Source organism: Streptomyces vilmorinianum (genome assembly GCF_005517195.1).
Classification (GTDB): domain Bacteria; phylum Actinomycetota; class Actinomycetes; order Streptomycetales; family Streptomycetaceae; genus Streptomyces; species Streptomyces vilmorinianum.
Genome location: NZ_CP040244.1, coordinates 2,595,183 through 2,649,826, shown reverse-complemented (window position 1 = coordinate 2,649,826; position 54,644 = coordinate 2,595,183). Strand labels below are relative to the sequence as shown.

At 71.3% G+C, this 54,644-nt stretch carries 58 protein-coding genes and 3 pseudogenes (2 of these 61 cut by a window edge); 23 read left to right on the top strand and 38 right to left on the bottom strand.

Going from position 1 to position 54,644, the window contains the following annotated elements; all coding sequences use genetic code 11:
• The 6 genes from cobT to FDM97_RS12385 form a co-directional block, all read right to left on the bottom strand.
• A protein-coding gene (gene cobT, locus FDM97_RS12410) for a nicotinate-nucleotide--dimethylbenzimidazole phosphoribosyltransferase (protein ID WP_137990472.1) crosses the window boundary here: on the bottom strand, positions 1–279 show its 5' portion. It extends 3,012 nt beyond the left edge of the window; the window shows 279 of its 3,291 coding nt (coding positions 1–279); it begins with the start codon at positions 277–279; the stop codon falls past the left edge of the window.
• A 305-nt stretch (positions 280–584) separates the two neighbouring features.
• On the bottom strand, positions 585–1,805 hold the full coding sequence (gene cbiE / locus FDM97_RS12405) for a precorrin-6y C5,15-methyltransferase (decarboxylating) subunit CbiE (protein WP_137990471.1): 1,221 nt from the start codon (positions 1,803–1,805) through the stop codon (positions 585–587).
• A gap of 71 nt (positions 1,806–1,876) precedes the next feature.
• Entirely contained in the window at positions 1,877–2,512 is a 636-nt protein-coding gene (locus FDM97_RS12400; RefSeq protein WP_137990470.1) for a GNAT family N-acetyltransferase, read from the bottom strand.
• A gap of 176 nt (positions 2,513–2,688) precedes the next feature.
• Positions 2,689–3,558: a MetQ/NlpA family ABC transporter substrate-binding protein gene (locus FDM97_RS12395; protein WP_137990469.1), complete on the bottom strand. Its 870-nt coding sequence runs from the start codon at positions 3,556–3,558 to the stop codon at positions 2,689–2,691.
• A gap of 81 nt (positions 3,559–3,639) precedes the next feature.
• Complete coding sequence (locus FDM97_RS12390; RefSeq protein ID WP_137990468.1) at positions 3,640–4,308, bottom strand: methionine ABC transporter permease; 669 nt, start codon at positions 4,306–4,308, stop codon at positions 3,640–3,642.
• Positions 4,305–5,366 carry a methionine ABC transporter ATP-binding protein gene (locus tag FDM97_RS12385; protein ID WP_137990467.1) on the bottom strand — a complete coding sequence of 354 codons (1,062 nt, stop codon included), beginning with the start codon at positions 5,364–5,366 and terminating at the stop codon, positions 4,305–4,307. The genes FDM97_RS12390 and FDM97_RS12385 overlap by 4 nt, the downstream gene beginning before the upstream one ends.
• A 577-nt stretch (positions 5,367–5,943) precedes the next feature.
• Between FDM97_RS12385 and FDM97_RS12380 the strand changes: the two genes are divergently transcribed.
• Positions 5,944–6,306, top strand: a complete 363-nt coding sequence (locus tag FDM97_RS12380; RefSeq protein WP_137990466.1) for a hypothetical protein — start codon at positions 5,944–5,946, stop codon at positions 6,304–6,306.
• A 1-nt stretch (position 6,307) separates the two neighbouring features.
• Positions 6,308–6,721 (top strand): hypothetical protein, encoded by a 414-nt coding sequence (locus FDM97_RS12375; RefSeq protein ID WP_137990465.1) that lies wholly within the window; start codon positions 6,308–6,310, stop codon positions 6,719–6,721.
• Between the two features lies 1 nt (position 6,722).
• On the opposite strand, the gene FDM97_RS12370 is transcribed toward FDM97_RS12375, so the two are convergent.
• The 3 genes from FDM97_RS12370 to FDM97_RS12360 all read right to left on the bottom strand — a co-directional run bounded on the left by FDM97_RS12370 (position 6,723) and on the right by FDM97_RS12360 (position 9,117).
• Complete coding sequence (locus tag FDM97_RS12370) at positions 6,723–7,232, bottom strand: GNAT family N-acetyltransferase (RefSeq protein ID WP_137990464.1); 510 nt, start codon at positions 7,230–7,232, stop codon at positions 6,723–6,725.
• A 17-nt stretch (positions 7,233–7,249) separates the two neighbouring features.
• Complete coding sequence (locus tag FDM97_RS12365; RefSeq protein ID WP_137990463.1) at positions 7,250–7,795, bottom strand: sigma-70 family RNA polymerase sigma factor; 546 nt, start codon at positions 7,793–7,795, stop codon at positions 7,250–7,252.
• 176 nt (positions 7,796–7,971) lie between these two features.
• Complete coding sequence (locus tag FDM97_RS12360; RefSeq protein ID WP_137990462.1) at positions 7,972–9,117, bottom strand: glycerophosphodiester phosphodiesterase; 1,146 nt, start codon at positions 9,115–9,117, stop codon at positions 7,972–7,974.
• 229 nt (positions 9,118–9,346) lie between these two features.
• On the opposite strand from FDM97_RS12360, the gene FDM97_RS12355 reads away from it, so the two are divergent.
• Complete coding sequence (locus FDM97_RS12355) at positions 9,347–10,018, top strand: lysophospholipid acyltransferase family protein (RefSeq protein ID WP_137990461.1); 672 nt, start codon at positions 9,347–9,349, stop codon at positions 10,016–10,018.
• A gap of 78 nt (positions 10,019–10,096) precedes the next feature.
• On the opposite strand, the gene FDM97_RS12350 is transcribed toward FDM97_RS12355, so the two are convergent.
• Both FDM97_RS12350 and FDM97_RS12345 read right to left on the bottom strand, forming a co-directional pair.
• Entirely contained in the window at positions 10,097–11,644 is a 1,548-nt protein-coding gene (locus FDM97_RS12350; RefSeq protein WP_137990460.1) for an MFS transporter, read from the bottom strand.
• On the bottom strand, positions 11,641–12,192 hold the full coding sequence (locus FDM97_RS12345) for a TetR/AcrR family transcriptional regulator (RefSeq protein ID WP_137990459.1): 552 nt from the start codon (positions 12,190–12,192) through the stop codon (positions 11,641–11,643). The genes FDM97_RS12350 and FDM97_RS12345 overlap by 4 nt, the downstream gene beginning before the upstream one ends.
• Positions 12,193–12,276: 84 nt before the next feature.
• Here FDM97_RS12345 and FDM97_RS12340 point away from each other — a divergent pair, with 84 nt between their 5' ends.
• Positions 12,277–12,786, top strand: coding sequence for an HAD domain-containing protein (locus FDM97_RS12340; protein WP_137990458.1), 510 nt, complete (start codon positions 12,277–12,279; stop codon positions 12,784–12,786).
• An 11-nt stretch (positions 12,787–12,797) separates the two neighbouring features.
• Here the strand turns inward: FDM97_RS12340 and argH are convergent, their stop codons facing one another.
• Positions 12,798–14,225, bottom strand: coding sequence for an argininosuccinate lyase (gene argH, locus FDM97_RS12335; protein WP_137990457.1), 1,428 nt, complete (start codon positions 14,223–14,225; stop codon positions 12,798–12,800).
• A 103-nt stretch (positions 14,226–14,328) separates the two neighbouring features.
• Entirely contained in the window at positions 14,329–15,525 is a 1,197-nt protein-coding gene (locus tag FDM97_RS12330; RefSeq protein ID WP_137990456.1) for an argininosuccinate synthase, read from the bottom strand.
• A gap of 355 nt (positions 15,526–15,880) precedes the next feature.
• On the opposite strand from FDM97_RS12330, the gene FDM97_RS12325 reads away from it, so the two are divergent.
• The 7 genes from FDM97_RS12325 (at position 15,881) to FDM97_RS12295 (ending at position 21,744) form a co-directional block, all read left to right on the top strand.
• A complete protein-coding gene (locus FDM97_RS12325; RefSeq protein WP_137990455.1) occupies positions 15,881–15,997 on the top strand; it encodes a keywimysin-related RiPP in 117 nt (38 codons plus the stop codon).
• Positions 15,998–16,094: 97 nt separating this feature from the next.
• On the top strand, positions 16,095–17,963 hold the full coding sequence (locus FDM97_RS12320) for an asparagine synthase-related protein (RefSeq protein WP_137990454.1): 1,869 nt from the start codon (positions 16,095–16,097) through the stop codon (positions 17,961–17,963).
• Positions 17,960–18,259: a lasso peptide biosynthesis PqqD family chaperone gene (locus tag FDM97_RS12315; RefSeq protein WP_137990453.1), complete on the top strand. Its 300-nt coding sequence runs from the start codon at positions 17,960–17,962 to the stop codon at positions 18,257–18,259. Before FDM97_RS12320 ends, FDM97_RS12315 begins: the two co-directional genes overlap by 4 nt.
• Entirely contained in the window at positions 18,256–18,642 is a 387-nt protein-coding gene (locus tag FDM97_RS12310; protein WP_137990452.1) for a lasso peptide biosynthesis B2 protein, read from the top strand. The genes FDM97_RS12315 and FDM97_RS12310 overlap by 4 nt, the downstream gene beginning before the upstream one ends.
• 12 nt (positions 18,643–18,654) lie before the next feature.
• Complete coding sequence (locus tag FDM97_RS12305) at positions 18,655–20,451, top strand: ABC transporter ATP-binding protein (RefSeq protein WP_137990451.1); 1,797 nt, start codon at positions 18,655–18,657, stop codon at positions 20,449–20,451.
• A complete protein-coding gene (locus FDM97_RS12300; RefSeq protein ID WP_137990450.1) occupies positions 20,427–21,023 on the top strand; it encodes a pyridoxamine 5'-phosphate oxidase family protein in 597 nt (198 codons plus the stop codon). The genes FDM97_RS12305 and FDM97_RS12300 overlap by 25 nt, the downstream gene beginning before the upstream one ends.
• Before the next feature lie 37 nt (positions 21,024–21,060).
• On the top strand, positions 21,061–21,744 hold the full coding sequence (locus FDM97_RS12295) for a L,D-transpeptidase family protein (RefSeq protein ID WP_137990449.1): 684 nt from the start codon (positions 21,061–21,063) through the stop codon (positions 21,742–21,744).
• Here the strand turns inward: FDM97_RS12295 and FDM97_RS12290 are convergent.
• The 5 genes from FDM97_RS12290 to argC are packed head-to-tail and all read right to left on the bottom strand — an operon-like array spanning position 21,741 to position 26,562.
• On the bottom strand, positions 21,741–22,277 hold the full coding sequence (locus tag FDM97_RS12290) for an arginine repressor (protein WP_137990448.1): 537 nt from the start codon (positions 22,275–22,277) through the stop codon (positions 21,741–21,743). The genes FDM97_RS12295 and FDM97_RS12290 overlap by 4 nt on opposite strands.
• Before the next feature lie 7 nt (positions 22,278–22,284).
• A complete protein-coding gene (locus tag FDM97_RS12285) occupies positions 22,285–23,484 on the bottom strand; it encodes an acetylornithine transaminase (protein WP_137990447.1) in 1,200 nt (399 codons plus the stop codon).
• Complete coding sequence (gene argB / locus FDM97_RS12280) at positions 23,481–24,389, bottom strand: acetylglutamate kinase (RefSeq protein ID WP_137990446.1); 909 nt, start codon at positions 24,387–24,389, stop codon at positions 23,481–23,483. The genes FDM97_RS12285 and argB overlap by 4 nt, the downstream gene beginning before the upstream one ends.
• Entirely contained in the window at positions 24,386–25,537 is a 1,152-nt protein-coding gene (gene argJ / locus FDM97_RS12275) for a bifunctional glutamate N-acetyltransferase/amino-acid acetyltransferase ArgJ (RefSeq protein WP_137990445.1), read from the bottom strand. Before argJ ends, argB begins: the two co-directional genes overlap by 4 nt.
• Positions 25,534–26,562 carry an N-acetyl-gamma-glutamyl-phosphate reductase gene (gene argC, locus FDM97_RS12270; RefSeq protein WP_137990444.1) on the bottom strand — a complete coding sequence of 343 codons (1,029 nt, stop codon included), beginning with the start codon at positions 26,560–26,562 and terminating at the stop codon, positions 25,534–25,536. The genes argJ and argC overlap by 4 nt, the downstream gene beginning before the upstream one ends.
• A gap of 280 nt (positions 26,563–26,842) precedes the next feature.
• On the opposite strand from argC, the gene FDM97_RS12265 reads away from it, so the two are divergent.
• The 3 genes from FDM97_RS12265 (at position 26,843) to FDM97_RS12250 (ending at position 29,669) form a co-directional block, all read left to right on the top strand.
• Complete coding sequence (locus tag FDM97_RS12265) at positions 26,843–27,037, top strand: hypothetical protein (protein ID WP_137990443.1); 195 nt, start codon at positions 26,843–26,845, stop codon at positions 27,035–27,037.
• 677 nt (positions 27,038–27,714) lie between these two features.
• Positions 27,715–28,182, top strand: coding sequence for a DUF2199 domain-containing protein (locus FDM97_RS12260; RefSeq protein WP_254705914.1), 468 nt, complete (start codon positions 27,715–27,717; stop codon positions 28,180–28,182).
• 923 nt (positions 28,183–29,105) lie between these two features.
• Positions 29,106–29,669, top strand: a complete 564-nt coding sequence (locus FDM97_RS12250; RefSeq protein ID WP_137990441.1) for an SMI1/KNR4 family protein — start codon at positions 29,106–29,108, stop codon at positions 29,667–29,669.
• Here the strand turns inward: FDM97_RS12250 and FDM97_RS12245 are convergent.
• Both FDM97_RS12245 and FDM97_RS12240 read right to left on the bottom strand, forming a co-directional pair.
• A pseudogene (locus FDM97_RS12245) lies at positions 29,664–30,366 on the bottom strand (transposase). The gene FDM97_RS12250 and the pseudogene FDM97_RS12245 sit on opposite strands and share 6 nt — an antisense overlap.
• A gap of 420 nt (positions 30,367–30,786) precedes the next feature.
• The gene (locus FDM97_RS12240; RefSeq protein ID WP_137990440.1) at positions 30,787–31,797 is read right to left on the bottom strand and encodes a quinone oxidoreductase family protein; all 1,011 of its coding nucleotides are present in this window, start codon (positions 31,795–31,797) and stop codon (positions 30,787–30,789) included.
• Positions 31,798–31,987: 190 nt separating this feature from the next.
• On the opposite strand from FDM97_RS12240, the pseudogene FDM97_RS12235 reads away from it, so the two are divergent.
• Positions 31,988–32,601: pseudogene (locus FDM97_RS12235) on the top strand (helix-turn-helix domain-containing protein); the annotation flags it as partial.
• Here FDM97_RS12235 and FDM97_RS12230 read toward each other — a convergent pair.
• The 3 genes and pseudogenes from FDM97_RS12230 to FDM97_RS12225 all read right to left on the bottom strand — a co-directional run.
• Positions 32,530–32,852 (bottom strand): annotated as a pseudogene (locus FDM97_RS12230) (transposase family protein); the annotation flags it as partial. The pseudogenes FDM97_RS12235 and FDM97_RS12230 sit on opposite strands and share 72 nt — an antisense overlap.
• A 57-nt stretch (positions 32,853–32,909) precedes the next feature.
• Positions 32,910–33,137, bottom strand: coding sequence for a hypothetical protein (locus FDM97_RS35755; RefSeq protein ID WP_175438978.1), 228 nt, complete (start codon positions 33,135–33,137; stop codon positions 32,910–32,912).
• Entirely contained in the window at positions 33,134–33,403 is a 270-nt protein-coding gene (locus tag FDM97_RS12225) for a hypothetical protein (protein WP_137990439.1), read from the bottom strand. Before FDM97_RS12225 ends, FDM97_RS35755 begins: the two co-directional genes overlap by 4 nt.
• Positions 33,404–33,680: 277 nt before the next feature.
• On the opposite strand from FDM97_RS12225, the gene FDM97_RS12220 reads away from it, so the two are divergent.
• Positions 33,681–33,887 (top strand): hypothetical protein, encoded by a 207-nt coding sequence (locus FDM97_RS12220; RefSeq protein WP_137990438.1) that lies wholly within the window; start codon positions 33,681–33,683, stop codon positions 33,885–33,887.
• On the opposite strand, the gene FDM97_RS12215 is transcribed toward FDM97_RS12220, so the two are convergent.
• From FDM97_RS12215 to FDM97_RS12195, 4 genes are all read right to left on the bottom strand, one after another.
• Positions 33,874–34,422, bottom strand: a complete 549-nt coding sequence (locus FDM97_RS12215; RefSeq protein ID WP_137990437.1) for a TetR/AcrR family transcriptional regulator — start codon at positions 34,420–34,422, stop codon at positions 33,874–33,876. The genes FDM97_RS12220 and FDM97_RS12215 overlap by 14 nt on opposite strands.
• A 25-nt stretch (positions 34,423–34,447) precedes the next feature.
• Positions 34,448–34,921, bottom strand: a complete 474-nt coding sequence (locus FDM97_RS12210; protein ID WP_137990436.1) for a nuclear transport factor 2 family protein — start codon at positions 34,919–34,921, stop codon at positions 34,448–34,450.
• A 284-nt stretch (positions 34,922–35,205) separates the two neighbouring features.
• A complete protein-coding gene (locus FDM97_RS12200) occupies positions 35,206–35,418 on the bottom strand; it encodes a hypothetical protein (RefSeq protein ID WP_137990434.1) in 213 nt (70 codons plus the stop codon).
• Positions 35,419–35,681: 263 nt separating this feature from the next.
• A complete protein-coding gene (locus FDM97_RS12195) occupies positions 35,682–35,996 on the bottom strand; it encodes a hypothetical protein (RefSeq protein ID WP_137990433.1) in 315 nt (104 codons plus the stop codon).
• Between the two features lie 234 nt (positions 35,997–36,230).
• Between FDM97_RS12195 and FDM97_RS12190 the strand changes: the two genes are divergently transcribed.
• The 4 genes from FDM97_RS12190 to FDM97_RS12175 all read left to right on the top strand — a co-directional run bounded on the left by FDM97_RS12190 (position 36,231) and on the right by FDM97_RS12175 (position 39,025).
• Entirely contained in the window at positions 36,231–36,923 is a 693-nt protein-coding gene (locus FDM97_RS12190; protein ID WP_137990432.1) for a DUF6215 domain-containing protein, read from the top strand.
• Between the two features lie 94 nt (positions 36,924–37,017).
• A complete protein-coding gene (locus tag FDM97_RS12185) occupies positions 37,018–37,824 on the top strand; it encodes a sigma-70 family RNA polymerase sigma factor family protein (RefSeq protein WP_137990431.1) in 807 nt (268 codons plus the stop codon).
• Between the two features lie 42 nt (positions 37,825–37,866).
• Positions 37,867–38,274: a VOC family protein gene (locus FDM97_RS12180; RefSeq protein WP_137990430.1), complete on the top strand. Its 408-nt coding sequence runs from the start codon at positions 37,867–37,869 to the stop codon at positions 38,272–38,274.
• A 22-nt stretch (positions 38,275–38,296) separates the two neighbouring features.
• The gene (locus tag FDM97_RS12175) at positions 38,297–39,025 is read left to right on the top strand and encodes a DUF2071 domain-containing protein (protein ID WP_137990429.1); all 729 of its coding nucleotides are present in this window, start codon (positions 38,297–38,299) and stop codon (positions 39,023–39,025) included.
• Between the two features lie 7 nt (positions 39,026–39,032).
• On the opposite strand, the gene FDM97_RS12170 is transcribed toward FDM97_RS12175, so the two are convergent.
• From FDM97_RS12170 to FDM97_RS12155, 4 genes are all read right to left on the bottom strand, one after another.
• Positions 39,033–40,211, bottom strand: a complete 1,179-nt coding sequence (locus tag FDM97_RS12170; protein ID WP_175439101.1) for a methyltransferase — start codon at positions 40,209–40,211, stop codon at positions 39,033–39,035.
• Between the two features lie 84 nt (positions 40,212–40,295).
• Positions 40,296–40,871, bottom strand: coding sequence for a histidine phosphatase family protein (locus FDM97_RS12165; protein WP_137990427.1), 576 nt, complete (start codon positions 40,869–40,871; stop codon positions 40,296–40,298).
• Between the two features lie 93 nt (positions 40,872–40,964).
• A complete protein-coding gene (locus FDM97_RS12160; protein ID WP_137990426.1) occupies positions 40,965–41,414 on the bottom strand; it encodes a GNAT family N-acetyltransferase in 450 nt (149 codons plus the stop codon).
• A gap of 55 nt (positions 41,415–41,469) precedes the next feature.
• Entirely contained in the window at positions 41,470–42,906 is a 1,437-nt protein-coding gene (locus FDM97_RS12155) for an aminotransferase-like domain-containing protein (RefSeq protein WP_137990425.1), read from the bottom strand.
• Between FDM97_RS12155 and FDM97_RS12150 the strand changes: the two genes are divergently transcribed.
• Positions 42,905–43,828 (top strand): DMT family transporter, encoded by a 924-nt coding sequence (locus tag FDM97_RS12150; protein WP_137990424.1) that lies wholly within the window; start codon positions 42,905–42,907, stop codon positions 43,826–43,828. The two genes, FDM97_RS12155 and FDM97_RS12150, sit on opposite strands and share 2 nt — an antisense overlap.
• A gap of 82 nt (positions 43,829–43,910) precedes the next feature.
• The gene (locus tag FDM97_RS12145; RefSeq protein WP_137990423.1) at positions 43,911–44,105 is read left to right on the top strand and encodes a DUF1918 domain-containing protein; all 195 of its coding nucleotides are present in this window, start codon (positions 43,911–43,913) and stop codon (positions 44,103–44,105) included.
• A gap of 40 nt (positions 44,106–44,145) precedes the next feature.
• Here the strand turns inward: FDM97_RS12145 and FDM97_RS12140 are convergent, their stop codons facing one another.
• Complete coding sequence (locus FDM97_RS12140; RefSeq protein WP_137990422.1) at positions 44,146–45,414, bottom strand: glycoside hydrolase family 10-like protein; 1,269 nt, start codon at positions 45,412–45,414, stop codon at positions 44,146–44,148.
• 170 nt (positions 45,415–45,584) lie between these two features.
• Here FDM97_RS12140 and FDM97_RS12135 point away from each other — a divergent pair, with 170 nt between their 5' ends.
• Positions 45,585–46,445, top strand: a complete 861-nt coding sequence (locus tag FDM97_RS12135; RefSeq protein WP_137990421.1) for a 3-hydroxybutyryl-CoA dehydrogenase — start codon at positions 45,585–45,587, stop codon at positions 46,443–46,445.
• Between the two features lie 87 nt (positions 46,446–46,532).
• On the opposite strand, the gene FDM97_RS12130 is transcribed toward FDM97_RS12135, so the two are convergent.
• The 6 genes from FDM97_RS12130 to FDM97_RS12105 form a co-directional block, all read right to left on the bottom strand.
• On the bottom strand, positions 46,533–47,063 hold the full coding sequence (locus tag FDM97_RS12130) for an NUDIX hydrolase (RefSeq protein ID WP_175439100.1): 531 nt from the start codon (positions 47,061–47,063) through the stop codon (positions 46,533–46,535).
• Positions 47,064–47,114: 51 nt separating this feature from the next.
• Positions 47,115–48,455, bottom strand: a complete 1,341-nt coding sequence (locus FDM97_RS12125; protein WP_137990419.1) for a transcriptional regulator — start codon at positions 48,453–48,455, stop codon at positions 47,115–47,117.
• 254 nt (positions 48,456–48,709) lie between these two features.
• Complete coding sequence (locus FDM97_RS12120; protein WP_137990418.1) at positions 48,710–49,783, bottom strand: PP2C family protein-serine/threonine phosphatase; 1,074 nt, start codon at positions 49,781–49,783, stop codon at positions 48,710–48,712.
• Positions 49,784–50,084: 301 nt separating this feature from the next.
• Positions 50,085–52,628 (bottom strand): phenylalanine--tRNA ligase subunit beta, encoded by a 2,544-nt coding sequence (pheT, locus tag FDM97_RS12115; RefSeq protein ID WP_137990417.1) that lies wholly within the window; start codon positions 52,626–52,628, stop codon positions 50,085–50,087.
• Positions 52,628–53,755, bottom strand: a complete 1,128-nt coding sequence (pheS, locus tag FDM97_RS12110) for a phenylalanine--tRNA ligase subunit alpha (RefSeq protein ID WP_137990416.1) — start codon at positions 53,753–53,755, stop codon at positions 52,628–52,630. Before pheS ends, pheT begins: the two co-directional genes overlap by 1 nt.
• 167 nt (positions 53,756–53,922) lie before the next feature.
• On the bottom strand, positions 53,923–54,644 hold the 3' portion of the coding sequence (locus tag FDM97_RS12105; protein WP_137990415.1) for a sensor histidine kinase. Its footprint extends 427 nt past the window's final position; 722 of the gene's 1,149 nt are visible here — the last part of the coding sequence; the start codon falls outside the window, past its right edge; the stop codon is at positions 53,923–53,925.

The following is a 54,644-nucleotide window of genomic DNA, read 5'->3' as shown; positions in this document are numbered from 1 at the left end:
ACCCGCCAGCGGGTCGGTGAGCGGGTCCCCCATCGGCGGGAGCTGGCCCGGCATCATTCCCGGCGCCGGTACGGCGACGGGCGGCGCGGGCACGGCGCCCGGCTGGTGCTCGCTCCACGCGCCCTGCGCGCCCGGCATCAGAAGGAGGTCGTCGTCCTCGGCAGCGCTCTCGGAGGGGTCCAGGAAGGTGTACGCGCCCGGAGCGGGGATGCCCGGCTGCTCGACCATGCCTGCGTTCTCCGGCAGCCCCTCGCCCGGGACCTGGCCGGTGTCCGTCATGCGTACCCCTCGCCCATCGGTTGTGCTCCTTCAGACCTTCGCCCGTCAACAAGAACGAGCGTGCGCGCCGCGCGGCACGAATGACGCGCGGGCACCCAAGCATTGTCGCGGCCTTCGGCCATCGTGGCAGGGAGATCCGCCACGGTGCGCTGTGGACTGCGCCACGTCGCGCGGCCCCCCATCGCTCCGTACCACATCAGCGGCCCAATGGGGCCCCCACTTCCGGACATTGACGAACAAACTGCCGAAGGTCCGGGTGCGGTACAACAATCGGCCAGCCTACCTGGCCCTGTGGGGCGGCTCGGTCACGGGGCGCGGTCGATCCGGCTCCCGGAGAGCAGGAAGACGACGGACCGGTCCCGTTCCGACCAGTCGGCCGGATCGAGGCCGACGCTCTGCAGCAGGGCGCATTCGACGGTGTAGCCGCCGTCGGCGAGCGCCGCCCCGAGGGCCTCGGCCTCGTCGCGGGTGGAGGCGTGGGTGACGATCCGTTCGGGCCTGCGGTCGGTGCAGGCGGTGACGACGGGGACGCCGCCGCCCCCGATCCGTACGACATCGGGTTCGGGGAGCCGTTCCAGTACGTGCGGAGCGCGGCCGGCCACGGCCTGCAGCTGGACGCCGCCCCGGCGGGCGGCGGCCTCGGTGCGGGCGCACGCGTCGGGGGCGGCGTCCACGGCGATGACCGCGGCGCCGAAGCGGGCGGCCTCGACGGAGAACGCGCCGCCGCCGCAGCCGATGTCCCAGACGAGGTCGCCGATGCGGGGGCCGAGCCGGGCGAGCTGGGTCGCGCGCAAGGTGGGGTTCTCGCCGCTGCCACCGCGCTCGCCACTGCCACCGGGCTCTTCGAGGGGCAGGGCCCAGCCTCGTACGGCCGGGGTCTCCTGGCCCATGAGCCAGCCGCCGCCCGGTCCACCGGCGGCGCCACCGCCGCCGATGACGATGACGACGTTCGGGTCGCGCCAGGCGTGGTCGGCGGCCTTGTCGGAGGTGAGGACGGTGACCTGTTCGCGGTCGGTGCCGAGTTCCTCGCAGATGACGAAGGTGCGGTGGACCCCGTCGAGGAGGAGGGCGAGTTCGGCGGGTCCCGCGCCGGGCGAGGTGAGGACGGCGACCTTGGGGTGGGCGCGGCAGACGTTGACGGCGCGGCGCAGGGTGCGCTGGTGGGCGACGACGATCCGGGCGTCGTCCCAGGGCATGCCGGCGCGGGCGAAGGCGGCGGCGACGGAGGAGACGGCGGGGACGACCTCGACCTCGAGTCCATGCTCGGGGGCGCGCAGGGTGCGGACGACTCCGAAGAAGCCGGGGTCGCCGTCTGCGAGGACGACGGCGCTGCCGCGGTGGCCGGCGATCCTGCGGGCGGCGAGGTCGACGCTGCCGAGGCGGATGCGCTCGGCGCCGGGCGGGACCTCGGGGAGCGCGAGGTGGTGCGCGGCTCCGGCCACGAGGGTGGCTGCCGAGAGCGCGGACCGGGCCGCTGCGGTGAGGGGCGAGCCGTCCCAGCCGATCACCGTGACCCGGTCGGCCATCGTCGTCTGTCTCCTGAGGTCTTGTCGCAGGTCGGGGGGCGTGTCGAGGGTACCCGGGATCGGTGGCGGGCTCAGCTCCAGTCGGTGAAGGAGGAGTAGCCGGCCTCTGCCATCTGGTCCGCGACGCCTTCGAGGTCCTCGGGGAGGAGGCTCCAGACGATGAGGTCGGTGCGGATGTCGGTCCAGTCGCCGGACTCCGTCTGCGTACGCGCTATCCAGGCGTTGCGCAGGACTCCCTCGCTGATGCAGCCGATCTTCTGGGCGACCTGCTGGGAGGCGGTGTTGTCGGCGGCGGTGCGCAGCTCCAGGCGCTCGAACCCGCGGTCGCGGAAGAGCCATTGGGCGACGGCGAGCACGGATTCGGTGGCGTATCCCTCTCCTCGGGCCCAGGGGGCGGTCACATAGCCGACCTCGGTGGCCAACGTGCGCCAGTCGGTGTTTCTGAGGTGGACGGTGCCCACGAGGCGCTGGGTGAGGAACTCGGTGACGGCGAAGACGATGCCACGGCCCTCGGTCCGCTCAGCAGGAGCGATCCTGCGCACCCATTCCTCGGCGTCGGACCGTGTGTAGGGGTGCGGGACGGAGGTCCAGGCCGTGATGAGCTCGTCGTTCATCATCTCCGTGAAGGCGGGGATATCGGCGTCGTCGTACGGGCGCAGCACCAACCGGTCCGTGTTGATGGAGATGTCCGGAAAGGTGGTAGTCATGTGCAGCTCCATGCCGAGGACCGTCCGAATCGACCGTGAACGCACAGCATGCAGCATGCAGCAGCCGGTGCGCATGGCCGGGTCCGATGTGGCGTCAGATTCGGGAGGGTACGGCGAAGGCCCCGCGCACCGGACGGGATGCGGGGGCCTTCGTCACGAGAACTGTACTGCGAGCCCTACTTGGCGACAGCGCCGAACGCCGGGATGACCGAGCCGTTCTTGTAGGTGTCCTCGATGTACTTCTTCACCTCGGGCGAGTTGAGGAGCTCGGCGAGCTTCTGCACGCGGGCGTCCTTCTCGTTGCCCTCCTTGACGGCAAGGAAGTTGGCGTAGGGGTTGCCCTCCGCCTTCTCCACGGCCAGGGAGTCGGTGGCCGGGTTGAGCTTGGCCTCGATGGCGTAGTTGCCGTTGACGACCGCGGCGTCCACGTCGTTCAGGGCGCGGGGCACGGTGGCGGCCTCCAACTCCTTGAACTCCAGGCCCTTCTTGTCGGTGATGTCGGAGAGCTTGGCGTTGGAGCCGACGCCGTCCTTGAGGGTGATGAGCCCGTTGTCGGCCAGCAGCTTGAGGGCGCGGCCGCCGTTGGTGGTGTCGTTGGGGACGGCGACGGTCTGGCCGGCCTTGATCTCCTTGATGTCCTTGAGCTTCTTGGAGTAGAGGCCGAGAGGCTCCAGGTGGACGTTGACCACCGGGACGATGTGGGTGCCGTTCTTCGTGTTGAAGTCGTCGAGGTACGGCTTGTGCTGGAAGAAGTTGGCGTCGACCTGGCCGGACTCGGTGGCGGTGTTCGGCAGGACGTAGTCCGTGAACTCCTTCACCTCCAGCTTCAGGCCCGCCTTCTGCGCGAGGTTGTCCTTGACGAAGTTCAGGATGTCGGCGTGGGGCGTCGGGGACGCGGCGACGACGAGCGCCTTGGAGGTGTCACCGGAGCCGCCCGCGTCCTTGGCGGAGGACGACGGGTCGGAGGCGGTGCCGCAGGCGGTGAGGCCCAGGGCGAGCGCGGTGATGGTGGCGAAGCCGGCGGTGAGCTTGATGTTCTTACGCACGAAAAGTGCCTCTTTCTGGTGGTGCGATGGACGCCTGGACAACAAGTCCGGGCTCTTCTTCGAAAATCGAAGTCTCTGGGGTTACGCGGTGCGTCCTCGGCGGGCGAGGAGCCGGACGGCCAGGTCGCCGACGAGCTGGACGACGGTGACGATCCCGATCAGCACGACGACGGTGACCAGCATGAACTGGGTGTCGAAGCGCTGGTATCCGTAGGTGATGGCCTTGGAGCCGAGGCCTTCGCCGCCGACCGCGCCGGCCATCGCCGAGTAGCCGACGAGCACGATGACGGTGGTGGTGACGGCGGAGACCAGCGAGGGCAGCGCCTGCGGCAGCAGCACCTTGCGGATGATCGTGGGGACCGAACCGCCCATCGACTGGACGGCTTCGACCAGTCCGTGGTCGACCTCGCGGACCGCGGTCTCGACGAGGCGCGCGAAGAACGGGATGGCGCCGATGGCGAGCGGCACGATCATGGCGGTGGGGCCGATGAAGGTGCCGACGACGAAGGTGGTGAAGGGGATCAGGGCGATCAGCAGGATGATGAACGGCAGCGAGCGGCCGATGTTCACGATCACGCCGACGACCTTGTTGACCACGGTGTTCTGCAGCAGTCCGCCCTTGTCCGTGAGGACGAGCAGGATGCCGAGCGGCAGTCCGCCGAGGACGGTGACGACCGTGGCCCACAGGACCATGTAGAGGGTGTCGATGGTGCCCTGCTCGAGCAGGGGCTGCATCTCCGACCAGGTCACTTGGCACCTTCCTTGACGAGACCCTGCGTGGGCACGTGAAGCTCGGGGTTGGGGTCCTCGTCGACGACGTCGACCTGGAGGCCCTGCTCGCGCAGGAAGCCGACCGGGACGACGTTCTCCTCGTAACGGCCGGGCAGTTCGATCCGCATCCGGCCGATCTGCTTGCCGCCGACGGTGTCCATCGCCGCCCCGAGGATCGAGATGTCGATGTTGTACGTACGGGAGAGCTGGGAGATCACCGGCTGGGTGGCGGACTCGCCGTGGAAGGTGACGTCGACGACCGTGCGGTCGGGGCCGGTGGGGGCGCCGCTGACCGGGAAGAGTTCGGCGGCCAACTCGGAGCCGGGGGTGGCGAGGAGTTCGCTCACGGTGCCGGACTCGACGATCCGGCCCTTCTGCATCAGCGCGGCCGAGTCGCAGATCGCCTTGACGACGTCCATCTCGTGCGTGATGAGCAGGACGGTGAGGCCGAGCTGCCGGTTGAGGTCGCGCAGCAGCTGGAGGATGGAGCGGGTGGTCTCCGGGTCGAGGGCGCTGGTGGCCTCGTCGGAGAGCAGCACCTTGGGGTTGCCGGCCAGGGCGCGGGCGATGCCGACGCGCTGCTTCTGGCCGCCGGAGAGCTGGCCGGGGCAGGCCTTGGCCTTGTCGGCGAGGCCGACGAGGTCGAGGAGTTCCAGGGCGCGGCGGGTGCGCTCGGCACCGGAGACGCCGAGGATCTCCAGGGGGAGCTCGATGTTGTCCTTGACCGTGCGGGAGGACAGCAGGTTGAAGTGCTGGAAGACCATGCCGATGCTGCTGCGGGCGCGGCGCAGGTCCTTGCCGGCGCGGCGGCCCGTGGCGGCGAGCGCGGTGAGGTCGACGCCGTCGACGGTCACGGTGCCGGAGGTGGGTCGCTCCAGGAGGTTGACGCAGCGGATGAGCGAGGACTTGCCGGCGCCGCTCTGACCGATCACGCCGAACACCTCGCCCTCGCGGACGTGGAGGTCGACTCCGTCCAGAGCGGTGACCTGGCGGCCTCGCGACTCGTAGACCTTGGTCAGGCCCGAAGTGGTGATCACAGGGGTTTTCCGTCACTGTCGAGTGCGCGGCGCGGGGTCCGCCGGGCACGGGGCATTCGTCGTTCGGACAGTCAGGCGCAGAGGGGCCGGCTCGGTGGGTGACCGGAGGCAGCGCGTGCGCGGGGCAGGCACGCTCCGGCGCCGGATGGCGGGCGGAACGGCTCGGCCGTCGGGTCTCGCTTCGGGGCGCGAGACTCAGGCGGGGGCCCTCAGAAGGCGCACATTCGACACATACAACGAGCACCGGGCGTCGTGATCGCCTCGGTCGCAAGGGTGCGGTTGCTCGTCGTGGTCATGGCTGCAAGTAAAGCACGCAGGGGTACGGCCCGATCCGGAGTGTCCGAATAGCGGACGGCGTCATGACATCATCCGGACACTCCGGGCGGGTGTCATCCGCCCGGGAAGATCCCCGCTCCCCTGGTGGTGGCCTGCGCCGATACCGACTGCGGCTCGGTCACGACCACATCGGCGAGGGAGCTCGGAGCGGCCGTGGGTTGTGGCCAAGGCCACGGTCCGCGCGCCTGCCGCGCGGGGGGCGAGCGCATCGGGCCTTTCGGCCCGTAATACCCTCGTGGCCATGCTCGACGCCCTGACGGTCGCGGTCTCCGTGGCCGCGCTCGCCCTCGCCGCCTGGTGCGGCTTCGCCTTCACGCGCGACCAGCCGACCAAGGACTGGCACTTCATCGGCATGGCCGTGGTGACGGCGCTCGCCCTGGTCCAGCTGATCGTCGGCATCGTGCAGCTCGCGCGCGGCGAGAAGGCCGAGGAGGGCACCACCATCTTCCTCGCCTACCTGCTGGGCGCGCTGTGCGCGGTGCCCGCGGCCGGCTTCATGTCGCTCGCGGAACGCAGCCGGTGGGGCTCGGCGACGGTGGCGGCCGGCGCGATCGTGCTCGCGGTCCTCGAAGTGCGTCTCTTCGACATCTGGACGGTGGGCTGAGATGACCGCGACCGAGGGAACCACGCGGCTGGTCAAGGGCCCCGGCATGCTCGTGGTGTGGCTGTACGGAGTGATGTCGGTCGGCGCGGTCTCGCGGTCGATCTTCCAGATCGCGACCGAGTTCGACCGGGCGCCGCTCCCCTACACGCTGTCGGCGCTGGCGGCCGTCGTGTACGCGTTCATCACGTACACGCTGGTCCGCGGCGGGGAGACGGCCCGCAGGGCGGCGCTGGTGTGCTGCGCCGCCGAGCTGGTGGGCGTACTGGCCGTGGGGACCTGGACGCTGGTCGACCCGTCCGCGTTCCCCGATGCCACGGTCTGGTCGAAGTACGGCTACGGCTACATCTTCATTCCGGTGCTGCTGCCGGTGACGGGGATCTGGTGGCTGCGCCGCTCCCGTACGCAGGCCGGCTGACTCAGGCGGCCTTCTCCAGGGTGACGAGCGTGAGCCGCGGGCCGATCTCGTGCGTGGCGACCTGCTCGTACCCCTTGCTGCGGTAGAGCCGCAGGTTGCGCTCGCTGCGGTGGCCCGTGAAGAGCTGGAAGCGCTTGGCGGTGGGCGCGGGCCCGGTGGCATCGGCGGCATCGGATTCGTCGGCGGCGAAGTGGCTTTCGATGGCGTCGAGGAGCCGTCCGCCGAGGCCGTGGCGCTGCATACGCGGGTGGACGATGAGCTTGGCGATGTGTACGGTGCCGGCCTCGTCGACCCGCCCGCGTACGGAGGCGACGACCTCGTCGCCGAGGCGGGCCACGAGCCCGTACCCCTGGGCGAGTTCGGCCCGCAGGGAGTCGAGGGTCTGGGTGAGCGGCTCGATGGAGTAGTCGCCGTAGAGCTCGGCCTCGCTCTGGTAACAGAGGTACTGCAGCTTCAGTATGTGTTCCGCGTCCTGCTCGTCTGCCGCTGAGATGGTCACGCTCATGCCCATGTGCGCATGCCTCCCGCTCACCTGGTCCACCGGTCGGTCTCCCGCACCCTTCCCCTCCGGGTCGACGCGGGAACCTCTGCAGCCAGCATTCTGCGCAGGCATCCCAGGCAGCGGGAACGCATCGGCCCCAGGCTGCCTTGTGAGATACCCAACTCCCCTGCGATTTCCCGGTAGGTGGGGTCGGCCGGGTCGAGCATCGCGGTGAGCAGGCGCGGGCAGTGGCCGGGGGTGCGGCGGACGGCGGCCCGCACGGTGCGGCGGCGTTCGGCGATGAGGGCCGAGCTCTCGGGCGAGTCGTGCGGGGCGACGGCCTCCTCCGCGCCGTAGGGGCGCTCGCGCAGCGCGGCACGGCGGGCGCGGCGCGCCTCGGCGCGGACGGCTCGGCGCAGCCAGTCGGCGGGGCGGGTGGGGGCGTCCTCGTCCTGGAGGCGTTCGAGGAGTTTGAGCCAGACGGCCTGTTCGAGGTCCCCCGCGTCGACGCCGGCGGCGGGGGCCTCGGCTTTGGACTCGGCGGCGAGGAGGGGGGCGAGGGTGCGCAGGAGGTGGGGGTCGGGGAGGGTCATGACCGGGACGATGCGGGTGCCTGCGGGCGCGGTTGCGGGTTCGTGCGTAAACCACTCGCGTGGGTGCCGCTCACGTGGTCCGGGCCCGGGGTGGACGTCCTTGGGAAGGACGCCGGCCCCGGGATGTTGTGCCCGCCCTTACCCTCCCCCCTGCGGAACAGTTGCCCACAACTGGCCTAGAGATCGGCCGCCGCGAGGAGGGCCGTGTCCGGGTTGTCGGTGAAGATGCCGTCGATGCCCGTCGACAGGTACGTCTTCAGCGCGCCGAAGGCGTCTCCGTACGCCGTCGGGTCCGTGCCGCGGCGGAAGTCGGCCGGCAGGAAGCTGTTCTCGTTGCGCTGGGTGTACGGGTGGAGGATCAGGCCCTGCGCGTGGGCGTCGCGGACCAGGGTGGTCGGGGTGCCGAGGCGGCCGCTCGCGTCGCGCGGGACGACCAGGTCCAGGGTGGGGCCGATGCCCTGCGCGTACGAGGCGATCCAGCGCAGGCCCTCGGGGGTGACCAGGTCGGCGACGGTGCGCGGGTCGCCCGCCTGGACGAAGTCCCAGGGGCGGCTGCTCGCGCCGGAGAGCAGGACCACGCGCGGGGAGTTCACCAGCTTCGCCAGGCGCTGGATGCTGCTCGGCTCGAAGGACTGCAGGAAGACCGCGGAGTCGGCGCGGTGACGCCCGTACCGGCGCAGCAGCTTGGCGAGCCGCTCCTCCAGGCCGAGGCCGAGCGAGCGGAAGTAGGTGGGGTGCTTGGTCTCGACGTGCAGCCAGACCTCGTGGCCCCGGCGCCGGCCCTCCTGCTCGGCCCAGCGCAGCACCTCTTCGAAGGTGGGGATCTGCCAGCGGCCGTCGTAGAGGGTGTTCTCCTGGCGGGTGCCGGGGATGCGCTCCTTGGCGCGCAGGGTCTTGAGCTCGGCGAGGGTGAAGTCCTCGGTGAACCATCCGGTCTGGGACACGCCGTCGACGGACTTGGTGGTCCGGCGGGAGGCGAACCCGGGGTGGTCGGCGACGTCCGTCGTGCCGGTGATGTCGTTCTCGTGGCGGCAGACCAGGTGGCCGTCCTTGGTGGGGACGAGGTCCTGCTCGATCACATGGGCGCCGAGGTCGAGGGCGAGCTGGTAGGAGCCGAGGGTGTGCTCGGGGCGGTAGCCGCTGGCGCCGCGGTGGGCGATGACGGTGGGGACGGGGAGGGAGCGGAAGCCGTGGTGGCGCACACCGCCGTCGGCGGCCTGCGCGGTGCCCGCGGTCAGGCCCGCCGAGGCGCCCAGTACGGCCACGCCCGCCGCCCCGAGGACCGTCCGCCGGGCCGGGCTCCGGTGCTCACCCTGTGTCATGAAGGCTCCTTCGATGTGATGTCCCGCACCTGTCAACGGGGTGCTCCGACGGTAGGCAGTCACCCCTTACCTGCGGCAGACCCTGGCCGAACATGGCGGAAACACACGTCAACACTGCGTATCCACTCGGTGAACCCGATGTGCGTACGGTGGTGACCCGCGAGTATCGTCCTCACCTGCACACTCCCCCACACACCGACGCCGTCCGTCCCCGACACCGGAGGAACCGTTGTCCCGTCTCGCACTCATCAAGGCAGTGCTCGGACCGATCCTGCGCCTGATGTTCCGCCCACGTGTGGAGGGGGCCGAGAACATCCCGGGGACGGGTCCGGTGATCCTCGCGGGCAACCACCTCACCTTCATCGACTCGATGATCATGCCGATCTGCACGGACCGCCCGGTCTTCTTCATCGGCAAGGACGAGTACGTGACGGGCAAGGGCGTCAAGGGCCGGCTGATGGCCTGGTTCTTCACCAGCGTGGGCATGATCCCGGTGGACCGCGACGGCGGCCGCGGCGGTGTCGCGGCGCTGATGACGGGCCGCCGGGTGCTGGAGGAGGGCAAGATCTTCTCCATCTACCCGGAGGGCACCCGCTCCCCCGACGGCCGGCTGTACCGGGGCCGTACCGGCATCGCGCGCCTCACGCTGATGACCGGCGCGCCGGTGGTGCCGTTCGCGATGATCGGTACCGACAAGATCCAGCCGGGTGGGGCGGGTCTGCCCCGGCCGGGCCGGGTGACGGTCCGCTTCGGCAAGCCGATGGAGTTCTCGCGGTACGAGGGCATGGACCGGGACCGCTATGTGCTGCGCGCGGTGACGGACTCGGTGATGGCCGAGGTCATGCGGCTCTCGGGCCAGGAGTACGTGGACATGTACGCCACCAAGGCCAAGGCGGCGTAGCCGTTGTGAGCGGGTAGGCCCACGGGGCCGGGGTCCTTCTGAAGGGCCCCGGCCCCGTGGCGTCGCGCCCGCTGCGGGTTACGGATGCTCCAGCCCGTCCTCCAGCTTCTGGCCCTTCAGCAGGAACCAGGCCGCGGCCGCCGTCGCGAGGAGGACCACCGCACCGACGCCCGCCGCGATGCGCAGGCCGTCGACGAAGGCCTCCTGGGCGGCGGAGACCAGGGCGGTCGCCGTGTCGGGCGCGAGGCCCGCGGAGGCCTCGACCGCACCGCCGAGCGACTCGTGGGCGGCCGCCGCCGCGCCCGAGGGGACGCCCGCGGGGGTCGTGAAGCCCTGGTAGACGCCGGTCACGATCGAGCCGAGGAGCGCGATACCGAGCGCCGCGCCCAGTTCGTATGCGGTCTCGGAGACGGCGGAGGCCGAACCCGCCTGCTCCTTGGGCACGCTGGAGAGGATCACGTCGGCGGTGACGGTGAAGGAGAACCCGGCGCCGAGGCCGACGACGAGCAGGGCCGCGCCGAGCAGCGGGTAGCCGGTCTCCTTGTGGACCAGGGTGATGACGCCGAGCGCGAGTCCGATCGCGGCGAGGCCACCGGCCACGATGCCCCGTACCGAGTACCGCCGGGCGTACCTGCCCGCGACGAGACCGGTCACCACCGCGCCGACGGCGGCGGGCAGTTCGGCGAGTCCGGCCTCCAGCGGCTCGCGCCCCTGGACCAGCTGCAGGAACTGGGAGAGGAAGAAGACCAGTCCGGACAGTCCGAAGACGGTGAGCAGGTCGGCGAGGACCGCGCCCGAGAAACCGCGGTGCCGGAAGAGGCGCATGTCGAGCAGCGGCGCCGTCAGGGCGTACTGACGCCGGACGAAGGCGTAGAGGCAGGCGGCGCCGATGACGGCGGCCACGCCGACGTCCGGGGTGAGGCCGTGGGAGGCGACCTCCTTCACCGCGTAGACGACGCCGATGACACCGACGAGCGAGAGGCCGACGCTGACGAGGTCCCAGGGGCCCGCGACCGGGTTCTTGGACTCGGGCAGCAGCTTGATGCCGACGAGGACCAGGACGGCCATGACCGGCAGGTTGATGAGGAAGACCGAGCCCCAGTAGAAGTGCTGGAGCAGCGCGCCGCCGACGACCGGGCCGATGGCGGCGCCGGCCGAGGCGGTGGCGCCCCAGATGCCGATGGCGAGGCTGCGCTCCTTGGGGTCGTGGAAGATGTTCCGGATCAGCGCCAGGGTCGACGGCATCAGCGTCGCACCGGCGACACCGAGGAGCGCGCGGGCCACGATCATCATCTCGGGGCTGGTGGCGTACGCGTTGAGCACCGAGACGGCGCCGAAGGCGGTCGCACCGGTCAGGAGCAGCTTCTTGCGGCCGATCCGGTCGCCGAGGGAGCCCATGGAGACGAGAAGACCGGCGATCACGAAGGAGTAGATGTCGCCGATCCACAGCAGCTGCGTACCGGAGGGCTTGAGGTCCTCGCTGAGCGAGGGCGTGGCGAGACCGAGAACGGTGGCGTCCACCGCGACCAGCAGGACGGCCAGGACCAGGACCGAGAGCGCGAGCCAGCGGCCGGAGCTCTTCACCTCCGTCCCCGTCGTCGGGCTCAACTGCTGGGTGCCACTCATTTCTCCACGCTCCGTCGTGCGCCACCGAGCAGCAGCTCGGTGATCATGTACTGGAAGTCCTTGGCCGCGACCCGGCCGTCCATGACGGACCAGGCGCAGGTGCCGATGAGGCCGTAGAGGGCCTCGGTGAGCCAGGCGGGGCTCAGGTCGATCCGGAAGGTGCCCTCTTCCTGGCCGCGCCGGAAGAGGGCACTGACCCTGGCGTCGAGCCGGGCCCAGCCCTCGTTGACCTGGTCGCCCTCGAAGAGCTGGTTCTCGGTGACGAGAAAGGCCAGCAGCTGCGCGCAGGGCTCGGATTCGGCGATGAGCCGGCGCAGCGCTTCGTCGGCCGGACCCTCGTGGAGGTTCGCGGCGTCGAGAGCGGCCTCGAACTCCTGGATGCCCATCTCCTCCAGCGCCCTGACCAGCGCGTCCCGCCCGGCGAAGTGCCGGTGCAGGGTGGCGCGGCCGATGCCGGCGGCCCGGGCGACCTCGTCCATGGTGGCGGTCGATTTCCGGGAGAGCAGGGCGGCGGCGGCGCGGAGCACCTGGGTGCGGTCGACTGACATGAGACGACCATACACCGAATGAGACATCAATGTCTCATTCGATAATTCGATGCCTCACGGAGGACAGGAAGGAATGCTGTGGACATGACGAAGCCACTACTGCTGATCGACGTGGACGGGCCGCTGAATCCCTATGCGGCGCAGCCCGAACGCCGGCCGGAGGGATACGGCACGCACCGGATGCGGCCGGGCGGCTGGTTCGAGACGAAGCCCCTGCGCGTGTGGCTGAACCCCGCGCACGGTGACGAGCTGCGCGCGCTCTCCGAGGCGTACGAGCTGGTCTGGGCGACCACCTGGAAGGGCGAGGCCAACGACTGGATCGGGCCCCATCTCGGGCTGCCCGAGCTGCCGTTCGTCGACTGGCCCCAGATGCACGGAAAGGCCCCTCGCGGGACCTTCTGGAAGACGCGGTACATCCTGGAGTACGCGGCCGGGCGGCCGTTCGCCTGGGTCGACGACGACATCACCCCGTACGACCACGAGTACGTGGACCAACACCACCTCGCCGCCGCCCTGTTGCTGCACGTCGACCCCCGACTCGGACTGCTCCGGCCGGACTTCGACGCGCTCGCGGACTGGGCGGCGGCGCTGTAGCTCTGCGGTGTTCAGTTCTTGGCGGTGGCCCAGGCGTGCTGGATGACCAGGTCCGCCTTGACCTCGACCAGCTGGGCGGCGACCGCCGACGGAGCCGTACCGCCGCGGCCGTCGCGGGAGGCCAGGGCGCCCGGGACATTGAGGACCGTGCGGACCTCGGGGGTCAGGTGCTCGGAGATCTTCACGAACTGCTCGTCCGTGAGCTCGTCCAGCTCCTTGCCCTCCGCCTCGGCGACCTTCACGCACTCGCCGGCCACCTCGTGCGCGACCCGGAAGGGGACGCCCTGCTTGACGAGCCACTCGGCGATGTCGGTCGCGAGCGAGAAGCCGGCCGGGGCCAGCTCCTCCATGCGCTCCCGGTTGACGGTGAGCGTGGCCATCATGCCGGTGAAGGCGGGCAGCAGCACCTCCAGCTGGTCGCAGGAGTCGAAGACCGGCTCCTTGTCCTCCTGGAGGTCACGGTTGTAGGCCAGCGGCAGGGCCTTGAGCGTGGCCATCAGGCCGCTGAGGTTGCCGATGAGACGGCCCGACTTGCCCCGGGCCAGCTCCGCGATGTCCGGGTTCTTCTTCTGCGGCATGATCGACGAGCCGGTGGAGAAGGCGTCGTGCAGGGTCACGAAGGAGAACTCCTTCGTGTTCCAGATGATGATCTCCTCCGCGATACGGGAGAGGTTGACCCCGATCATCGCGGTGATGAAGGCGAACTCGGCGACGAAGTCGCGGGAGGCCGTGCCGTCGATCGAGTTGCCGGCCGAACCCCGCTCGAAGCCGAGGTCCTTGGCGACCGCCTCCGGGTCGAGCCCGAGGGACGAGCCGGCCAGCGCGCCGGAGCCGTACGGAGAGACCGCCGTCCGGGTGTCCCACTGCCGCAGCCGCTCGGCGTCCCGGGAGAGGGACTGGACGTGGGCGAGGACGTGATGGGCGAAGAGCACCGGCTGGGCGTGCTGGAGGTGCGTACGGCCCGGCATGGCGACGTCCGGGTGGGCCTCCGCGAGGCCGACGAGCGCGTCCTGGAGGTCGGCGATCAGACCGCCGATGATCCGGGCGTGGTCGCGCAGGTACATCCGGAAGAGGGTGGCGACCTGGTCGTTGCGGGACCGGCCGGCGCGCAGCTTGCCGCCGAGGTCGGGGCCGAGGCGCTCCAGGAGGCCGCGCTCCAGGGCGGTGTGGACGTCCTCGTCGGCGATCGTGCCGACGAAGGAGCCGTCCGCCACGTCGGCTTCGAGCTGGTCGAGGCCGGCCAGCATGCGCGTCAGCTCGTCCTCGGTGAGCAGCCCCGCCTTGTGGAGCACGCGCGCGTGGGCGCGGGAACCGGCGATGTCGTAGGGCGCGAGGCGCCAGTCGAAGTGGACCGACGCGGACAGCTTCGCCAGGGCCTCGGCCGGGCCGTCGGCGAACCGGCCGCCCCAGAGCCGGACGTCACCGTTGTTGCTGCTCACAGCTACTGCTCCTCAAGAGGGTGGATATACCGCCGCCTCCCCGCCGCGGAGGATCGGGGAGGCGGCTGTGGAACGAGTCGTACTTACGCGAGGTCACGTCGGGCTACGCCCGCAGATCACGCCGTGCGGCGATCTTCGCCGACAGCGCGAAGATGTCGATGAAGCCCTGCGCCTTGGACTGGTCGAACGTGTCGCCCGAGTCGTAGGTGGCGAGGTTGAAGTCGTACAGCGACTCCTCGGACCTCCGGCCGGTGACGACGGCGCGGCCGCCGTGCAGGGTCATCCGGATGTCGCCGGTGACGTGCTGGTTGGCCTCGTTGATGAAGCCGTCCAGGGCGCGCTTGAGCGGGGAGAACCACAGGCCGTCGTAGACCATCTCGCCCCAGCGCTGCTCGACCTGCCGCTTGTAGCGGGCCAGTTCACGCTCGACGGTGACGTTCTCCAGCTCCTGGTGGGCGGTGATCAGGGCGATCGCGCCCGGAGCCTCGTACACCTCACGGGACTTGATGCCCACGAGCCGGTCCTCGACCATGTCGATCCGGCCGATGCCCTGGGCGCCGGCGCGCTCGTTGAGCTGCTGGATCGCCTGGAGGACGGTGACGGGCCTGCCGTCGACGGCGACCGGGACGCCCTCCTTGAAGGAGATGACGACCTCGTCGGCCTCGCGCGGGACGGCGGGGTTCTGGGTGTACTCGTAGATGTCCTCGATCGGCGCGTTCCAGATGTCCTCGAGGAATCCGGTCTCGACGGCGCGGCCGAAGACGTTCTGGTCGATGGAGTACGGGGACTTCTTGGTGGTCGCGATCGGCAGGTTCGCCTTCTCGGCGAAGGCGATGGCCTTGTCCCGGGTCATAGCGTAGTCGCGGACCGGGGCGATGCACTTCAGGTCAGGGCCGAGCGCCTGGATACCGGCCTCGAACCGCACCTGGTCGTTGCCCTTGCCGGTGCAGCCGTGGGCGACGATCCCGGCACCGTGCTTCTCGGCGGCGGCGACGAGGTGCTTGACGATGGTCGGCCGGGAGAGCGCCGAGACCAGCGGATAGCGGTCCATGTAGAGGGCGTTGGCCTTGATCGCCGGGAGGCAGTACTCGTCGGCGAACTCGTCCTTGGCGTCCGCGACCTCGGCCTCGACCGCACCGCAGGCGAGCGCGCGCTTGCGGATGACGTCCAGGTCCTCGCCGCCCTGACCGACGTCCACCGCGACGGCGATGACCTCGGCGCCCGTCTCCTCGGCGATCCAGCCGATGGCGACGGAGGTGTCCAGACCGCCCGAGTAGGCGAGTACGACGCGCTCGGCCACGGGTTTCTCCTTACCTTGCAAGCACTGATGGGTATAACTATGCAGTGCACCGTATGTTTTGTCAATCGACCCCCGGGGGCGCCCCCTCGCCCCGGAAGATCCACACATACCTCCCGCCGGATCGGGTAGGCTGAGAAGCGCACAAACCGCTCATATCGCGCGACCAAGTGGGTTGAAACGCTGAACAATTGAGCGTGTAACCGGTCCGGACTCACCTGATGGTCCCGAGTTCCGACCGAGACCTTGCGGGGGCTTGATCCGCACCGTGTTCCCAGGAGGCGATCCGCCGGCGGTCCGTCGTGCGGCCGCCGCGTGATCGTCGCCGTCCGCTCTGGGAGTGAGGGGAGGTGTACCCATGCGTGCCTACGAGCGTCCCACCCTGATCCGGGTCGGCTCCTTCCGTAAGGAGACCGGGCATTTCCGTAAGGGCAAGGGACCGCCCGACATCCTGTTCAAGGGCAACCTGCTGTGACGCTGTGAAGGGAACAGCGCTGTGACCCGATGACGGGCGCCGAGCGCCCGCCACCGGGTCCTGAACCGACGGGCGCCACGGGAAAGGTGGTGCGACCGTGCCCGACCCCTCCCAACTCGCTCTCGTCCCCTCCTGGTTCGCCGTCCTCCCGGACAGCCCGTCAGCCGCCCCGGCGGCCTCGGCACTGCGTGCGTACGCGCCGCGGACCGTCCTTCATCCGTCCGGGCGGCCCTGGATCGTCGGCCGATGGGACCGGGGTGCCCTGACGGCCGGACATGCGGGGAGAAACGCGCTCGCGCTGGCCGGAGAGCACACGGCCGGATCGCGGCGGCTCGACGAGGCCGCCGCGGCTCTGCGTACGGTCACCGACGCCGACACCTTCGCGCGCGCCACACCCGGCAGCTTCCATCTGATCGCCTCCGTCGACGGGCGGGTACGCGTCCAGGGCACGGTGTCGGGCCTCCGGCGCGTCTACCGCGCCGACATCGACGGCGTCACGGTGGCCTCCGACCGGGCCGACGTCCTCGCGCTCCTGGCCCACAGCGGCCCCGACGAACGGCGACTGGCCGTCCTGCTCCTCGACCCGCCGCAGCTCCACCCGGTCACGGCGCGGCCCGTGTGGAGCGGTGTGCGTCTCGTACCGGCGGACAGCTGTCTGCTGCTGGACGCCGAAGGGACACCGCGGCAGCTGCGCCGGTGGCGGCCGCCCGAGCCCGAGGTGCCGCTGGCCGAGGGAGCCGTGGCGCTGCGCGCGGCCCTGGCGGAGGCCGTGGAGGCCCGGACCGGCGGGCGCGCCCTGATCAGCAGCGATCTGAGCGGGCTCGACTCGACCTCGCTGTGCGCGCTCGCGGCGCGCGGCGACACCGAGGTCGTCGCCTGCACCGCCGCGAGCGAGGACCCGCTGGACGAGGACGTCCGGTGGGCGGGCATCACGGCCGCCGCGCTGAGGCGCGTCGAGCATCACATCGTCCCGGCCGAGGACATGCCGGGGATCTACCAGGGGCTGCTCGCCCTCACACCGCCGCTCGACGAGCCGATGGACGAGCCGTGCGGCGGCATCGCCGACCACGCGCGCTGGCTCGCCATCGTCCGCCCGGCCGTCGCCCGCGGCTCCCCCTGCCACCTCACCGGCTACGGAGGCGACGAACTGCTGAGCAGCGCCCCCCTCCACGTCCGGACGCTGCTGTACCGCCGCCCCGCGGCGGGCCTGCGGCTGCTGCGCGGCCTCGCCGCGCAGTACGGGTGGCCGCGCGCCGAGACGCTCAGGCAGCTTCGTGCCCTTCCCCCGTACGGCAGCTGGCTGCGCGGGGCCGCGGACCGGCTCACCACTCCCCCTCCGCCCCAGCCCGTGCCGCAGCTCGACTGGGGCCCCACGCCGCGCCTCGCCCCCTGGGTCACGGCCGAGGCGGCCGACGCGGTACGGGAGCTGATCCGGGCCGAGGCCGCCACCGCGCGGCCCCTGGCCGCGGTCCCCGGCCTGCACGACGACCTCGACGGCCTGGGGGAGGCGGCCCGCGCGGTCCGGCTCATCAGCGGGCCCGCCGCACGTCTCGGGCTCACCCTGTCCGCCCCCTACTTCGACGACCGGGTCGTCGAGGCCGCGCTGTCGGTGCGTCCGGAGGACAAGCGGCAGCCGTGGACGTACAAACCCCTGCTCCAGGCGGCGATGCGCGGCATCGTGCCCGAGGCCGGGCTGCACCGGCCGGCCAAGTCCGGCGGGCTCTGCGATCTGGACGCGGCGCTGCGGGCGAACCGCGCGGAGCTCCTCGCCCTGTTCGAGGGCTCCCGGCTCGGCCGGCTCGGTCTCCTGGACGAGGCCGCAATGCGCCGTATCTGCGGCGGCCCGCTCCAGCATCAGCCGTACGACCTGCACGACGCCCTGTACCAGGCCGTGGCCTGCGAGACCTGGCTGCGCACCTGGGAGCGGGCCGCCGCGCACCCGACCACGGTGGGAGCACGACCATGACGCCACGACTGCGCAGCGGCGTGTCCTTCGCGCAGACCGACTACGGTCTCGCGCTGCTCGACGAGCGACAGGGAACCTACTGGCAGCTGAACCCCACAGGAGCTCAGGTGCTGCGCGCCCTGCTCGACGGGCGGACGGCGGAGCAGGCCGTACGGGAACTGACCGCCGAGTACGCCATCGACGACGACAGCGCCCACCACGACGTGCAGGAGCTGCTCACCGCCCTCTTCGCCTCGGGCCTGCTGGTACGGGAGGAACAGGAGGAACGGGAGGAACGGGAGGGGAGCCGTCCATGAACGTCTCCGGTCCGTGGCGGCGCGCCCAGGTCCACGGGGTGGTCGCGCTCGCCCGGCTGCTGGCCCGCCGGCCACCCGGCCGCATCCGCGCGGTGCTCGTCCGGGTGAGCCGGGGCGCCCGTCCGGCCGGGTACGCCGACGCCAGGGCGGCCAGGGAGGCCGTCACCGCGGTGAGTCCGGCCTGCGGCAGGCCCGAGGCCTGTCTGCCGCTGTCGCTGGCCACGGTGCTGCTGTGCCGCCTCGGCGGTGCGTGGCCGACCTGGTGCGTGGGGGTGCGCACCCTCCCGCCGTTCGGCGCGCACGCCTGGGTCGAGGCGGAGGGCAGGGCCGTCGGCGAACCGCATCCGCCCGGCTACTTCCAGACCTTCTTCACCGTTCCCTGAGAGCCGTTCCCCGTGAACGCCGAGGCCGGCCGGGCCACAGGAACGCGCGGTGGAGCGCGGGAGATCCTGCGTGTCCTGCGCGGCCACGGTCGCCGTATCGCGCTCGCCGTCCTCCTGACCGTGTCCGCCTCGGCGCTCGGTCTGGCCCAGCCCCTGGTGGTCAGGCAGCTGATCGAGGCGGCGGGCGCCGGGGCCGCCGTGGCGCCCGGCGTCACGCTGCTCGCCGGGCTCTTCGTCGCCCAGACAGGGGTCCAGTGCCTGGCGCAGTACGTACTCGCCCGCACCGGCGAAGGGGTGGTCCTCGGCATCAGACTCGACCTCATCGGACATCTGCTGCGGCTGCCGATGCGTACGTACGACCGGCATCGCATCGGCGACCTGATCTCGCGCACGACCTCCGACGGCACCGCGCTGCGGCTGCTCGTCGCCGAAGGGTTCACCGACACCGTCACCGGCGGTATCGGGCTCCTCGGGGTCGTGGTGCTGATGCTGTGGCTGGACTGGGTGCTCTTCCTGATCGTCGTGGCCATGGTCGGCCTCGGCACCCTCGTCGTGTGGTCGGTGCTGCGCGGCATCGAGAGCGCGTCGCTGCGCGCCCAGGAGGCCACGGGCGCGATGAGCGCGGAACTGGAACGGGCCCTGTCGGCGATCCGTACGGTCCGCGCCAGCCGCGCCGAGCCGCGGGAGGCCGAACGCATCGGGGCGCGGGCCAGGTCCGCCTGTGCGGAGGGCGTACGGGTCGGCAAGCTGGACGCGGTGGTCGCGCCGGCGATCGTGCTGAGCGTCAACGGGTCGTTCCTGCTCATCGTCGTCATCGGCGGGATACGGGTCGGCGCCGACGACGGTTCCTTCGCGGATCTCGCGGCCTTCCTGCTGTACATGCTCTATCTGGTGGGCCCGCTCGGCGCCGTCTTCCAGGCGGCGAGCACCCTGCGCCAGGGGCTCGGGGCGCTGCGGCGCATCACCGAGATCCTCGATCTGCCGGTCGAACAGCCCGGTGGAGCGCCGCACGTACGCGTCACGGCGGCCCCCCGTGACGTACCCACGGCACCTGTTCTCGAGTTCCAGGACGTGTGGTTCGGCTACGCGCCCGAGCGCCCGGTCCTGCGGGGCGTCTCCTTCCGGGTGCCGCCCCAGGCGCATGTGGCGCTGGTCGGGCGTTCGGGAGTCGGCAAGTCGACCGTCTTCGCGCTCGCCGAGCGCTTCTACGACCCCGACCGCGGCCGGATCCTCTTCGAGGGCCGGGACATACGGCAGGTCAGCCGCGCCGAGCAGCGGTCCCGCACGGGGCTCGTCGAACAGCACGCCCCGGTGCTGCACGGCACCCTGCGGGAGAACCTCGTCTACGCGGCCCCGGACGCCGCGCCGGACGACCTGCGCCGGGTGATCGAACTGGCGCAGCTGGCCGACCTGGTGGCCAGACTGCCCGAGGGCCTCGACAGCGACGTGGGTGAGCACGGGATGTCCCTCTCGGGCGGGGAGCGGCAGCGGATCGCGATCGCCCGGTCCCTTCTCACCCACCCGAGCCTGCTGCTCCTCGACGAGCCGACGGCGCATCTGGACGCCGTCAACGAGGCGGCGCTGCGGCGGTCGATCCTGCGGGCCTCCGCCGACTGCGCGCTGCTGGTCATCGCGCACCGGCTCTCGACCATCCGGGCCGCCGATCTGATCGTGGTCATGGACGGGGGCCGGGTCGTGGCGTCGGGGAGCCATGCCGAACTGATGGACACGAACGAGCAGTACCGGCTCTTCTCCTCGGGATCGCGTCGGGAAGAATCGACGGCATGGGAAAAACGCATGAACGCATAGACGGACGACTCCGCGCCTTCATCGAGGCCCAACCGATGTTCTTCACCGCGACCGCGCCGCTCGGCGGCGAGGGCACCATCAACCTCTCCCCCAAAGGACTGACCGGCTCCTTCGCCGTCATCGACGAACTGACCGTCGCCTACCTCGACTTCGCGGGCAGCAACGCCGAGACGATCGCGCATCTGCGGGAGAACGGCCGCATCACCCTCATGTGGTGCGCCTTCCAGGGGCCGCCGAACATCGTCCGCGTCCACGGGCGGGGCGAGCCCGTGTTCCGCGACGATCCGCGGTGGGACGGGCTCATGGCGCACTTCCCCTCGATCGACGTCACCCAACACGGGCTGCGCGCGATCGTCGTGGTCACCGCCGAACTGGTCCGGGACACCTGCGGGTACGCCGTGCCGTTCATGACGTACGACGAGGACCGCGATCTGCACGGGAAGCGGTTCGCGCGCGAGGACGACGAGTCGCTGAGCGCGTACTTCGCGAAGAAGGAGCACATCGCGTCGAGCATCGACGGGCTGCCGGGGGTGCCGCTCCCGCTGCCGCCGCTCCCCCGCACGGGTCACTGACCTGGCGACGGCTCGATGGCGCGCCTAGCGTCGCGCCATGCGCACCGTTCTCGCCCTCGGGGCCGTCCTCGCCTCCCTCGCGGCCGCTCCCGCCCCCGCCGCTGCCCGTGCTCCTGCCCCGGGATCCCAGCTGATCACCGCCGAGGCGGCCACCGCGAAGTCCACGACCGGGACCGTCACCTGGTGGGACCGGCGGGGCGGGCGGTGGGTGAAGGCAGGCTCGGCCCCCGCCCGCTTCGGGGCCAAGGGCCTGGTGGAGGGGCACCGGCGCCGGCAGGGGACGAACACCACGCCGACGGGGCTGTACTCGCTCCCGTACGCGTTCGGGATCAAGAAGGCGCCCGGCGGGACAGCCTACCGCTATGTCCGCGTGACCGACCGGTCCTGGTGGTGTCAGGACAACGACTCCCGCGCCTACAACCGCTGGGTCGAGGACCTCCCGCGCGACTGCCGGGCCGCCGAGGCCGAGCGTCTCGTCTCGTACGGGAAGCAGTACGCGCACGCCCTCGTCATCGGCTTCAACTACGACCGGCCCGTGCGCGGGCGCGGCGCCGGGATCTTTCTGCACGTCAACGGGCGTGGGGCGACGGCCGGTTGTGTGTCCGTACCGGCCGGTGCCATGCGCCGGATCCTCGACTGGGCGGATCCGGCGCGCCACCCGCGGATCGCCATCGGCACGCGGAGCGGACCGACGGCGATCAGCCGGTACGAGCCCCGCTAGCGGTCGTTCTGGGCGAGCCGCAGCAGGTGGTCGGCGAGCGCCTGGCCGCCGGCCGGGTCGCGGGAGATCAGCAGCAGTGTGTCGTCACCCGCGATCGTGCCGAGGATCGCCTGGAGTTCGGCCTGGTCGATGGCCGACGCGAGGAACTGGGCCGCTCCCGGCGGGGTCCGCAGGACCACCAGGTTGGCCGAGGCCTCGGCGGAGATCAGCAGTTCGCCGGAGAGGCGCCGCATGCGCTCCTCCTTGGCGGACTCGCCGAGCGGCGCCTGCGGGGTGCGGAATCCGCCCTCGCTGGGCACCGCGTAGATCAGCTCGCCGCCCGTGTTGCGGATCTTCACCGCGCCGAGCTCGTCGAGGTCGCGGGAGAGCGTCGCCTGGGTGACGCTCAGCCCGTCGTCCGCGAGGAGCTTGGCCAGCTGGCTCTGTGAGCGCACCGGCTGCCGGTTGAGGATGTCGACGATCCTGCGGTGGCGTGCGGTACGGGTCTGCGGAACGGACGGCCCGCCGTGCTCGGTTTCCTGCGCGTCGGTCATCGTCGTCTCATTCTCCGGTTCGTCCTTCCCCGTTCACCGCTTCGTCGAGGACACCGGGCAGCGCTGCCAGGAATGCGTCCACCTCCGCGTCGGTGATGATCAGTGCCGGCATGAGCCGTACGACATCGGGGGCGGGCGCGTTCACCAGGAGACCGGCGTCCTGAGCCGCCTGCTGCACCTGGGGTGCGAGGGACTCGGTGAGCACGATACCCAGCAGGAGGCCCGCCCCACGGACATGGGAGACCAGCGGGTGCCGCAGACCCTCGATTCCGGCGCGCAGCTTCTCGCCGAGCCGCTTGACCTCGTCGAGGGTTCCGCCGGTGCCGAGGGTGTCGAGGACGGCCAGTCCGGCGGCGCAGGCGACCGGGTTCCCGCCGAAGGTGGTGCCGTGGTGTCCGGGCTTGAACAGCTCGGCCGCCGCGCCGAAGGCGACGGTCGCGCCGAGCGGCAGGCCGCCGCCGAGGCCCTTGGCGAGGGTGACGATGTCGGGGTCCACCCCCTGGTGCCCCTGGTGCTCGAACCAGTGCCCGGTCCGCCCGATGCCCGTCTGGACCTCGTCGAGGACGAGGAGGGTGCCGGTGGCGCGGGTGATCTCGCGGGCGGCCTGGAGGTAGCCGACGGGCGGGACGACGACGCCGTTCTCGCCCTGGATCGGCTCGATGATCACGAGAGCCGTCTCCTCGGTGACCGCGGCGCGCAGGGCCTCGACGTCTCCGTACGGGACATGCGTGACGTCGCCGGGCAGCGGCAGGAACGGGGTCTGCTTGCCGGGCTGGCCGGTCAGCGCGAGCGCGCCCATGGTCCGGCCGTGGAAGCCGCCCTGGGTGGCGACCATGTGGGTCCGGCCGGTCAGCCGGCCGATCTTGAAGGCGCCTTCGTTGGCCTCGGCGCCGGAGTTGCAGAAGAAGACCTTGCCGGGGCGGCCGAAGAGCTGCAGCAGCCGCTCGGCGAGGGCCACGGGCGGCTCGGCGACGAAGAGGTTGGAGACATGGCCCAGGGACGCGATCTGCCGCGAGACGGCCTCGACGATCGCCGGGTGGGCGTGGCCGAGCGCGTTGACGGCGATGCCGCCGACGAAGTCGACGTACTCCTTGCCGTCGGCGTCCCAGACCTTGACGCCCTCGCCGCGGACGAGGGACAGCCGGGGCGTGCCGTAGTTGTCCATCAGCGAGCCTTGCCACCGCTGGGTCAGTTCCGCGTTGGTCATGACGATTCCCCCGTCTCCTCGTCGGGCACGACCATCGTGCCGATGCCCTCGTCGGTGAAGATCTCCAGCAGGATCGAGTGCTGCACCCGGCCGTCGATCACGCGGGCCGTGGTGACCCCGTTCCGCACGGCGTGCAGACAGCCCTCCATCTTGGGGACCATTCCGCTGGAGAGCTCGGGCAGCAGCTTCTCCAGCTGGCTCGCGGTGAGCCGGCTGATGACCTCGTCGCTGTTCGGCCAGTCCTCGTAGAGGCCCTCGACGTCGGTCAGGACCATCAGGGTCTCGGCGTCCAGCGCCGCAGCGAGAGCCGCAGCCGCCGTATCAGCATTGACGTTGTAGACATGTCCGTCGTCCTGGGAACGGGCGATGGAGGAGATGACCGGGATCCGGCCGTCCTCCAGGAGCGCCTCGATGGCGCCGGTGTCGATCGCGGTGATCTCGCCGACCCGGCCGATGTCGACCTGTTCGCCCGCGATGACCGGCTGGTGCTTGGTGGCCGTGATGGTGTGCGCGTCCTCGCCGGTCATGCCGACGGCGAACGGGCCGTGCTGGTTGAGCAGCCCGACGAGCTCGCGCTGGACCTGGCCGGCGAGGACCATCCGTACGACGTCCATCGCCTCGGGGGTGGTGACCCTGAGGCCGGCCTTGAACTCGCTGACCAGGCCGGCCTGGTCGAGCGCGGCGCTGATCTGGGGGCCGCCGCCGTGCACGACGACCGGCTTGAGGCCGGCGTGGCGCAGGAAGACGACGTCCTGGGCGAAGGCGGCCTTGAGCTCCTCGTCGATCATGGCGTTGCCGCCGAACTTGATGACGACGGTCTTGCCGTGGTGGCGGGTCAGCCAGGGCAGGGCCTCGATGAGGATCTGGGCCTTCGGGAGCGCGGTGTGCTTACGGGTACTGGTCATGAGGAGTACGCGCTGTTCTCGTGGACGTAGTCGGCGGTCAGGTCGTTGGCCCAGATGACGGCGGACTCGGACCCGGCGGCGAGGTCGGCGGTGATCGTGACCTCCCGGTAGCGCATGTCGACGAGGTCGCGGTCCTCGCCGACCGAGCCGTTCCTGCAGACCCAGACGCCGTTGATGGCGACGTTGAGCTCGTCGGGCTCGAAGGTGGCCTGCGTCGTGCCGATGGCGGAGAGCACCCGGCCCCAGTTGGGGTCCTCGCCGTGGATGGCGCACTTGAGGAGGTTGTTACGGGCGATGGAGCGGCCCACCTCGACGGCGTCGTCCTCGGTCTCGGCGTTGATCACCTCGATACGGATGTCCTTGCTGGCGCCCTCGGCGTCGCCGATGAGCTGGCGGGCGAGGTCCTCGCAGACGCTCGTCACGGCCGCGGCGAACTCCTCGTACGCCGGGGTGATGCCGGAGGCGCCGGAGGCGAGGAGGAGGACGGTGTCGTTCGTGGACATGCAGCCGTCGGAGTCGACCCGGTCGAAGGTGACCTTGGTGGACTGCCGCAGCGCCTGGTCGAGGGCCTTGCTCTCGACGTCGGCGTCGGTGGTGAGGACGACGAGCATGGTGGCGAGGCCGGGGGCGAGCATGCCCGCGCCCTTGGCCATGCCGCCGACGGTCCAGCCGTCCTTGGCGACGACGGACGTCTTGTGGACGGTGTCGGTGGTCTTGATGGCGATGGCGGCCTTCTCGCCGCCGTGCTCGGAGAGCTCGCTCGCGGCCTTCTCGACGCCGGGCAGGACCTTGTCCATGGGGAGCAGGAGGCCGATGAGGCCGGTGGAGGCGACGGCCACCTCGCCCGCGCCGATGTTCAGGACCTCGGCGACCTTCTCGGCGGTGGCGTGGGTGTCCTGGAAGCCCTGGGGTCCGGTGCAGGCGTTGGCGCCGCCGGAGTTGAGGACGACGGCGGTCAGCTCGCCGGTGGCGAGGACCTGCTGGGACCACAGGACGGGGGCGGCCTTGACGCGGTTGGAGGTGAAGACTCCCGCGGCGGCGCGGCGCGGCCCGGTGTTGACCACGAGGGCCAGGTCCGGGTTGCCGTTCTCCTTGATTCCGGCGGCGATGCCCGCTGCCGTGAATCCCTTCGCTGCGGTGACGCTCATGGAGCGACTCCAATCGTGGAAAGTCCGGTGTCCTCGGGGAGCCCGAGGGCGATGTTCATGCTCTGCACCGCGCCGCCGGCGGTGCCCTTGGTGAGGTTGTCGATGGCGCTGATCGCGATGATCCGGTTCACGGCCTCGTCGTACGCGACCTGGATCGATACGGCGTTGGAACCCTGGACGGACGCCGTGGAGGGCCACCGGCCCTCGGGGAGCAGGTGGACGAAGGGCTCGTCCGCGAAGGCCTTCTCGTACGCGGCCCGTACGGTCTCGGCCGTCGTGCCCGGCTTCGCCTGCGCGGAGCAGGTGGCGAGGATGCCGCGGGGCATCGGGACGAGGGTCGGGGTGAAGGACACGCCGACCCGCTCGCCGGCCAGAGCGCTGAGGTTCTGGATCATCTCGGGGGTGTGCCGGTGCCCGCCGCCGACGCCGTACGGGGAGACGTTGCCCATGACCTCGCTGCCGAGCAGGTGCGGCTTGAGGGCCTTGCCCGCGCCGGAGGTGCCGGTGGCGGCGACGATCACGGCCTCGGGCTCGGCGAGACCGTTCTCGTACGCGGGGAAGAGCGCGAGGGAGACGGCGGTGGGGAAGCAGCCGGGCACCGCGATGCGCTTGGACCCCTCCAGCGCGGCGCGGGCGCCCGGCAGTTCGGGCAGGCCGTAGGGCCAGGTGCCGGCGTGCGGGGAGCCGTAGAACGCCTCCCAGTCAGCGGAGTCCTTGAGCCGGAAGTCGGCGCCCATGTCGACGACGAGGACGTCCGGGCCGAGCTGCTCGGCGACGGCGGCGGACTGCCCGTGCGGGAGCGCGAGGAAGACGACGTCGTGTCCCACGAGCGCCTCGGCGGTGGTGGGCGCGAGGACGCGGTCCGCGAGCGGGAGGAGGTGCGGCTGGAGGCCGCCGAGCTGCTGGCCGGCGTTCGAGTGGCCGGTCAGCGTGCCGATCTCGACGTGGGGGTGGGTGAGGAGGAGTCGCAGGAGCTCTCCGCCCGCGTACCCGCTCGCACCTGCCACCGCTGCTCGTACCGTCATCAAAACCCTCCTCATCGATGGCATGACTATACGCATCGCCGCACTTTTATGCAAAGGCTGGCGATGACCTCGTCGTTCCGTACGCCGTCGACCCGACAGCAGCCGCAGGGCTGGAGACGGGTCCGCGGTGGACGCGTCGGTGGATCACGGCGTGGAAGGCGGCTCGGGCTGAGGTGACCTGCCCCGTCCGGGACCTGGCCGGCTTTCCGGCGTTCGTGTCGGCCCCAGTACGCGCCTTCACGTGGCAGGCGGGAGAGCGGCACCGCTCCGGATTGCAGACATGCTGGCCACGGGCCGGATGCATGGCTTCGAGAGCCCGGCTGAGCGCCGCCTGCTGCTGGCGTCGGACTTCGTGGGTGGTGTCGAGGAGGCGCTGGCCCAGCCGTTCAGGTTGCGGTTCAGGGACCACACCCCGGATTTCCTGGCGCCGCTGCCCGGGACAGCAGTGCTGATCGACGTCCGGCCGGCCGTCTGATCAAGGACAAGGACCTGGTCAAGTTCGCCGCGGCCGAGCGGGCGGCAGCCGCAGCCGCAGCCGCAGCCGGATGGCGCTTCCTGGTGGTGACCGGCTGGCGCCGTAACGTGGCCACCCGACTGGACACGCTGTCTGCCCGACGTCGGCCGATGGCCGACCGCTCGGCCTGCACGGTGAACTGCCGGAGTTGGCCTCCGAACGTCCACGGCGGTTGGGAGAGCTGACGGACGCGACGCGCATGCCCTCCATGTCCTATGGCACCGGCGCCTGGCGATGGATCTTGCCCAGCCGTTGGGTGACACTGTGTGGATGTACTTGGCGGGGAGGCCGTGATGCTTGAGGGGCCCAGCGATCAAGGGGCCGAAGATCTCCAAGAACATGATCCGACCAGGGCACGGATCGGGGTGGCGCATCTCCTGGAGGTCCAGACCGGCTACCGCAGCGGCAGTCGGCATCGGGCACAGCCGGGAGAGCCCAGGCCCGGGTACGACCCGCCGCACACCACGTTGACCGAGCGACGCCATGTCGATCTCCAGGACCCTAGGCGCCGCGCAGCAAGGCGGGCCACAGGTGGGTGCCGGCCGGTTGCACCGAAGCCGATCACTAGGCTCCCCGTCGTGACCAGTGATCTCGGATTCGCCTGCTCGTGCTGCGGCGCGCACCACCCTGAGCTGCCCATGAACTACACGGCCGAGGCCCCAGCTGTCTGGGATCCGACCTTCGCTGACGCCGACGACTGCCTGCTCTCGTCAGACCAGTGTGTGATCCAGGCGCAGCACTACTTCGTCAAAGGCCTGATCGAGATACCGGTGATCGGTAGCGACGAGGTGTTCTCCTGGGGTGCCTGGGTGTCTCTCAGTCGCGAGAACTTCTCCCGCGCGGCGGACCTGTGGGACACGCCAGGCCGGGAGTCCGAGAAGCCGTACTTCGGCTGGCTCACAACCGACCTGCCGGTCTACTCGCCCACGACCCTCAACCTCAAGACCAACGTCCACACCCGCCCGATCGGCCAGCGTCCCTTCATCGAGCTCGAACCTACCGACCACCCTCTCGCCGTTGAACAGCGAACGGGGATCACCCAGGACCGCGTACGGGAGATCGCCGCGGCCGTGCTGCACCCCTCCCGCGGCAGGAGGCAGCAGTGACGGGGGGACGCACGAGAGCCGCTGACCCCTCGGGCGCCAGAAGCCTGAGCCGCCGAGCCCGATATTTCGTCGAGGGGCATGGGCTGCGGGTTCCCCGCCGCGACCTCACGCGCTGTCGGGAGGTATGGCTCAAACGGGGGATACCGGCTGCCGAGATCGACCGGGCCGTGACCTTCCAAGAGCGCTGGGGCGGCTTCGCTCTGCCCCCGGCCCCCGCATACGAGGGTGGCCCGCGCGTTCTGGAAGCCGATGTTCCCGAAGGCTCGGCCGCGGACGGATGGCGGTTCCCGGCCGGCGGCTGTCGCGTCTCCATGGAAGCCCTGGCGTTGGCCGACCACGCGGGCCACCGCGCCAAGACCATCACTGGTGGCAGGGCAAGGATTCGCTGATCGCCGTCTACCGCGGCGAAGCCTCAGGCTTTGACGCCCCCCACTGCCTGAGGGCCCATATCTACGGCGGACTCGATGCATGGGGCCTCAGCGGCAGTTGACACGCGGATGGCCAAGCTCTCCGGCCCGGCGCCGCCGGCTGAGCACCGACTTGGCCGAAGGCCAACTAGAGCGCTCAGTAAGCGTTTTCGGCTTCGTCCCTCCAGGGTGAGGGCGGCACGGACGACTGACGTCATGGCGTGGGGGTGAGCGGGCTCCGGTCAACTGGCTCGGAGAGTCCGAGAGGAGGTCGGCAAGGAAGCGCAGGAGCATGGCGGCTCGGTCTGTGTACCCGACGGCCTGGGCAAGCGGCCGTTTGACGGATGGCCACCGCGCTGAGGAGCCGGCACTGTGCCTTGGGTCGGAAGACGGTCGTGGGGAGGGGCGGGAGGCACGCTCGAAGTAGCATCCCTGCACGGTTCTCCGGTCGGCACTTCGCAACCTCCGTCGTGGAGCAGTCGGACGGAGGCATCCATGCAGAGAGGGCGGAGGACGATGAGTGTGGCTGAGAGTTGGTCCCGCGTGATGACTCTTCTTCGGCAGCACGCGCCGGCCGATCACGCGGACCTGCCAGGGCCCGCTACTGAGCAGACGCTCGCGGCCGCCGAGGAACGGATGGGGGTCTCGCTCCCTGAGGATCTGCGGACGTGGCTGCTGCAGAACAGTCTGGATCTCCCCGATAGAGACGACGACGTGATGTGTTGCGGCTTCGACGGGTTCCCGGACGAGGGAAGCTTCTTTCTGGGCATCCGAGCGATAGAGAGGCTGTACGCGAACCGCTCCACGTCCTGTGGATTCGACCCTCCGGACCAGCCGGACAACCCGTTCTGGCGCAATGAGTGGATCCCGTTCCTGTCGGACCAGGACGGCTGGATGGGAAAGTTCATCGACGTACGGGACGGGCGTGTCGGCAGGTGGTTCGTGGGTGACGTCACGGTCACGGGAGAGTACGAATCGATGGCCCAGTATTTCGACTCCGTAGCGGAGATGCTGACGAAGATCGCCGAGGGAAGCTACCCAGTCTGTAAATTCTCCGAAGGGCGGCTCGTCTGGTCATGAGGCGGCGCCCCACCTGGCTTTGCGGAGGATCCGCCAGGACTTGAGTCGCGCGATGCCGCGTTCGACCGGTGCTCGTGCCGCTGACAGGGCCCGGTCGACCGTCCGCTGGGTCGTGGTGAGGTCCCGGTTCGGGAGCCGTCTGATGGGTGTGGTCACCCAGGGGCCGGCGCCGATGTAGGCGCGGTCGGCGAGGATCGGAACGCCCTGGCGTTCGCAGATCCGGATGATGCGATGGGTGCGGGCCGCGGTCAGGTCATGGGTACGGCCGGGCAGCGCGGGCGAGATCCACAGCAGCTTGCCCGAGGGGTCGGCTACGACCTGTACGTTCACGCCGTGACGGCGGTGCTTCTGGGAGAAGTCGGCCCGGCTGTCGCCGACGCGGTCGCACTCGGCGAGCGTCCCGTCGAGCAGGACGTCATCAGGATCTGTCTCGCGCAGGACACGCAGAAGGCCGGGTGCCCGGCCGGACAGGTGCTGGACGACGGCTTTGACGTAGGCGTGGGCGGTGCCGACGGATATACCGAAGCCGGCGGCGACGCGCGAGCGTGTCGTGCCGGCGAAGGTAGACCAGGCCCACGACTGCACGCTGGTGGGGCGGCAGCTTGCAGCGTCGGCCTTCCTCACGGGTGACGATGAGCATCGATACCCACTCGACCAGAGCATGAGGCAGGTCAAGTGCGGCAGGTTGGGGAACCAACAGGGCTCAGGTGCCGATGGGTTGAGACTTCCAACACCTCTCTCAACGGTGCGGGAGCCTTGTACGTTGCGGTCCTCATCCCGATCCGGTGCGGGTCACTCGATCAGTGGCCACTCTGAAAGAGCTCAGTCACAGATGTCGACTTCCTGGCGGTAGACGGCGAGTGGCGGTGCGCGGTGGTCACCGGCAAGGGGCCGCCGAGTGAACGTCGCCCAGATGTTCTGTCCCGGGAGGTTGTGGACGGGTGAGCCAGGTCTCGGCTGAGGGATCTTGAAGGGGTGTGACCCGGATACGCCAGAAACCCGCCAGAACTTGATCTTGGCCTGCTGAGTGCCTGACGCTGTCGGGGATCTTGGCGATGACGGTCGGCCATGCCCTCGACATCTCAGTCTCCAAGATCCCCGACCTCGTCACCCGCGATCAGCTCTGCGTCTCCTCGCGGCGTCCCATAGCGGCCGCATCGGGTATGACGAGCAGCTTGCCGGTGGTACGCCGAGCCTCCAGATCGCTGTGGGCCTGGGCGGCCTCGGGCAATGCGTAGCGGCCCGTTACGGTGACCTCAAGCGCGTTGGAGCGCACCCACTCGAACACATCGGCGGCCCGTCGGAGCAGTTCGGACCGATCGGCGATGAAGTCCCCGAGGCTGGGCCGGATCAGGGTCAGCGAACCGCCGTGGGCGAGCCGAATCGGATCAAACGGAGGCACGGCGCCACTTGCCGCGCCGAAGAGCACGAGATGGCCGCGGGCTCGCAGGCTGGCGAGGCTCGCATCGAAGGTGTGCGCGCCGACGCCGTCGAAGACAACCGGCAGTCCCTGACCGCCGTTGAGCCGCCTCACCTCGGCTGCGAGATCGTCGACCGCGGAGGAAAGGATCACCTCAGCGGCCCCGGCACGCTTCGCCAGCTCGGCCTTCGCCGTGGTCGACGTCGTGCCGATCACCCTGCCGCCGAGATGGGTGATGAGCTGGGTCAAAAGCAGCCCCATGCCACCAGCAGCCGCATGCACAAGCACCGTGTCGCCCCCCTGAACCGGGTAGGCGTCCTTGACGAGATAGTGCGCGGTCATGCCTTGGAGGAGCACGGCGGCGGCGGTCTCGAAGCCGATATCGTCGGGCAGCGGCACCAGCCGGGAGGAGTCCACGACGGCCCGCTCGGCATACGTGCCGGGAATCTCCACCCAACCGACCCGGTCCCCGACTGCGACGTCAGCGACGCCGGGTCCAACTTCGACGACCGTGCCGGCGCCCTCAGCGCCCGGGGTGAAGGGCAGCGGGAGACTGTACCGGCCTTCGCGGTGGTAGACGTCGAGGAAGTTGACCCCGGATGCGGCGACCTCCACGACCGCCTCGCCCGGACCCGGCCGCGGCTGGTCCACCTCGGCCTCCTGCAGCACCTCGGGACCGCCCACTTCGTACACCTGAATCGCTCGCATGACCCCTCCAGTAACGGCTCGTCCCCCACCAACCCCGTTGATGGCGATCCGATTCCCGGCAAGCAGACCCGTCCGCCGCCCCCGCCGAGAGCTGAGACGCCTGCTGTGCACCCGGGTCTGGGACAGGAGACCGAGGCCGTCAAGGGTCGACGAATGGATTGCGACGTCTACACCTGGCCGAAAGGCCCTCGTGCCCCACCGTGATGCACCCCTGACCGAGACCGGCCGACTGCATCTGGCCCGCTGTGTGGTCGAGGACGGCTGGCCCCTGCGCCGGGCCGCCGAACGCTTCCAGGTCTCACCGACCACCGCCCAGCGATGGGCCGACCGCTACCGCGCCCTGGGTGAAGCGGGCATGGGTGACCGCTCCAGCCGTCCCCATCACACGCCGCGCCGGACACCGACCCGGACCGAACGCCGGATCATCAAGGTCCGCCTCCCGCGCCGCTGGGGACCGGCCCGTATCGCCCACCTGCTCGGCCTGGTCCCCTCGACCGTCCACCGCGTCCTGACCCGCTACCGGCTGGCCCGCCTGACCCACCTCGACCGCGCGACCGGGCACGTCATACGCCGCTACGAACGCGAGAAACCCGGCGAGCTCGTGCACGTCGACATCAAGAAGCTGGCAACATCCCCGACGGCGGCGGGCACAAGGCCCTGGGCCGGCAAGCGGGCCGCAAGACCCGCAGGAACGCCGGCTACAGCTACCTGCACACCGCCGTCGACGACCACTCCCGCCTCGCCTACAGCGAGATCCACGAGATCGTCGCTGGCGAGGTGGACCTTCGTGCTCAGACCGCCGCGGGAGCGGCCGAGCGCGTGGTCCTCGGGTTCGGCCCGATCGGGAGCCCCCTTTTCCTGGCTCCGGCGGCGTGGTGGTGGGCCCGGCAGACGGTGGAGTCCACCGATACCGTCCAACCGATGTCGTCCGCACCGTCGGCCGCTGCCAGGAGCGCGGTGAGGATTCGTTCCCAGGTGCCGTCCACGGCCCGCCTGAGCAGCCGTTTGTGAGCGGTCTGGAACGAGCCCAGCTCGTCCGGCAGGTCCCGCCAGGGCGAGCATCACGGAACGACGACGCTCGCGAACCTGATTACCGCGCCCGAGCCTTCTGCTCAGCGCTCCCGCGCGTACGTCACGATCCACGCAACGGCGAGAGTGACCCCGACAACCCCCACACCGAAGATGAAGATACCGAGGGCCGTCCAGATCCCCTTGCCGTCCACCGCCGAGCGCACCCCGCCGGCGAGGCCGCCGACGGCCAGGCAGAGGCCGAGGACGAACGTCCGCGAACTCCGGGGGCGCAGCCAGTGCCACAGGTTCGGGCCTGCGGAGCGCTTCACCGGTACCTCACCTTTCCCAGTTCCGCCGGGGCGTCCACATAGGTCTCGCCCGGCCCCTTCTTCGACGGGGTGTAGTAGAAGTCGATTCCCGTCGCCACCACGGCGACCGGCGCGCCGAATATCTTTCCCCCGAACTTGCCGATCGTATTGATGAACGTGGGGCGATGGCGCTTCCCGCTCACGTCGCTCAGGATCGAACCCTTCTCCAGGCGCTTGCCGGCCTCGCCGGCGGCGTAGGAGGGCGTGCCGCCGATGAAGCCCTGCACCGCGCCGTTGAGGTCTCCGCGCAGGAGCGCCTCACCGCCGCCTATCCAGGAGCGGTAACTGAGGAACTCGGCAATGAGTGGTGTGCATCGTGAAGTTGCTGGTCACGGCTCTGGTGTGAGGGCCGGAAGAGCTACTCGCGCTGGTCGTCGGCCAGTGTCCACGGCGAAGATCGCCTGACACGGCGTTCGGGGGCGTCCTCAGGTTCTGCCGCGCTTGCCGCGGTACCGCTTCTACGATCCGTCACCGGGCAGGTACCGCCGGGAGGGCGGCGTGGGGATGCGGGAGCTGGAGCGGATCACGGCTCGCCGGAGTGAACTGGACACGCTCGCTCCGGAGTTGGCCATGCAGCTGCAGGAGGTCCAGGCAGAGCGAGAGACGCTCGTGATCGCCGGACGGGTCCTGAACCGGCTGGCCGAGCCGGCCTACGAGGAAGGCTCGGGGCCGTCGTCGCCGAACTGCCGGTGTCGGGTCATCGAGCGGTGAGGACGTGCGCCCACGGCTCGTCGATGTCGGCCAGGCCCAGCACGACGGCCACGTTGTCGAGCATCCCGGCACCGAACCAGCGCCGCACGGCTTCGTCGTCGCCCAGCAGCTGCCGCACGGTCTCGACCTGCTTGGCGTAGCAGCGGCGCACCGCGTCCGCCACCAGCGGCTCGCCGGCGGCGCAGTTCGCGTGCATGAGGAAACGCAGGATGTTCGGGTCCGCGACGAGCGCGGCGTAGGCGCCGCGGGCCGCGTCCAACGCGGCCTCGGGCGCCGGCGCGGCGCCACCCGGCGCGGGCGAGTGGGCGACCAGCGTTTCGGTCATGACGACGGATACGTGGTCGACCACTGCCGCGAACAGGGCTTCCTTGTTCGGGTACAGGCGATAGAGATACGGCTGAGAGATGCCGACCCAGTCTGCGATCTCATGCGTCGTCGTCCCGTAGAAGCCCTTTTGCGCGAAGCAACCGATCGCGGCGGCCACGATGGTTCGACGTCGTTCGTCGCTCTTCGTGCTGGTACCGGGGGCAGGCATGGGTATCAGTCAAACATGTCTGCCCTCAGCCTCCAAAAGTCACGCCACGGTCGGCGTCGGACGGCACGTCCTCGGGGGTGAGTGCCTCGATCGCCACCAGCGGGTTCCAGTAGTCCAGGTAGTGGGTGATGCGCGCGTTCTCGTCGGTCCGGACGACGGAGATGCAGGTCTGCTCGTACGGCTTGCCGGTCGGCACCGCAGTGCCCTTCGAGCGGAATTCGGCGATCACGAGGCTCGGGTCGACCGTGTCGTGGAACACCAGGTCGACGAATTCCACGTCGAAGTTCTCGGGGAAGTGCGTCATGTGCGCGACCAGTGCGTCACGCCCCACCACTCGCTTGGGCACGCCGGCCGGCGCGTACGGGAACTCGAGCACCGCGTCCGGGGCGAACAGCTCCACCCACTCGTCGGTGCGTCCTGCGGCAGTGAGGCGCAGGTGCTCGGCCAGGGCGTGCTGGGCAGCGGCGCGGCGGGCGGCGGTGTCTTCCTTGACTGTCACTTTCACTCCTACGTTAGTGGTAGACCTATAACCTACCACGCCGTGAGCCGTTGCGGATAGAGAGCAGAGGTAACGCCAGGTGATCCCGGGGCTCACGTCCAGGATGGCGTCCGGGGAACGCCCTCCGGCGGCGGACGGAGGCCCGGTACCATCGGCGCCCGCCACGCTTCGGCGAAGATCGTCGGCCACCGGGAGACTTCGAGGTTCGTCAGGACCAACAGAGCCCGCACCAGCGCGGTCGCCCACTTCGGGTCGGTACGGACCTTGCAGACAGAGCCCGCCACCTAGGTCCGCCAGCCCCCAGGCACAGAGCGCCTGACAAGCACGTCGACATCCCCCTGGGCGGCGTTGGAGCCCTCCGGGTGCGTGATGACCCCGTCCGGGGCGACTCCGAGGCCGTGGGGCGGATTCTCGTAAATCGCCTCGAGTTCGGACTTGGCCTTCGTCAGCTCGCGGTAGGCGTCCTTGAGCAGATTGATGACGCTCTCGGCCTGCATCACCGCGTCCTGGACCTCCGCCGCCGTCCTTGTGACGAACGGCTTCGTGACGTTGGCATTCTCACCCTTCCAGGCCGCCCCCTCGCATACGCGCCCATGTCCTCGGCGTCCTTGGCGAGTTCCATGAGCTTCTTGATCATGGTGACCCAGTCGTCGATCGCCGAGTCAAGCGGCTTCGTCTTGAGATTGAGACGCTGTTGGAACACCAGCACTGTGCACCTCGCCCAGGTGAGGATGGGGGTGGATGCGCGCACGAGGACAGATCAGATGATCGGGCCCTGCGCCTTCGGCACCGGAGGTTTCGCGTCCTCATCGGGGACGGCGTAGTAATCGGAAATCTTGGACGCGCTGACCTGGGTGGCGACCCACGCGTCATCCTTCCGACCTGCTTCTCCCAGGCCTTCGATGCGGCGGTCAGCGCCTTGCCCACTCGTGCCGGCGGCCTTGGTCGTGGTCTCGGCGTGCTTGCCGTCGGCCTTCAGGTTGTTGTGCAGCCGGTAGGCGAGGTGGCCGATCCTGCCCAGCTCGTCGTCGTAGATGACGAGGTCCCCGTCGGACGATGTCGGGTGCGGATCCATCGCCGCGCACCGTTCAGCCGCATACGGGCAGCGGCCTCCGCCTTGAGACCGGCCCACTCTATTGGCGATCTCTTTTCCCGCCGAAGGCGACAATTCTGGGTGTACATGAATGAGTTGGATATTCTTGTCCGTCACGAGTCCGCGACAGCGGCCCACCCCTGTCTCCTTGTCCGGCCGATGATCACGGGTTACGGTCCCCGGGCACGTATCGGGAGATCACAGCAGGCGGGGGACATGGCCGACGACATCGACACGCTGCCAAGAGGCGCGGGCGCGTGGGGGCAGGCCGTCGCGGCCGTGGTGCTGACAGCGGTACTCGGTGTCGGTCTGTGGACGCTCGGGGAGACGGCGTCCTCGGGCAGTGCCACCCCGCGGCCTGCCACGTGCTCGGGCGCGGAAGCCGAGAAGGCGGCCGGGCGCGTCTCGGGGGCGCAGCTCTGCGAGGCGCTGCACCGGCCCGATCTCGCTGCGCTGCTCGGCACGCCGGGCGAGATCGCGAAGACCGCCGGGGGCGGCGCCGGCACCTTCAGGCCTGTCGGCGGCAAGGAGATCGTCACTCCGTCGGCCGAGGTCGAGTTCGAGACCTACACCGTGACGCTGAAGGCCACCTACGACCGTCTTCCGGTGGCCGGGTCCGCCGCCTATCTGGGGGACGGCGCGCGGCAGCGGACGGTGCTGGGCAGACCGGCGGTCCTGTACTGGGACCGCACCCTCAGCATCAGCTTCCGCCTCGACGGGAGCGACGCCACCAGCGGCCCCGGCGTTCCGGTCTGCGCCCTCAGCGTGGCCCGGGACGCGAAGGACAGCGGCGGCTCCTTCGAGGTCGTCCTGTGGCGCGCGGACGGCGCGGTGCCGGACGACGCGGTGCTGCTCCGCGTCGCCGAGAAGGTGCTGCCGACGATCCCGGGGTGGAACGCCTCCGGGTGACGGCCCTGGCACCCCGCGCCTCTGTCACATCGCCGCCGCCGGGCGCGTCATCGCTTCGACGCATACGACCCATACGGCGAGGAGTGATGAGGCCATGCACGAGCACGCTTTTCCGGCCCGGCAGTTCGACGTCTACCACGAGCGGCTGCTGGCCGTCGCCCGTCGGATGCTCGGCTCGTCGGCGGAGGCCGAGGAGGCGCTGGTTGAGGCGCGGGGCCGGCTCGGGGGGATCGAGGCCTGGCTGTCGGTGGTGGTCGGGCGCGTGTGCGTGGAGAGACTCCGAGCGAGGGCGGGGTCGGGGGCGGGGTCGGGGGCGGCGAGCGGATATGCGGGGGCTTCGGGCGGAGCCGTGGACTCCGTGTCGCTCGCGTTGTTCGCCGTCCTGGAGTCCCTCCGCCCCGACGAGCGGCTCGCCTATGTGCTGCACGACCTGTTCGCCCTGCCCCTGCCCGAGGTCGCCCGGCTCACCTGCCGTACGACGGAGGAGGCGGCGGACCTCGCCCGCCGGGCCCGGCGGCGCGTGCGGGGCGGCGGGGCGGCGGGGGCCGCGGACGACCCGTGGCGTCAGCGGGCGGTCGTGGAGACGTTCCTCGCCGCCGCCCGCACGGGCGACGCCCACGCCCTGGCCGCCGTCCTGGACCCGGAGGTCGTGGCCTACTCCGAGCGCGGTCCGGTCCGCGGGGCGGGCGCGGTGGCCGAGGGCGCGGCGGCGTTCTCGCGGACGGCGCCGGTGGCGCGGCCCGCACTGGTGGACGGGGCGATCGGGGCCGTGGCCTTCGCCGGAGGTCGGCCGGTCTCGGCGGTGGTGTTCACCATCCGCCACGACCGGATCGTCGCCCTCGACATCACGACGGACCCGAAGCGGCTGCGCGCTCTCGCCCTGGCGTTCCCGGAGGGGTGAGCCAGGCGCCGGGCCTCGCAGACGTCCGGCTACGCTCGACGAGTGATCGTCAACGCACAGACCCACATACGGCTCGCGCGGCCCTCGCGTGACCTCGCCGCCGCCGAGCGCTTCTACGTCGAGGGCCTCGGCCTGGACGTGCTCTGGAAGACCACGGAGCGCGTGTCCGGCAAGCACGACCTGGTGATGGTCGGTCCGGCGGACGGCGGCTGGCACTTCGAGCTCACCCACGACCCCGAGAACCCGCTGGAGCCTTCCCCGACGGTCGACGACCTGTTCGTCGTCTATCTGGGCGCCCCGGTCGAGGAGTCCCAGGTGGACCGACTGCTGGCGGCGGGCGGGACGCGGGTGCCGGCGCACAACCCGTACTGGGACGCGTTCGGTGTCACCGTCGCGGACCCGGACGGGTACCGGATCGTCCTCTGCTCGCGGAGCTGGGGAAGCGCGTGAACGGCCGCGAGGAGAGGACCCCATGAGACCACCCCGGCTGGCGAGCGTCATCGAGCGGCGGCTCCTCGTCAACTACCGCGTCGAGCCCGGGGTGGCCGCCCGGCTCCTCCCCGGCGGTCTGCGCCCGCAGCTGGTCCGCGGGCACGCCGTCGCCGGTATCTGTCTGCTGCGCCTCGGCCAGGTGCGGCCCGCGTGGGCCCCGGCCGTGGCGGGTCTGCGCAGCGAGAACGCGGCGCACCGGATCGCCGTCGAGTGGGACGGTCCCGGCGGGGTCGAGACCGGGGTCTACATCCCGCGCCGTGACACCGCGTCCCGTATCAACCGCTGGGCCGGGGGCCGGGTCTTCCCCGGCGAGCACGGACACGCGGACTTCGACGTACGGGAGACGGCCGACACCGTGCGCGTGGCTTTCGCGACCCGCGACGGGCGGACGCGGGTCGACGTGACCGCCGAGATCACCCGCAGTCTGGAGGGCAGTGAGCTGTTCGCCGACCTCGACGAGGCGTCGGCGTTCTTCCGCGGCGGCAGCAAGGGGTACTCGGAGACCGGCGCGGGCTCCCACCTGGACGGGATGCAGTTGCACACGGACGCCTGGCGGATCGAGGCGGGCCGGGTGGCCTCGGCCCGTTCCAGCTTCTTCGACGACCCGGACCGCTTCCCTCCGGGGAGCGCGGAGCTCGATTCGGTCCTGGTCATGCGCGACGTGCCCGTGCAGTGGCGGCCGCTGCCCGCGATGAGCACGGCCTGCTGATCCGTGGTCAGCCGCCCTTCGGGCCACCCTGCTTGACGGCCCGCAGGACCACGAACTTCGGGTCGCTCGCGACCAGTTCGCAGGAGCCGAAGATCCGGCGCAGTGTGACGTGGTAGCCGAGGTGGCGGTTGCCCACGACCCACAGTTCGCCGCCCGGCCGCAGCGCCCGGCACGCGTCCGTGAACATCCTGCGGGCGGTGCGGTCGGTGGTGGCCTGGTGGCTGTGGAACGGAGGGTTGTTGAGGACGAGGTCCACCGAGGCGTCCGGCAGGTCCGCCGTGCCGTCGCCGACCAGGAACTCGGCCTTGCGGCCCTCCTCGGCGTGGGCGTGGAAGTTCTCCTCGGCCGAGGCGACGGCCTGGTACGACTCGTCGGCGAAGACGAGTTCGGCCTCGGGCTCGGCGAGCGCGACGGCCAGGCCGACCACGCCGTTTCCGCAGCCCAGGTCCACGACCCGGGCGCGGCCGAGGTCCTTCGGCAGGTGCTGGAGGAAGAAGCGGGTGCCGATGTCGAGGCGGTCGGCGCAGAAGATCCCGGCCTGGTTGACGACGGTCCGCCCGGCCACGGTCGCGGTGTCGGCGGGGAGCTCGTACCGGTACGGCCACGGGTTGGACCCCCGCGCCAGGGCCGGGTCGGGGGTGCAGAAGATCAGCCGGGCCTTCTTCACGGCGAGCGAGGTACGGGTGGGGCCGAGGATCCTCTCGAAGAGCCGGAGCGTGGAGGTGTGGATCTCCTTGACCATGCCGGTCCCGACGACCACGGTCCCCGCGTGCAGGGCGGGAGCCAGGCGGTGCAGCTGGTCCTCCAGGAGCGAGAGGCTCTTGGGGACGCGGACGAGCAGCACGTCGATCCGCTCGGGCGGGGCGTCCTGGGTGGTGAGCAGCCGGACGGCGTCCGGGTCGGCCCCGGAGCGGGCCAGGTTCTCCACGCTCGCCCGGCGGCCGAGGTAGGAGTCGGAGATCTGCGTGAGCTCCCGGGGGGCGGGCCGCCGGGCGGCGAGCGCGGTGGTGAGGGCGCCCCAGCGGTCGCCGACGACGGCGACGGCGCCGGACAGGTCGGTGTCCGTCTCGGCCAGGTGCCGCAGCAGGTACTCGTCGGACGCGTCCCAGGCTCGGAGGGCGTCGCGCGGGTCCTCGGGGAATCGGGTGAGCGAGTACTCGCCCCATGACGTGGTCAAACGGTTCATCGTGCTCTCAGGCTAGCCGGTCGGCGAGGCCCGCCCGGCCGCGCCGTGGCGGCGATCTCGCTCGGGCCGGGATCGCGGACGCTCCTAGCCGACCGCCGCCTGGAGGTGGAGGTGCCACAGGCCCGGGCGGCCGGTGAGGGTGACGGTGGACAGGGGGCGCACGTCCACGTTCCAGTACGTGGCGGGCGGCGCCTTCAGGGCGTACACCAGGGCCGCGCGTACGACGGCGGGTTCGGCGACGGCGACGATGGCGCCGTCGTCGGCGGGCCGGGTGTCGAGCCAGCCCCCTATGCGCGAGATGAAGGCGAGGAGGGTCTCGCCGCCGTGCGGGGCGGTCCGCGGGTCGGCCAGCCAGGCGTCGACGGCGGCCGGTTCGACGGCGGCGACCTCGGCGAGGGTCAGTCCGCGCCAGCGGCCCATGTCGCAGTCGCGCAGGGCCGGCTGGGCGAGCGGGGCGTAGCCGAGCGCCGCGCCGGTGGCGCGGCTGCGGGGCGTCGGGGAGCAGTAGCGCAGCTCGGCCGCGCCGAGCGGTACCAGTGAGTGCGCGGCGAGCTGCACCTCGTACCAGCCGGCCTCGTCCAGCGGCCGGTCGTCGTCGAACCGCTCGGCGAGCAGGGAGGAGCTGCGCGCCGCCGCGACGAGCGTGACCCGAACACCCATGGCCGCGATCGTGAGGCCGAAAGGCCGGCAGGTCAAGAGGGCATATGCGCTGCTCCGACGGGGACCGGCGACGAGCGTGCGCGGCTCGGCCGGTCAGTGGAGCCCGAGAGCCATCCACTTGTCCGGGTTCCGCAGGGCCTCAAAGCCGACCTTCTCGTACACACCGTGCGCGTCGTCGGTGGCGAGAAGGATGCGGCGCAGACCGTACGGCTCCATGTGGTCCCGTACGGCGGTCACGAGCGCCGTGCCGAGCCCGGTGCCACGGGCCGGCCGGTCGACGTAGACGTCGCAGAGCCAGGCGAAGTCGGCGTGGTCGGTGACGACGCGGGCGTAGGCGGCGATCTCCCCCGTCTCGCGGTGGTACGCGGCGAAGTTGAGGGAGCCGTCGATGGCCCGGTCCTGCTTGTCGCGCGGGCGGCCGAGCGCCCAGTAGGCGTCGGTGGAGAGCCAGTGGTGGACGCGGGCCCGGTCGATGCGGTCCGGGTCGGTGGAGATCTCGTACGCGCCGTGCGTGAGGAGGGGCGCGGTGTTCGTGTCGCTCATGACGGGCAGGCTTCCAGGCCCCCGCGACGCTTGTCAGTTCAATTTGCGGGCCGTCTCAGGGGATGAGCTCGTCGACGGCCGTCCGCAGCCTCCGTACGCCCTCCGCGATCTCGGTGGGGCCGGCCACGCCCGCGAAGCTGAGCCGGATGTGGCCGGCGGGCGGTTCGGCGCAGAAGTAGGGGCGGCCGGGGGCGACGGCGACTCCGGCGCGCAGGGCGCCCGCGACGAGCGCCGCCTCCGGGATGCCGTCGGGGAGCCGGAGCCAGAGCTGGTAGCCCCCGGAGGGGATGTGGGGCAGGGCCAGTTCGGGGAGGTGGAGGGCGAGGGCGCCGGTCATGACGTCGCGGCGGTTCTTCAGCTCCTGGGAGACGACGCGCAGGTGGCGGCTCCAGGCGGGCGAGCCGACGAGCTCCAGGGCGGCCTCCTGGAGCGGGCGGGCGACGAAGAAGCTGTCGACGACCTGGATGGCGCGCAGCCGTTCCAGGACGGGTCCGCGGGCGGCCAGGGCGCCGACGCGCAGGCTCGCGGACGTCGGCTTGGTCAGGGAGCAGACGTGGACGACGACGCCGTCCGGGTCCTCGGCGGCCAGCGGGGCGGGGAGCGGGCCGGCGTCCTCGTGGACGAGCCGGCGGGCGAAGTCGTCCTCCACCACGAAGGCGCCGGCGGCGCGGGCGATCCGGACGACCGCGGCGCGCCGCTCGGTGCCGAGCACGGCGCCGGTCGGGTTCTGGAAGAGCGGCTGGCAGACGAAGACCCGGGCTCCGGTGGCCCGGAAGGCGGCTTCGAGGAGGTCGGGGCGGACTCCGTCGGAGTCGGCCGGGACGGGGACGGGCCGCAGGCCCGCGGCGCGGGCGACGGCGAGCATGCCCGGGTAGGTGGGCGACTCGACGAGGACGGGGGTGCCGGGCGGGGCGAGGGCGCGCAGGGCGGTGGTGATCGCGGACTGGCCGCCCGCGGTGATGAGGACCTCGGCGGCGGTGGCGGCGCCGCCGATCTCGCGGGCGAACCACTCGCGCAGTTCGGGCAGGCCGTCGGTGGGCGGCCGGCCCCAGGCGCCGGGGCGGCGGCCGGCGCGGGCCAGGGCGGCGGCCATCGCGCGTTCGGGCTGGAGCGAGGGGTGCAGATAGCCGCCGTTGAACTCGACGACGCCGGGCGGTGGCGCCGACAGGGTCACGAGGACCCCGGAGGCGTCGACAGACCGCGGGACCAGCTCGGTGGCGGTGTCCGCGCTCAGGGTCACCTCCTGCCAGGAGGTGTCCCCCACGGCCGGTGTGGGCGTACGGGGCTCGGCCCGGTACGCCCCGGCGCCGGGCCGGGTGACGACGAGGCCTTCGGCGGCGAGCTGGGCGAGCGCCCGGGTCACGGTCACCGGGGAGACGCGGTAGCGCTCGACGAGGGCGCGACTCGACGGCAGCTTTCCTCCTGGTGAGTAGCGGTTGAGTTCCGCCCTCAGACAGTTCGCCAGTTCGCCCACACTGCTACGCTCGTGCATGACAGCACAGGATAGCGCTACTCCCGTCACGACGATAGCGGTCACCGGCACCTCCGCCATCTCCCCGCAGACCCGGGGCACGCTCCTCGCCGCGCTGGGCGTGGTCTCGTTCTCGCTCACCTTCCCCTCCACCGCCTGGGGCCTGGAGAGCTTCGGCCCGTGGTCCCTGGTCGCCGTGCGCTCGACGCTCGCCGCGCTCATCGCGGGAGCGTTCCTGCTCGCCCTGCGGGTGCCGCTGCCCGAGCGCCGCCACTGGGCCGGTCTCGCGGTCGTCGCCGGCGGTGTCGTGGTGGGCTTCCCGCTCCTGACGACCCTCGCCCTGCAGACCTCCACGACCTCCCACGCCGCCGTGGTCGTCGGCCTGCTCCCGCTCACCACGGCGACCTTCGCCGCCGTCCGCACCGGCCGCCGCCCCTCCCGTACGTTCTGGATCGCGGCCGTCTCGGGAGCGGTGGTCGTCATCGCCTTCACGCTCCAGCAGAGCGGCGGCGCCCTGTCCACCGGCGACCTGTACCTCTTCGGCGCGCTCCTCGTCTGTGCGGCCGGATACACCGAGGGCGGCCGGCTGGCCCGGCTCATGCCGGGCTGGCACGTCATCGGCTGGGCGCTGATCCTCTGCCTGCCGCTGATGGTCGCCGGCTCGGCCGTCGCCCTCTCCTTCGAACCCGTCCGGCTGAACGTCCACGGCGTCGTCGGACTGCTCTGGGTAGCGGCCGGTTCCACCTTCTTCGGCCTGTACGTCTGGTACCGGGGCATGGCGGCCATCGGCATCCCCAAGGCGAGCCAGCTGCAGCTCGCCCAGCCCCTGCTGACCCTGGTCTGGTCGGTGACACTGCTCGGCGAGTCCCTGTCGCCCGCCGCGCCGCTCGCCGCCGTCGCCGTGCTCGTCTGCATCGCGGCGACCCAGCGCGCGAGGAGCTGACAGGACAGCGGGGGTGATGCGGGTCACAATGGCGGACGTAGACTCCGAAGTAGGACAAGCACGGCCGCGAGGAGGTCACCCGATGCAAGCGAGCGTGGGCGACAAACTGCTGGTGCACGGCCGGACCGTAGGTCAGCACGACCGTACGGCCGAGGTCCTTCAGGTGCTGGGGGAGAACGGCAATCCCCCGTACCGTGTCAAGTTCGACGACGACGGTCACGAGGCCCTGATGTCACCGGGCCCCGACACCGTCGTGCGTCACCACGAGAAGTCGTGACCCGACAGCACGCGAACCGGGACGGGGTGAGCCGAGCCGCCTAGCGCGGTGGACGGACCGCGGTCGGGTAGTGATCGGCCACGACGGCCGCCATCGCCCCGATCCGGTCCGACGCGACCTCCCGCGCCGAGAAGAAGCAGTGCCCTTCGACCGTCGGGTACCGCCGGGCGAGTGCCAGATGGCGCGAGAGCTCCTTCGGGTCCTGCCACGCGGCGGGCTGGGCGGAGTCGCCGCACTTGTAGAGCGCCTCGCCGACGTAGAGGGCGGTGCCGGTGTCCCGTACCACCGCGTCCCACCAGGGCAACAGCTTGGCGTAGTCGACGGCCTCGAAGCCGATGTTCCAGTACAGCTGCGGGATCACGTAGTCGATCCAACCCTCCCTGATCCATTTCCTGGTGTCCGCGTAGAGATCGTCGTACGTCTGCGCGCCCGCCGAGGTGTCCGAGCCCTCGGGGTCGGTGGCCGCGTTGCGCCAGACGCCGAAGGGGCTGATCCCGAAGTCCAGGTGCCGGTCGATCTCCTTGATCCGGTCGGCCGTCTCGGAGACCAGGAGGTCGATGTTGGCGCGCCGCCAGGACGCCCGGTCCGGGAAGTCCCCGCCGTACCGCGCGTACGCCTCGTCATCGGCGAACGCCTCCCCGGCCACCGGGTACGGGTAGAAGTAGTCGTCCCAGTGCACGGCGTCGATGGCGTAGCGGTGGACGGCGTCGAGCATCGTGTCCTGGACGAAGCGGCGGACCTCGGGCAGGCCGGGGTTGTAGTAGAGCTTCCCGCCGTACGGGACGATCCACTCCGGGTGGCGCCGGGCCGGGTGGTCCGCGGACAGCAGGGCCGGATCGGTGTGAGGGGCCACGCGGTACGGGTTGAACCAGGCGTGCAGTTCGAGGCCCCGCGCGTGGGCCTCCTCGACGGCCGTCCCCAGCGGGTCCCAGCCGGGATCGCGGCCCTGCACCCCGGTGAGGTACTGCGACCACGGCTCGTACGGCGAGGGCCACAGGGCGTCGGCGGTCGGCCGGACCTGCAGCACCACCGTGTTCAGCCGGCGCTCGACGGCCGTGTCGAGGTGGGCGAGGAGTTCTGTCCGCTGCTGCTCGGCGGTGAGCCCGGGCCGGGAGGGCCAGTCGCGGTTGGCGACCGTCGCCAGCCACGTGCCGCGGAACTCACGGGCCGGCCGCCGATTCCCGCGTCCGGCACTCGCGGCACTCGCGGCAGTCGTCGCGCCCGCGGCGCCCGCACCGCCTGCTCCGGTCGTGGCGAATGCCACCAGCGCCGTGCCCGCCACGAACCCTCTTCTGCCGATCAGCCCCATATGTCACCCCTGTCGTGTCGGACACGTCACACCCGTTCACGCAGAGCATGCCCGTCCGCCCGATCGATCATCGGTAGATCCGGAGTAACGTCGTGGGGTCGAGGCGGACGCACCGGAATCACACGGGCCCGCCGCCAGAGAAGAGCGAAAGGCACGAGGTGACGGACTCCATGGCCGACATTGAGCGCGTCGGAGTGGTGGGCTGCGGCCAGATGGGCGCGGGCATCGCGGAGGTGTGTGCCCGCAGCGGTCTTGAGGTGAAGGTCGCCGAGACCACCGGCGAGGCGCTGGAGATCGGCCGCACGCGGCTCTACAACTCGCTCGCGAAGGCCGCCGAACGCGGCAAGATCAGCGAGGAGGAGCGCGACGCCACGCTGGCGCGGCTCAGCTTCACCACCGACCTTGGCGAGTTCGCCGACCGCGACCTCGTGATCGAGGCCGTCGTGGAGAACGAGCAGATCAAGACCGAGATCTTCCAGGTGCTCGACCAGGTGATGACCCGGCCGGACGCCATCCTGGCCTCGAACACCTCCTCCATCCCGCTGGTGAAGCTGGCCGTGGCGACCTCGCGTCCCGACTCGGTCATCGGCATCCACTTCTTCAACCCGGCCCCGGTGCAGAAGCTCGTCGAGCTGATCCCGGCCCTCACCACCTCCGAGGGCACGATCAGCCGGGCGCAGGCCTTCGCGGAGAAGGTGCTGGGCAAGCACGCGATCCGCGCCCAGGACCGGTCGGGCTTCGTCGTCAACGCGCTGCTGGTCCCGTACCTGCTCTCCGCCATCCGGATGTTCGAGTCGGGCATCGCGAGCCGCGAGGACATCGACAACGGCATGGAGTTCGGCTGCGCCCACCCGATGGGCCCGCTGAAGCTCGCCGACCTGATCGGCCTGGACACGATCGCCTCGATCGCGGACTCGATGTACGCCGAGTACAAGGAGCCGCTGTACGCCGCTCCCCCGCTGCTCCAGCGGATGGTGGACGCGGGCCGGCTCGGCCGTAAGACCAGCTCGGGCTTCTACCCGTACTCCTGACGCTCTGCGAGCGTTCTCCCCGCGCTGCCGCGCACCGTTCGGCCCGTACACCCGCACAGGTACGGGCCGTTCGGCGTTTCTGTGCGGTCATCCGAGCCGCAGGTGGTGGAGCATGAGCAGCCCGGCGGCCATGTTGGCGGCCGGGATCTCGCCCCGGGTGATCATGTCCGGGACCAGTTTGAGCGGGATCCACTCGCGCCGCGAGGACTCGAAGTCGTCCTCGGGCGGGCCGATGTACGTGGCCTCCTCGGCCCAGTAGAGATGGTGCCGGGCGTCGGTGAGGCCGTTGGACGGCTCGACGGTGAGGAGATGGCGCAGGGGGCCGGGGCGCCAGCCCGTCTCCTCCTCCATCTCGCGGGCGGCGGCGGACTCGATGTCCTCGCCGTCCTCGACGACACCGGCGGCCAGCTCCCAGCCCCAGCTGTCGGTGATGAAGCGGTGCCGCCAGAGCATGAGGACTTCGTTGGCCTCGTTGACGGCGGTCGCGACGGCGACCGGGCGTAGCCGGATCAGATAGTGGTCGAGGTGGCGGCCGTCCGGGAGTTCGACGTCCGCGAGGTTCACCCGGAACCAGCGGTTCTCATAGACAGGTTGTTCGCTCAGTTTCGTCCACTGCACGTTTCTGCCACCTTCCGATTGGTCGGTGGCAATATGGGAGCAGTCCTGGGCTCACAGGGGAACGCGCAGCGCTCCGTCGATGAGTTCGGCCGCCTCCCGCGCGTCCCCGCAGTCGCTCGCCAGCAGGTGCTCCCGTACCAGCCGCAGCCGGTCGCGCAGCCGCTGTGACTCCATCCCCCGCGCCCGCTCGGTCATCTCCACCGCGGTCCGCGCCGCCTCGTCCGCCTCCCCCTGACGCAGCTCGATCTGGCACAGCATGGCCAACCGGTGCACCCGACCCCGGTCGTGCGCCGGTGTCTCCACGGCGGCCCGCGCGTGCTCCCGCGCGGCCGGGAGATCCCCCAGACTGAGCAGCGCCTCGGCGACCTGCACATTGACGAGCCCCGGCTGGACATAACCCGTCTCGGCCGGCTCGCGCCCGGGGCTGATCCGCTCCGCCTCCGCCTCCGCCCGCCGGATGCAGGCCAACGCCGCCGCCCCGTCGCCGAGATGGGCGTACGCCTTCGCCTGCATCGCGGAGAGATCGGCGGCGAGCGCCGGGGTGAGCTGCCGCCCGGCGGCCCGCAGCGCCGACTCGGCGAACGCCACCGCCTGCCGGTACTCCCCCATGAACAGCGACTGGTTGACGAGCAGCGCGATCACATAGGCCCCGAGCCCCCGGTCCCCGCTCGCCTTCGCGAGCCGCAGCGCCTGATGGAAGTAGCGCTGCGCCAGTCCGTGCGCGTCGGAGTCGTACGCGCAGATGCCGGCCACCGCCACCAGACCGCCCGTGGCACGGTGCAGTTGGCGGCCCAGGCTGTCGCTGTACGCGCCGCGCAGCAGCGGCGCGGTCTCGGCGTTGAGGAAGCCGACGATCCGCACCCGGGTCGCGACACCTCCGGCCTTGCGGTACATCTGCTCGTAGTGCGACCGGGCGGCGGCGAGCATCGTGATGTCCGCCGGCGACACCCGGGTCCGGCCGTCGCGGGACACATCGGAGTCCTCCGGCGGGTTCTCCCACTCCCAGACCGGCATCACGGCCGGGGTGCCGGTGACGGCCTGCGCACCGATTATGTGCGGCCGTTGCTGCTCGTCGGAGCGCCACAGGGCGGTGGCGCGTTCGACGAACCCGGAGAGCGGGGAACCCTGGGCGAGGGAGGCGCTGCCGGGGACCCCCAGACCGATGTCGTCGAGGGTGACCGCCCGGTGCAACCGCGCGGCCAGCACCTCGCAGATCAGGTCGGGGACCTGGCCACGCGGCCGCTGGCCCTTCAACCAGCGGGCCACCGCGGTGTGTTCGTACCGCAGGGCGAGGCCCCGGGAGCGGCCCGCCTGGTTCACATGGGCGGCGAGGCCGGCGTTCGAGATGCCCGCCTCGTCCAGCAGGGCGTCGAGCAGGGTGTTGGGCTGCATGGCCCCTCCGGTGACTCGGTCCGCCCAGCCTAGTGGAGGGCGGTTTCGCACGGGGTGTGAATGAAGTGCCCGTTTTTCCTGTCCGTGCACTCTGCCGCCGTTCCGTCCGGGCCGGTTGACTGAGCGCCTCGCCGCAAGGCGACCGGGCCGCCGGCTCCCCCTCGTACAGTGCGGCGGCCCGCTCCGCGCCGCCCGTCCCGTCGACCTGCCCGACACTCCCAGGCGGGACGGGCGGCGCCGGCCGTCATGGCTCCCTAGTGAGGGGAGGGCGCAGGTCGGGTACGGCGCAGCCCGGGTTCGGCGGGCTGCGCCGGAACCCGCATCCGGTCGTTGCGGACGACCAACAGGGCCACGTCGTCGGCGAGTCGGCCCCGGGTGTGCCGCAGCAGGGCACCGTGCACGCGGCGCACCAGCGCGGCCGGGGAGACGGGCGCGTCACGGACGGCCTCCGCCAGGACCGCTTCCAGGGCGAAGAAGCGGCCGGCCCCGTCGCGGGCCTCCGCCGCCCCGTCGGTGTGCAGGAAGAGCGCCTCGCCCGGCAGGAGCCGGGTGCAGCGGTACGGGATGAGGTCGGCCGGGAGCGGGAAGGCGCCGAGCGGCGGGAGCGGGTCGCCGACGGGGACGGCCTCCACCCGGTGGCCGATCCGGTACGGGCCCGGGTGCCCGCAGTTGAGCGCGTACACCGTCCCGTCCGGGCGGATCTCCAGGAGCAGCACGGTGACGAACTCCTCGGCCGCGGGGTGCTCGGGCTCGCGCCCGGCGCAGGCCGGGTGCTCGTCACGGGCCCGGTCCCGCAGATGCCTCCCGAGCGCCCGGTCGAGACGGCGGAGCACACCGCCGAGTTCGGGCTCGTCGTGGGCGGCCTCGCGAAAGCTGCCGAGCACGGCGACGACCGCGCCGAGGGCCGCCAGACCGTGGCCCCGGACGTCGCCTATGACGACCCGCACGCCGTAGGGCGTGGCCACCGCCTCGTACAGGTCCCCGCCGACGGCCGCGCCCCGGGAGGCGGAGAGCTGACCGGCCGCGACGGACAGCCCGTCGAGCCGGGGCGACGGCGGGCGCAGCAGCACCCGCTGGGTGGCGTGCGCGATGGCCCGCATCCGCTTCAGCTCGCGCGAGAGGCCGCGGCGGATCCCGAGGATCAGCCCCGTGCCGACGGTGAAGAAGACCACGCTGGTCGCGATGCGCATGGGCAGACCGGGCTGCTGGGCCAGCGGACAGCCGAGCTTCCAGGTGACGGCGACAGCGCCCCAGAGGGTGGGAAGGGTGAGCGGGCCCAGCCGGCGCAGCCGGGAGCCATCGGAGAGCAACGACCTGGTACGGATCATGCACGGCCCTTCCTGAGGCCCGACAGCGCCCGAAGGCCCTGCGGCACACAGGCCCGCCCCTGTGGCCGCGTCGATTCTGCCGACCGCACCCGGCGCGGCGGAACACCCACCGGACATCTCACCCGAAGGAGTGAGCGCCCCCGGCGCGCCGCGCCACGCCACCCGTCCGCCACCCGCACGGACACGGGAGATCCGAACTCCCTTGCGGCATGCGCTCGCCGCGTGCGGACGAGCGGAAACGCCGGAGGGGGCCGGCCCCGGTGATCGCTCACCGGGCCGGCCCCCTCCGCAAGGGTGCTGCTCAGGCGCCGCGCAGGACGGCGCCCGTGCGGTCGGCCGCGAGGGACACGGCCGCGTCGCGCGCGGCGCTGGCCTCGTCGACCGTGAGGGTGCGGTCCGTGGCGCGGAACTTCAGCGCGTACGCCAGGGACTTCTTGCCCTCGCCGAGCTGGTCGCCGGTGTACACGTCGAACAGCCGGATGGACTCCAGGAGTTCACCCGCGCCGTCGCGCAGCGCGGCCTCGACCGTCTCGGACGGCACCGAGGCGTCGACGACCAGGGCGACGTCCTGTGTGGCGACCGGGAAGGAGGAGATGCTCGGAGCCTTCAGCGGGCCCTCGTTCGCCTTCTCCACCAGGTCCAGGTCCAGCTCCATCGCGCACGTGCGGTCGGGCAGGCCGAGCGCCTTCACGACGCGCGGGTGCAGCTCGCCGCCGTGACCGACGAGGACCTGCTCGCCGTCCACCACGACGTGGAAGGCGGCGCAGCGGCCCGGGTGCCACGGGGCGTGCTGGTCGGCGCTGATGATCAGCTCGACACCGGCCTCGGCGGCCACGGTGCGCGCCGCCTGGATCGCGTCGGCCCAGTCGGAGGGGCGGCCCTTGCCCCACCAGCCGGCCTGCTCGCGGGCACCGGCGAGGACGACGGCGGCCCGGCGCGGCTGCGCGGGCAGCGCGGCGTTGACGACGGCGATCTCCTCGTCGGTGGGACGGCGGTCGACGGGCAGCCGCACGGCGACGCCCGGCTGCTCGCCCGGCCGGAAGACCAGACCGGTCTCGAAGAGCGCCAGGTCGTGGCTGCCGCGCCCGTCGTTGCGGCGCAGCGCACCGAGCAGGCCCGGGAGCAGCGTCGTACGGAGCGCGGGCTCCTCGTCGGAGAGCGGGTTGACCAGCGTGACCGTGCGGCGGCGGGCGTCGTCCGCCTCCAGGCCGAGCTGGTCGAAGACGTGCTCGCCGATGAACGGGTAGTTCAGCGCCTCCACGTACCCGGCGCCGGCCAGCGCGCGGCCGACCCGGCGGTGGGTGCGCTGGCGCTCGGTGAGGCCACGCCCGGCCGGCGGCTTGGGCAGCGTCGAGGGCAGGTTCTCGTACCCCTCGAGCCGGATGACCTCTTCGGCCAGGTCGTTCGGCACGAACAGGTCGGGGCGCCAGGACGGGACGGTGACGACGAGCTCGTCCTGCCCGTAGACGTCGCAGCCGATCTCCTGGAGGCGGCGGACGACGGTCTCGCGACCGTAGGCGACGCCCGCGACGCGGTCCGGGTGGTTCGCCGGCATGGTGACCGTGCGGGGCGCGGTCGGGGCGACGATCTCGGTGACACCGGCCTCGGCCGTGCCGCCCGCGAGCAGCACGAGCAGGTCGACCGTGCGCTGCGCGGCCGCGGCGGCGGCCTGCGGGTCGACGCCGCGCTCGAAGCGCTTGGACGCCTCGGAGGGCAGCTTGTGACGGCGGGCCGTGCGCGCGATCGAGATCGCGTCGAAGTGCGCGGCCTCGATGACGACCTCGGTGGTCGCGCCGGCGAGGTCCGCGTGGTCGGCGATCTCCGTGTTGGCGCCGCCCATGACGCCCGCGATGCCGATCGGCCCGCGGTTGTCGGTGATGACCAGGTCCCCGGAGTCGAGGACGCGCTTGACGCCGTCGAGCGTGGTGATCGTCTCTCCGGCGGCGGCGCGGCGGACCCCGATGGGGCCGTCGAGCCGGGTGCGGTCGTAGGCGTGCAGCGGCTGGCCGAGCTCGAGCATCACGTAGTTGGTGATGTCGACGGCGAGCGAGATCGGGCGCATGCCGGCCTTCTGGAGGCGGCGCTGCATCCAGATCGGCGTACGGGCCTCCGGCTCCAGGCCGACGACGGTGCGCGCGGTGAAGCGGTCGCAGCCGATCGGGTCGGCGACCTGGACCGGGTAGCCGTACGAGTTCGGCGCGGGCACGTCGAGGAGCGCCGGGTCGCGCAGCGGCAGGCCGTACGCGATGGCGGTCTCGCGGGCGACACCGCGCATCGACAGGCAGTAGCCGCGGTCCGGCGTGACGGCGATGTCGAGGACCTCGTCGTACAGCTCCAGGAGCTTGGTGGCGTCGATGCCGACCTCGTGCTCCGGCGGCAGCACGATGATGCCGTGCGTGCCGTCGTCGCCCATGCCCAGCTCGTCGCCGGAGCAGATCATGCCGCGGGAGACCCGGCCGTACGTCTTGCGCTCGGCGATCCGGAAGTCACCGGGGAGCACGGCGCCGGGCAGGGCCACGACGACCTTGTCGCCCTCGGCGAAGTTCCGGGCGCCGCAGATGATCTCCTGGGGGCCGCCGGTGCCGCCCCCAGAGCCTTCGGCCTGGGAGGTGCCCCCGGCCTGGCCGACGTCGACGGTGCAGAAGCGGATGGGCTTCTTGAACTCCGTCAGCTCCTCGATGGTGAGGACCTTGCCGACCACCAGCGGGCCGGTCAGGCCGGCGCCGAGCTGCTCGACGGTCTCGACCTCGAGTCCTGCCGAGATGAGCTTGGCCTGGACGTCACGTCCGGTCTCCGTCGCCGGCAGGTCGACGTACTCCCGCAGCCAAGAAAGCGGGACCCGCATCAGATCTCCATCCCGAACGGCCGGGTGAACCGGACGTCACCCTCGACCATGTCTCGCATGTCTTCGACGTTGTGGCGGAACATCAGCATCCGCTCGATGCCGAACCCGAAGGCGAATCCGCTGTACTTCTCCGGGTCGACACCGCAGGCGACGAGCACCTTGGGGTTGACCATGCCGCAGCCGCCCAGCTCGATCCAGCCCTCGCTGCCGCAGGTGCGGCAGGGCCGGTCCGGGTTGCCGACGGACTCGCCGCGGCAGACGTAGCAGAGCATGTCCATCTCGGCGGACGGCTCGGTGAACGGGAAGAAGTTCGGGCGGAGCCGGGTCTTCATGTCGGGCCCGAAGAGCGCCTGGACCATGTGGTCGAGGGTGCCCTTGAGGTCGGCCATGGTCAGGCCCTCGTCGACGGCGAGCAGCTCGATCTGGTGGAAGACCGGGGTGTGCGTGGCGTCGAGCTCGTCGGTGCGGTACACGCGGCCGGGGCACACGACGTAGACCGGGGGCTCCCGGTCGATGAGCGTGCGGGCCTGCACCGGGGAGGTGTGCGTACGCAGCACGACGCCGGACTCGTCGCCGGTGGTGCCCTCGGGGCCCTGGACGAAGAAGGTGTCCTGCATCTGGCGCGCCGGGTGGTCCGGCACGAAGTTGAGGGCGTCGAAGTTGAACCACTCCGCCTCGACCTCGGGGCCCTCGGCGACCTCGTACCCCATGGATACGAAGACGTCGGCGACCCGCTCCATGAGCGTGGTCAGCGGGTGGCGGGCGCCGGCCGGGACGCGGTCGTACGGCAGGGTGACGTCCACCGCCTCCTCGACCAGGACGCGGGCGTCGCGCTCGGCCTCGAGCTCGGTCTGGCGTGCGGCCAGCGCCTTGGAGACCGCGCCGCGGGCCTGGCCCACGAGCTTGCCGGCCGCGGCCTTGGCCTGCGGCGGCAGCGCGCCGATCTCGCGGTTGGCCAGCGCGAGCGGCGAGGTGCCACCCGTGTGCGCGACCTTCGCGTGCGCGAGCGCGTCGAGGTCACCCGCGGCGGCGAAGGCGGCGAGCGCCTCGTCCCGCATGCGCTCGATCTCTTCCGGTTTCAAGGCCTCGACCTCGACCGGGTCGTACGACTTATTGGGTGCGGACATCTCTTCCCGTGCTTCCGTTTGGCTGGCTGACTGTGCCCATCCGGGGGACACCCCCGGACCCCCGAGGCCCTGCTCGACGACAAGGGCGCAAACGTGCCAAAGGTCGAGTCTAACGGGGCGCGAGGACGCGAATGGGCCCGTGGGCTGCCCGCGCGGCCGAGATCTCGTCAGGCGAGATAGGCCGGGGCGCCGACGGGCAGGATAAATCGGAACTCGGCGCCGCCTCGGGGGCCGCGGCCGACGGTGATGGTGCCGCCGTGGGCCTCGACGATGCCCTTGACGATGTAGAGGCCGAGTCCGGTGCCACCGCGCTTGCTCCCCCGCCAGAAGCGGGTGAAGACACGGCCCATCGACTCCTCGGGGATGCCGGGGCCTTCGTCGCTCACGGTGACCGCCGTTCCCTTCTCTCCGTCGGTGGTGGCGCGGGTGGGTGCCACCTCGATGGTGACGGTTCCCTCGCCGTGGCGCACCGCATTTTCGAGGAGGTTGCCGAGGACCTGGTCGACCTTGTCGGGGTCGGCCCACAGGTCGGGCAGGTGTGGCTGGATCCGTACGAAGAAGCGGTCGGGGGACTGGCCGCCGGTGGTGTGCGCCTGGATGTGGCGGCCGACGGCGGCGGCGATGTCGACGGGCTGGCGGCGCACCTCCAGGCGGCCGGAGTCGATCCGGGAGATGTCGAGGAGCTCGGCGATGAGCCGGGTGACGCGGTTGGCGTCGGCGTCGACGGTCTCCAGCATCAGCCGCTTCTGGTCGTCCGTGAACCGTTCCCACTTGGCGAGCAGGGTCGCCGTGAAGCCCTTGACGGAGGTCAGGGGCGAGCGCAGTTCGTGGGCGACAGTGGCGATGAGCTCGGCGTGGCTGCGTTCGGTACGGCGCCGGGCCTCGGTGC

Coding starts and splice junctions, on each gene's coding strand:
- FDM97_RS12315 (WP_137990453.1), top strand. CDS start 17,960: ATGACGCCACGACTGCGCAGCGGCGTGTCCTTCGCGCAGACCGACTAC.
- FDM97_RS12170 (WP_175439101.1), bottom strand. CDS start 40,211: ATGAACCGTTTGACCACGTCATGGGGCGAGTACTCGCTCACCCGATTC.
- FDM97_RS12175 (WP_137990429.1), top strand. CDS start 38,297: ATGAGACCACCCCGGCTGGCGAGCGTCATCGAGCGGCGGCTCCTCGTC.
- FDM97_RS12190 (WP_137990432.1), top strand. CDS start 36,231: ATGGCCGACGACATCGACACGCTGCCAAGAGGCGCGGGCGCGTGGGGG.
- FDM97_RS12185 (WP_137990431.1), top strand. CDS start 37,018: ATGCACGAGCACGCTTTTCCGGCCCGGCAGTTCGACGTCTACCACGAG.
- FDM97_RS12310 (WP_137990452.1), top strand. CDS start 18,256: ATGAACGTCTCCGGTCCGTGGCGGCGCGCCCAGGTCCACGGGGTGGTC.
- FDM97_RS12195 (WP_137990433.1), bottom strand. CDS start 35,996: ATGGATCCGCACCCGACATCGTCCGACGGGGACCTCGTCATCTACGAC.
- FDM97_RS12360 (WP_137990462.1), bottom strand. CDS start 9,117: ATGACACAGGGTGAGCACCGGAGCCCGGCCCGGCGGACGGTCCTCGGG.
- argC (WP_137990444.1), bottom strand. CDS start 26,562: ATGACGGTACGAGCAGCGGTGGCAGGTGCGAGCGGGTACGCGGGCGGA.
- FDM97_RS12160 (WP_137990426.1), bottom strand. CDS start 41,414: ATGAGCGACACGAACACCGCGCCCCTCCTCACGCACGGCGCGTACGAG.
- FDM97_RS12120 (WP_137990418.1), bottom strand. CDS start 49,783: ATGATCCGTACCAGGTCGTTGCTCTCCGATGGCTCCCGGCTGCGCCGG.
- FDM97_RS12125 (WP_137990419.1), bottom strand. CDS start 48,455: ATGCAGCCCAACACCCTGCTCGACGCCCTGCTGGACGAGGCGGGCATC.
- FDM97_RS12285 (WP_137990447.1), bottom strand. CDS start 23,484: ATGACCAACGCGGAACTGACCCAGCGGTGGCAAGGCTCGCTGATGGAC.
- FDM97_RS12350 (WP_137990460.1), bottom strand. CDS start 11,644: ATGAGTGGCACCCAGCAGTTGAGCCCGACGACGGGGACGGAGGTGAAG.
- FDM97_RS12325 (WP_137990455.1), top strand. CDS start 15,881: ATGCGTGCCTACGAGCGTCCCACCCTGATCCGGGTCGGCTCCTTCCGT.
- FDM97_RS12220 (WP_137990438.1), top strand. CDS start 33,681: ATGCGGGAGCTGGAGCGGATCACGGCTCGCCGGAGTGAACTGGACACG.
- argJ (WP_137990445.1), bottom strand. CDS start 25,537: ATGAGCGTCACCGCAGCGAAGGGATTCACGGCAGCGGGCATCGCCGCC.
- FDM97_RS12145 (WP_137990423.1), top strand. CDS start 43,911: ATGCAAGCGAGCGTGGGCGACAAACTGCTGGTGCACGGCCGGACCGTA.
- FDM97_RS12140 (WP_137990422.1), bottom strand. CDS start 45,414: ATGGGGCTGATCGGCAGAAGAGGGTTCGTGGCGGGCACGGCGCTGGTG.
- pheS (WP_137990416.1), bottom strand. CDS start 53,755: ATGTCCGCACCCAATAAGTCGTACGACCCGGTCGAGGTCGAGGCCTTG.
- FDM97_RS12365 (WP_137990463.1), bottom strand. CDS start 7,795: ATGACCCTCCCCGACCCCCACCTCCTGCGCACCCTCGCCCCCCTCCTC.
- argB (WP_137990446.1), bottom strand. CDS start 24,389: ATGACCAGTACCCGTAAGCACACCGCGCTCCCGAAGGCCCAGATCCTC.
- FDM97_RS12295 (WP_137990449.1), top strand. CDS start 21,061: ATGCGCACCGTTCTCGCCCTCGGGGCCGTCCTCGCCTCCCTCGCGGCC.
- FDM97_RS12345 (WP_137990459.1), bottom strand. CDS start 12,192: ATGTCAGTCGACCGCACCCAGGTGCTCCGCGCCGCCGCCGCCCTGCTC.
- FDM97_RS12300 (WP_137990450.1), top strand. CDS start 20,427: ATGGGAAAAACGCATGAACGCATAGACGGACGACTCCGCGCCTTCATC.
- FDM97_RS12380 (WP_137990466.1), top strand. CDS start 5,944: ATGCTCGACGCCCTGACGGTCGCGGTCTCCGTGGCCGCGCTCGCCCTC.
- FDM97_RS12150 (WP_137990424.1), top strand. CDS start 42,905: ATGACAGCACAGGATAGCGCTACTCCCGTCACGACGATAGCGGTCACC.
- FDM97_RS12290 (WP_137990448.1), bottom strand. CDS start 22,277: ATGACCGACGCGCAGGAAACCGAGCACGGCGGGCCGTCCGTTCCGCAG.
- FDM97_RS12200 (WP_137990434.1), bottom strand. CDS start 35,418: ATGCAGGCCGAGAGCGTCATCAATCTGCTCAAGGACGCCTACCGCGAG.
- FDM97_RS12265 (WP_137990443.1), top strand. CDS start 26,843: ATGCTGGCCACGGGCCGGATGCATGGCTTCGAGAGCCCGGCTGAGCGC.
- FDM97_RS12135 (WP_137990421.1), top strand. CDS start 45,585: ATGGCCGACATTGAGCGCGTCGGAGTGGTGGGCTGCGGCCAGATGGGC.
- FDM97_RS12260 (WP_254705914.1), top strand. CDS start 27,715: ATGAACTACACGGCCGAGGCCCCAGCTGTCTGGGATCCGACCTTCGCT.
- FDM97_RS12215 (WP_137990437.1), bottom strand. CDS start 34,422: ATGCCTGCCCCCGGTACCAGCACGAAGAGCGACGAACGACGTCGAACC.
- FDM97_RS12240 (WP_137990440.1), bottom strand. CDS start 31,797: ATGCGAGCGATTCAGGTGTACGAAGTGGGCGGTCCCGAGGTGCTGCAG.
- pheT (WP_137990417.1), bottom strand. CDS start 52,628: ATGCGGGTCCCGCTTTCTTGGCTGCGGGAGTACGTCGACCTGCCGGCG.
- FDM97_RS12340 (WP_137990458.1), top strand. CDS start 12,277: ATGACGAAGCCACTACTGCTGATCGACGTGGACGGGCCGCTGAATCCC.
- FDM97_RS12155 (WP_137990425.1), bottom strand. CDS start 42,906: ATGCACGAGCGTAGCAGTGTGGGCGAACTGGCGAACTGTCTGAGGGCG.
- cbiE (WP_137990471.1), bottom strand. CDS start 1,805: ATGGCCGACCGGGTCACGGTGATCGGCTGGGACGGCTCGCCCCTCACC.
- FDM97_RS12375 (WP_137990465.1), top strand. CDS start 6,308: ATGACCGCGACCGAGGGAACCACGCGGCTGGTCAAGGGCCCCGGCATG.
- FDM97_RS12250 (WP_137990441.1), top strand. CDS start 29,106: ATGAGTGTGGCTGAGAGTTGGTCCCGCGTGATGACTCTTCTTCGGCAG.
- FDM97_RS12370 (WP_137990464.1), bottom strand. CDS start 7,232: ATGGGCATGAGCGTGACCATCTCAGCGGCAGACGAGCAGGACGCGGAA.
- FDM97_RS12400 (WP_137990470.1), bottom strand. CDS start 2,512: ATGACTACCACCTTTCCGGACATCTCCATCAACACGGACCGGTTGGTG.
- FDM97_RS12165 (WP_137990427.1), bottom strand. CDS start 40,871: ATGGGTGTTCGGGTCACGCTCGTCGCGGCGGCGCGCAGCTCCTCCCTG.